The 57,378-nt window shown below is 70.4% G+C and carries 50 protein-coding genes (2 of these 50 running past the window's edge); 21 read left to right on the top strand and 29 right to left on the bottom strand.

The features are described 5' to 3' along the window. The 7 genes from QCZ28_RS23635 to QCZ28_RS23605 all read right to left on the bottom strand — a co-directional run. Positions 1-161, bottom strand: the 5' end (the start) of a protein-coding gene (locus tag QCZ28_RS23635; protein WP_279518699.1) for a hypothetical protein. It extends 397 nt beyond the left edge of the window; only the first 161 of its 558 coding nucleotides appear in the window; the start codon lies at positions 159-161; its stop codon lies beyond the left edge, outside the window. A 67-nt stretch (positions 162-228) separates the two neighbouring features. Next, positions 229-528, bottom strand: a complete 300-nt coding sequence (locus QCZ28_RS23630; protein ID WP_030328301.1) for a hypothetical protein — start codon at positions 526-528, stop codon at positions 229-231. 286 nt (positions 529-814) lie between these two features. Continuing rightward, the gene (locus QCZ28_RS23625) at positions 815-1,990 is read right to left on the bottom strand and encodes a GDSL-type esterase/lipase family protein (RefSeq protein ID WP_279518698.1); all 1,176 of its coding nucleotides are present in this window, start codon (positions 1,988-1,990) and stop codon (positions 815-817) included. 83 nt (positions 1,991-2,073) lie between these two features. Beyond that, complete coding sequence (locus tag QCZ28_RS23620) at positions 2,074-2,643, bottom strand: TetR/AcrR family transcriptional regulator (protein WP_279518697.1); 570 nt, start codon at positions 2,641-2,643, stop codon at positions 2,074-2,076. A gap of 89 nt (positions 2,644-2,732) precedes the next feature. Next, positions 2,733-3,968 carry a low temperature requirement protein A gene (locus QCZ28_RS23615; RefSeq protein WP_279518696.1) on the bottom strand — a complete coding sequence of 412 codons (1,236 nt, stop codon included), beginning with the start codon at positions 3,966-3,968 and terminating at the stop codon, positions 2,733-2,735. A 116-nt stretch (positions 3,969-4,084) separates the two neighbouring features. After that, complete coding sequence (locus tag QCZ28_RS23610) at positions 4,085-4,594, bottom strand: hypothetical protein (RefSeq protein WP_279518695.1); 510 nt, start codon at positions 4,592-4,594, stop codon at positions 4,085-4,087. Next, a complete protein-coding gene (locus QCZ28_RS23605) occupies positions 4,591-5,103 on the bottom strand; it encodes a DUF1772 domain-containing protein (protein ID WP_279518694.1) in 513 nt (170 codons plus the stop codon). The genes QCZ28_RS23610 and QCZ28_RS23605 overlap by 4 nt, the downstream gene beginning before the upstream one ends. Positions 5,104-5,298: 195 nt before the next feature. Here QCZ28_RS23605 and QCZ28_RS23600 point away from each other — a divergent pair, with 195 nt between their 5' ends. Together QCZ28_RS23600 and QCZ28_RS23595 are read left to right on the top strand one after the other, a co-directional pair. Next, on the top strand, positions 5,299-6,447 hold the full coding sequence (locus QCZ28_RS23600; protein ID WP_279518693.1) for a histidine kinase: 1,149 nt from the start codon (positions 5,299-5,301) through the stop codon (positions 6,445-6,447). Beyond that, a complete protein-coding gene (locus QCZ28_RS23595; RefSeq protein WP_279518692.1) occupies positions 6,444-7,106 on the top strand; it encodes a response regulator transcription factor in 663 nt (220 codons plus the stop codon). The genes QCZ28_RS23600 and QCZ28_RS23595 overlap by 4 nt, the downstream gene beginning before the upstream one ends. A 38-nt stretch (positions 7,107-7,144) precedes the next feature. Here QCZ28_RS23595 and QCZ28_RS23590 read toward each other — a convergent pair whose 3' ends face one another. Continuing rightward, positions 7,145-8,077, bottom strand: a complete 933-nt coding sequence (locus tag QCZ28_RS23590; protein WP_279518691.1) for a helix-turn-helix transcriptional regulator — start codon at positions 8,075-8,077, stop codon at positions 7,145-7,147. A 181-nt stretch (positions 8,078-8,258) separates the two neighbouring features. Here QCZ28_RS23590 and QCZ28_RS23585 point away from each other — a divergent pair, with 181 nt between their 5' ends. Continuing rightward, a complete protein-coding gene (locus tag QCZ28_RS23585; protein WP_279518690.1) occupies positions 8,259-8,633 on the top strand; it encodes a CU044_2847 family protein in 375 nt (124 codons plus the stop codon). Here QCZ28_RS23585 and QCZ28_RS23580 read toward each other — a convergent pair. Next, entirely contained in the window at positions 8,566-10,530 is a 1,965-nt protein-coding gene (locus QCZ28_RS23580) for a peptide deformylase (protein ID WP_279518689.1), read from the bottom strand. The genes QCZ28_RS23585 and QCZ28_RS23580 overlap by 68 nt on opposite strands. A gap of 100 nt (positions 10,531-10,630) precedes the next feature. Here QCZ28_RS23580 and QCZ28_RS23575 point away from each other — a divergent pair, with 100 nt between their 5' ends. Then, positions 10,631-11,344, top strand: coding sequence for an HAD family hydrolase (locus QCZ28_RS23575; RefSeq protein ID WP_279518688.1), 714 nt, complete (start codon positions 10,631-10,633; stop codon positions 11,342-11,344). Between the two features lie 47 nt (positions 11,345-11,391). Here QCZ28_RS23575 and QCZ28_RS23570 read toward each other — a convergent pair whose 3' ends face one another. From QCZ28_RS23570 to QCZ28_RS23555, 4 genes are all read right to left on the bottom strand, one after another. Beyond that, entirely contained in the window at positions 11,392-12,378 is a 987-nt protein-coding gene (locus QCZ28_RS23570) for a hypothetical protein (RefSeq protein WP_279518687.1), read from the bottom strand. A 5-nt stretch (positions 12,379-12,383) separates the two neighbouring features. Next, positions 12,384-13,394 (bottom strand): serine protease, encoded by a 1,011-nt coding sequence (locus QCZ28_RS23565; RefSeq protein WP_279518686.1) that lies wholly within the window; start codon positions 13,392-13,394, stop codon positions 12,384-12,386. Continuing rightward, positions 13,391-13,735: a CU044_2847 family protein gene (locus QCZ28_RS23560; protein WP_279518685.1), complete on the bottom strand. Its 345-nt coding sequence runs from the start codon at positions 13,733-13,735 to the stop codon at positions 13,391-13,393. The genes QCZ28_RS23565 and QCZ28_RS23560 overlap by 4 nt, the downstream gene beginning before the upstream one ends. A 606-nt stretch (positions 13,736-14,341) precedes the next feature. Next, the gene (locus tag QCZ28_RS23555; RefSeq protein WP_279518684.1) at positions 14,342-15,667 is read right to left on the bottom strand and encodes a hypothetical protein; all 1,326 of its coding nucleotides are present in this window, start codon (positions 15,665-15,667) and stop codon (positions 14,342-14,344) included. A gap of 100 nt (positions 15,668-15,767) precedes the next feature. Between QCZ28_RS23555 and QCZ28_RS23550 the strand changes: the two genes are divergently transcribed. Next, positions 15,768-20,042 carry a WD40 repeat domain-containing protein gene (locus QCZ28_RS23550; protein WP_279518683.1) on the top strand — a complete coding sequence of 1,425 codons (4,275 nt, stop codon included), beginning with the start codon at positions 15,768-15,770 and terminating at the stop codon, positions 20,040-20,042. A gap of 26 nt (positions 20,043-20,068) precedes the next feature. Here the strand turns inward: QCZ28_RS23550 and QCZ28_RS23545 are convergent, their stop codons facing one another. From QCZ28_RS23545 to QCZ28_RS23525, 5 genes are all read right to left on the bottom strand, one after another. Beyond that, positions 20,069-22,195, bottom strand: coding sequence for a radical SAM protein (locus QCZ28_RS23545; RefSeq protein ID WP_279518682.1), 2,127 nt, complete (start codon positions 22,193-22,195; stop codon positions 20,069-20,071). Between the two features lie 10 nt (positions 22,196-22,205). Further along, a complete protein-coding gene (locus tag QCZ28_RS23540) occupies positions 22,206-23,603 on the bottom strand; it encodes a TfuA-like protein (RefSeq protein ID WP_279518681.1) in 1,398 nt (465 codons plus the stop codon). Next, positions 23,596-24,762, bottom strand: a complete 1,167-nt coding sequence (locus QCZ28_RS23535) for a YcaO-like family protein (protein ID WP_279518680.1) — start codon at positions 24,760-24,762, stop codon at positions 23,596-23,598. Before QCZ28_RS23535 ends, QCZ28_RS23540 begins: the two co-directional genes overlap by 8 nt. A 27-nt stretch (positions 24,763-24,789) precedes the next feature. Further along, positions 24,790-25,164, bottom strand: a complete 375-nt coding sequence (locus tag QCZ28_RS23530) for a class IIb bacteriocin, lactobin A/cerein 7B family (protein ID WP_030328340.1) — start codon at positions 25,162-25,164, stop codon at positions 24,790-24,792. Between the two features lie 147 nt (positions 25,165-25,311). After that, entirely contained in the window at positions 25,312-25,674 is a 363-nt protein-coding gene (locus tag QCZ28_RS23525; protein ID WP_279518679.1) for a hypothetical protein, read from the bottom strand. 323 nt (positions 25,675-25,997) lie between these two features. Here QCZ28_RS23525 and QCZ28_RS23520 point away from each other — a divergent pair, with 323 nt between their 5' ends. Further along, the gene (locus tag QCZ28_RS23520; protein WP_279518678.1) at positions 25,998-26,777 is read left to right on the top strand and encodes a MerR family transcriptional regulator; all 780 of its coding nucleotides are present in this window, start codon (positions 25,998-26,000) and stop codon (positions 26,775-26,777) included. An 8-nt stretch (positions 26,778-26,785) separates the two neighbouring features. Here QCZ28_RS23520 and QCZ28_RS23515 read toward each other — a convergent pair whose 3' ends face one another. From QCZ28_RS23515 to QCZ28_RS23485, 7 genes are all read right to left on the bottom strand, one after another. After that, positions 26,786-29,827, bottom strand: a complete 3,042-nt coding sequence (locus QCZ28_RS23515) for an ATP-binding cassette domain-containing protein (RefSeq protein WP_279518677.1) — start codon at positions 29,825-29,827, stop codon at positions 26,786-26,788. Positions 29,828-29,851: 24 nt separating this feature from the next. Next, a complete protein-coding gene (locus QCZ28_RS23510; RefSeq protein WP_279518676.1) occupies positions 29,852-32,035 on the bottom strand; it encodes an NHLP family bacteriocin export ABC transporter peptidase/permease/ATPase subunit in 2,184 nt (727 codons plus the stop codon). Beyond that, complete coding sequence (locus tag QCZ28_RS23505) at positions 32,032-32,841, bottom strand: HlyD family efflux transporter periplasmic adaptor subunit (protein WP_279518675.1); 810 nt, start codon at positions 32,839-32,841, stop codon at positions 32,032-32,034. The genes QCZ28_RS23510 and QCZ28_RS23505 overlap by 4 nt, the downstream gene beginning before the upstream one ends. After that, positions 32,838-34,301 (bottom strand): SagB family peptide dehydrogenase, encoded by a 1,464-nt coding sequence (locus tag QCZ28_RS23500; RefSeq protein WP_279518674.1) that lies wholly within the window; start codon positions 34,299-34,301, stop codon positions 32,838-32,840. Before QCZ28_RS23500 ends, QCZ28_RS23505 begins: the two co-directional genes overlap by 4 nt. Positions 34,302-34,382: 81 nt before the next feature. Continuing rightward, positions 34,383-36,659, bottom strand: coding sequence for a TOMM precursor leader peptide-binding protein (locus QCZ28_RS23495; RefSeq protein ID WP_279518673.1), 2,277 nt, complete (start codon positions 36,657-36,659; stop codon positions 34,383-34,385). A gap of 146 nt (positions 36,660-36,805) precedes the next feature. Continuing rightward, complete coding sequence (locus tag QCZ28_RS23490; RefSeq protein WP_279518672.1) at positions 36,806-37,831, bottom strand: hypothetical protein; 1,026 nt, start codon at positions 37,829-37,831, stop codon at positions 36,806-36,808. 151 nt (positions 37,832-37,982) lie between these two features. Continuing rightward, positions 37,983-40,862, bottom strand: coding sequence for a LuxR family transcriptional regulator (locus tag QCZ28_RS23485; protein ID WP_279518671.1), 2,880 nt, complete (start codon positions 40,860-40,862; stop codon positions 37,983-37,985). A gap of 677 nt (positions 40,863-41,539) precedes the next feature. Between QCZ28_RS23485 and QCZ28_RS23480 the strand changes: the two genes are divergently transcribed. From QCZ28_RS23480 to QCZ28_RS23460, 5 genes are all read left to right on the top strand, one after another. Then, entirely contained in the window at positions 41,540-42,298 is a 759-nt protein-coding gene (locus QCZ28_RS23480; RefSeq protein ID WP_279518670.1) for a hypothetical protein, read from the top strand. Positions 42,299-42,584: 286 nt separating this feature from the next. Next, positions 42,585-43,181, top strand: a complete 597-nt coding sequence (locus QCZ28_RS23475) for a sulfite oxidase-like oxidoreductase (RefSeq protein WP_210857681.1) — start codon at positions 42,585-42,587, stop codon at positions 43,179-43,181. Next, on the top strand, positions 43,151-43,891 hold the full coding sequence (locus QCZ28_RS23470; RefSeq protein ID WP_279518669.1) for a ferredoxin reductase: 741 nt from the start codon (positions 43,151-43,153) through the stop codon (positions 43,889-43,891). The genes QCZ28_RS23475 and QCZ28_RS23470 overlap by 31 nt, the downstream gene beginning before the upstream one ends. Before the next feature lie 2 nt (positions 43,892-43,893). Continuing rightward, a complete protein-coding gene (locus tag QCZ28_RS23465; RefSeq protein WP_279518668.1) occupies positions 43,894-44,025 on the top strand; it encodes a hypothetical protein in 132 nt (43 codons plus the stop codon). A 46-nt stretch (positions 44,026-44,071) separates the two neighbouring features. After that, positions 44,072-44,479 carry a GNAT family N-acetyltransferase gene (locus QCZ28_RS23460; protein WP_279518667.1) on the top strand — a complete coding sequence of 136 codons (408 nt, stop codon included), beginning with the start codon at positions 44,072-44,074 and terminating at the stop codon, positions 44,477-44,479. A 49-nt stretch (positions 44,480-44,528) separates the two neighbouring features. Here the strand turns inward: QCZ28_RS23460 and QCZ28_RS23455 are convergent, their stop codons facing one another. Then, positions 44,529-45,446: an NADP-dependent oxidoreductase gene (locus QCZ28_RS23455; protein WP_347815127.1), complete on the bottom strand. Its 918-nt coding sequence runs from the start codon at positions 45,444-45,446 to the stop codon at positions 44,529-44,531. Between the two features lie 446 nt (positions 45,447-45,892). Here QCZ28_RS23455 and msrB point away from each other — a divergent pair, with 446 nt between their 5' ends. The 5 genes from msrB (at position 45,893) to QCZ28_RS23430 (ending at position 50,240) form a co-directional block, all read left to right on the top strand. Further along, positions 45,893-46,384 (top strand): peptide-methionine (R)-S-oxide reductase MsrB, encoded by a 492-nt coding sequence (gene msrB / locus QCZ28_RS23450; protein ID WP_279518665.1) that lies wholly within the window; start codon positions 45,893-45,895, stop codon positions 46,382-46,384. After that, positions 46,381-46,887, top strand: coding sequence for a peptide-methionine (S)-S-oxide reductase MsrA (gene msrA, locus QCZ28_RS23445; protein ID WP_030328375.1), 507 nt, complete (start codon positions 46,381-46,383; stop codon positions 46,885-46,887). Before msrB ends, msrA begins: the two co-directional genes overlap by 4 nt. Positions 46,888-47,165: 278 nt before the next feature. Continuing rightward, a complete protein-coding gene (locus tag QCZ28_RS23440) occupies positions 47,166-47,822 on the top strand; it encodes a TetR/AcrR family transcriptional regulator (protein ID WP_279518664.1) in 657 nt (218 codons plus the stop codon). Positions 47,823-48,298: 476 nt separating this feature from the next. Then, on the top strand, positions 48,299-48,727 hold the full coding sequence (locus tag QCZ28_RS23435; protein ID WP_279518663.1) for a carboxymuconolactone decarboxylase family protein: 429 nt from the start codon (positions 48,299-48,301) through the stop codon (positions 48,725-48,727). A gap of 220 nt (positions 48,728-48,947) precedes the next feature. Continuing rightward, on the top strand, positions 48,948-50,240 hold the full coding sequence (locus QCZ28_RS23430) for a serpin family protein (RefSeq protein WP_279518662.1): 1,293 nt from the start codon (positions 48,948-48,950) through the stop codon (positions 50,238-50,240). 5 nt (positions 50,241-50,245) lie between these two features. Here QCZ28_RS23430 and QCZ28_RS23425 read toward each other — a convergent pair whose 3' ends face one another. The 3 genes from QCZ28_RS23425 to QCZ28_RS23415 form a co-directional block, all read right to left on the bottom strand. After that, positions 50,246-51,064 carry an alpha/beta hydrolase gene (locus QCZ28_RS23425; protein WP_279518661.1) on the bottom strand — a complete coding sequence of 273 codons (819 nt, stop codon included), beginning with the start codon at positions 51,062-51,064 and terminating at the stop codon, positions 50,246-50,248. Between the two features lie 19 nt (positions 51,065-51,083). After that, entirely contained in the window at positions 51,084-51,653 is a 570-nt protein-coding gene (locus tag QCZ28_RS23420; RefSeq protein ID WP_210857678.1) for a DJ-1/PfpI family protein, read from the bottom strand. Positions 51,654-51,744: 91 nt separating this feature from the next. Further along, a complete protein-coding gene (locus QCZ28_RS23415; RefSeq protein WP_247680431.1) occupies positions 51,745-52,488 on the bottom strand; it encodes a GntR family transcriptional regulator in 744 nt (247 codons plus the stop codon). 356 nt (positions 52,489-52,844) lie between these two features. On the opposite strand from QCZ28_RS23415, the gene QCZ28_RS23410 reads away from it, so the two are divergent. The 5 genes in view from QCZ28_RS23410 to QCZ28_RS23390 are tightly spaced (at most 47 nt apart) and all read left to right on the top strand, a layout consistent with a single transcriptional unit that may run on beyond the window. Continuing rightward, positions 52,845-54,203: an extracellular solute-binding protein gene (locus QCZ28_RS23410; RefSeq protein ID WP_279518660.1), complete on the top strand. Its 1,359-nt coding sequence runs from the start codon at positions 52,845-52,847 to the stop codon at positions 54,201-54,203. Between the two features lie 47 nt (positions 54,204-54,250). Next, a complete protein-coding gene (locus tag QCZ28_RS23405; RefSeq protein ID WP_279518659.1) occupies positions 54,251-55,150 on the top strand; it encodes a sugar ABC transporter permease in 900 nt (299 codons plus the stop codon). Beyond that, positions 55,150-56,061: a carbohydrate ABC transporter permease gene (locus tag QCZ28_RS23400; protein ID WP_279518658.1), complete on the top strand. Its 912-nt coding sequence runs from the start codon at positions 55,150-55,152 to the stop codon at positions 56,059-56,061. The genes QCZ28_RS23405 and QCZ28_RS23400 overlap by 1 nt, the downstream gene beginning before the upstream one ends. Beyond that, positions 56,061-57,128: an ATP-binding cassette domain-containing protein gene (locus QCZ28_RS23395; protein ID WP_279518657.1), complete on the top strand. Its 1,068-nt coding sequence runs from the start codon at positions 56,061-56,063 to the stop codon at positions 57,126-57,128. The genes QCZ28_RS23400 and QCZ28_RS23395 overlap by 1 nt, the downstream gene beginning before the upstream one ends. Then, on the top strand, positions 57,128-57,378 hold the beginning of the coding sequence (locus QCZ28_RS23390; protein WP_279518656.1) for an ABC transporter ATP-binding protein. The gene runs 826 nt beyond the window's last position; 251 of the gene's 1,077 nt are visible here — the first part of the coding sequence; it begins with the start codon at positions 57,128-57,130; its stop codon lies off the right edge, out of view. Before QCZ28_RS23395 ends, QCZ28_RS23390 begins: the two co-directional genes overlap by 1 nt.

Genomic DNA, 57,378 nt, shown 5'->3' with positions numbered 1-57,378 from the left:
AGCGGGTAGAGCACGAGCAGCGTGGCGGTGAGGGGGTTGAGGTGCTTCGCGAGGGGGAAGGTCACGGCAGCCCAGGCGATAGCGAAGGCGAAGCGGCCGAAGTACAACCGCCGCAGGGCGGCGGCCGTCGTCGAGATGCCGGGAACGGCAACGGTGGTCATGTCATCCTCTCGAGGATTCCGGAGCGAACTGACGTTCAGCGGGGTGCGGGGCCCTGGGCGGGCGGGACTACTCGACGTCCGAGAACAGCCCCGTGATCTCCACCTGTGCGCCCTGGAGCCCACCGAAGACGGCGCCGGCGGCGGGCGTCGCGACCGCGGCGGAGGCGTCCTCGTAGCTGGCGAAGTAGAGGTCGAGCGTTCGGTACGCGGGGGTGGGCGTGCCGTCCTCCTTCGGCCACACCTTGGCCGACTCGACCCGCTGAAGCTTCGGGAACGTCTCCGCAGCCCGGCGTACGTCGGCATAGACCTTCTCGAACTCGTCCGGGTTGGCGGGATTCCCGATGATCAGAGTGATCTTGGTGGGCATGGCGCTCTCCTTGGGTCACCGCCGCACAGTCAACTGCCGCCAGGCGGAACGAACGTTCTGTCTCTGTGAACGGTAGCGAAGGGCACCCCTGATCGTCAAGACCGATCGTTCTGTTCACCGGAGTCGACCCGCTTCCACACCGGCACCGGCGCACCTGGTCGAGGACGAGGTGGACCGGACCGGTCAACAGTGGTGGTTCGAGATCGATGGCAGCGTCAGGCCCGGCGGACACCCGGGCCGGCACGTCGCGGGCCCGGGCCGGCCGCCGTCCGCGTACCCGAAGGGTTTATCGGGTCTTCGTGGCGAAGGGGCCGCCGTCGCCGAACGCGAGCCGCGCGAAGTTCTCCGCAGTGCGGCGATGCCCGGCACCGTCGGGGTGGACCTCGTCGGGGAGGGGGAATTCGGCGTAGTCGGCCTCGCCGTAGAGGTCACGTCCGTCGAGGTAGTGCAGGTTCGGGTCGTCGGCGGCCCGCCGTTGGACGATCTTGGCGAGTTCGTCCCGGATGATGGTGAGGGTCAGCCGCCCGGCGCTGCGTTCGGCCGGATCTCCGGTGGCCTTGAACCGCAGCCTCCCACCGTCGAGGTCCGGTGCGAGAGGGCCGGGCGTGTCTTCCTGGACCGGGCACAGGATGGCGGACACGACCAGCAGTGGCGTGCGCGGGTGCCCCTCCCGGATGGTGTCGAGGAAACCGTGGACCGCTGGGGTGAAGGCGCGCAGCCGCATCGCGTCGCTGTTGACGATGTTGATGCCGATCTTGACGCTGATCAGGTCCGCGGGAATGTCCCGCATGGCGCGGGCGGTGAACGGGTCGAGCAGCGCGCTCCCCCCGAACCCCAGGTTGACCAGCTCCACGCCGCCCGCTGCGGCGGCCAGCGCCGGCCAGATGGCGCTGGGATGACCGGCGTTCGAGCCGTGGCTGATGGAACTGCCGTGGTGCAGCCACGTCCTGCGTCGGCTGGGCGGGCTCTGTTCGACGGGCGCGTCGGTGCGCAGCGCGATCAACTCGGTGATCTCCGTGTGCGGGAGCCAGATCTCGACGTCCTTCTCACCCGCGGGCAGATCGGCGAAGCGGGCGGTGCCGGCCGGCCCTTCGGCGAGCACCGACGTCTGGGTGAACATGTCGGTGACGGTCCGGACGCTGCCGCCGGGCACCGAGGCCTGCGCGGCCAGACGGCCGTCGATCAGCAGGTCGTAGACGCCGTCCGCGGGCGGCGGGAAGCCCTGGTAGACCCGCTTGGTGGGCAGCGTGTCCAGTTCGATGGTGGTGGCCCGGGTCCGGAAGACCAGTCGCACGCCGGAGGGCTGGGCCTCGGCCATGGCCAGCTGGTCGTCGGGGATCTGCCGGCGCGCCCGCGCGGTCAGCCGATGCGGCAGCAGACCGCGCGTGGTGGTCTCCAGGTCGACGACGCCGCGCAGCAGGTCAGCAGTGATAGGGGTGGTCCATCGATGATCGGTGGTCATTGCCTCAAGCCTTTCGAGGGATGTCGGTGCTCATCGGCGCGCCGCGCCGCGAACCACTCGCGGACGGGCGGCGCTTCACCCCGTCAGGAACCGCTGCGGCTGCGCAGCAGCGCGTCGAGTGAATCCACGATCCAGTCCCAGGATTCCCGCTCGTCGGGGGCGCTGTGCGCGAAACCGCCGGCCAGTTCCAAGCTGACGAAGCCGTGGAAGACGCTGCCCAGCAGGCGGACCGCGTGCGTCGCGTCTGGCTCGTTCAACCCGTAGCCCCGCAGGATCGCCCGGGCCATCTGCGCGTGCCGGACGCCGGCGCTCGCGGCTGCCGTCTCCGGATCGAGCCGGAGCCGAGCGGCGGCATAGCGGCCCGGGTGTTCCCTGGCGTAGTCGCGGTAGGCCTCGGCGAAGGCGGCCAGGGCATCCCGGCCGGCACGACCGGCGACGGCATCGGCCACCCGGTCGGCGAGTTCGTCCAGCGCGAACAGCGCGATGCGGACCCTGAGGTCATGTGAGTTCTTCAGGTGCGAGTACAGGCTGGGGAGCTTGACGCCGCACCGCCGGGCGAGCGCCGAGACGGTGACCTCGTCGAAGCCGACCTCGTCGGCCAGCTCCGCCCCCGCTCGGGTCAGACGCTCCGGCGTGAGCCCTCGCTTCTCCATGACCCCTCCCTCAACCGCCTAGCAGCATCAGGTTACTGCCTAATACTACTAGGTTGACTGCCGGGGGCCCGGCGGGGCCCGCTGCCGCGTCACGCCTCGGAATCGCCGACGTCGGGCTTCTCCTCTCCGGTCGGCGACCCGGGAGCCTCCACCGGTCGCCCCCGCCGCCACCACGCGTCGACAAGCGCGACCAGGGCCAGCACCCCGGCCACCACGCTCAGCCCGACCATCGGCGCCCAGTGGGCCAGCGCCGGCGTGCACAGCAGCAGAGCGGCCAGTCCGATCGGCTGGGACCGGGACACCCTCCCGAAGATCTCGTACTCCAACCGGACACGGGAGACGAGGAAGAGCATCGGACCGCCGACCACGAACGGCAGCCAATTGGGCCTCGGCTGCCCGAACGGATCATCGATCACCAACTCGTAGCCGACCGCCGTGACGAGCACGCTGAGCACGAGCAACAGGTGCGTCCGTTCCAACGCCGTGCCCAGCCGAGCGGGCATCGCCACCCGGTCCAACGCATCGGTCAGGAGCAGACCCGCGCAGTGGAAGTAGATCCGCCAGAGCAGCGCGCTGGTCGCGAAGGCGACAGCGAAGGCGGCTGCCCGATCCGCCGAATAGTCCGCGCCACTGAAAACCACGCCGATGACGAGAATCGACTCACCGAGTGCGATGAGGAACATCTGCTGGTACCGGTCAGCGAGGTGCGTCCCCGCGATCCGCCACCGGGCCACCTTCGAGGCCCCGAGCCAGGGCAGCGGCCAACCCAGGGCCCACGCGACGTAGTCGACAGCGACAGCGGCAACCCACAGCGGCAGGCGGAGGTTGTCCGGACCCAGCGCACCGGCCAACCACAGTGGCGCGCTCGCCGAGGCCCACACGGCAAGCCGGAACGGCACCAGCCGTCGCGGATGGCCACGCAGCGCGGCGGCGACCACCAACGGCCGCACCACCATCACCGTCAGGTACGCGGCAGCGAACGACAGCGCCCGCTCCTCCATCGCCCTCGGCAACGTCACCGCCATGATCAGACCGGCGAACATGGTGCCGACCACGACGGCCTGAATGACCGGTTGCTCCGGTTCGTAACGGCTGGTGATCCAGGCGGTGTGCGACCAGATCAGCCAGAGCGCCAGAAAGAGCAGGAGCGTCCGCCCGAACCCCAGCACCAGCGTCCAGCCGGTGTCCTCGCCGAGGCCGGCGAACCGTTGCGAGACCCGGGTGAGGGCCACCACGAACGCCAGATCGAAGAACAGCTCCAGGAACGTCGCACGGCCCGAGCTCGTCGGCGGACGCAGCAGCCCGGCACCCCGCCCCGCCGCCATCGACCGCCTCCATCCGCCCCCGGTCGCACCAACGACGCGGCAGCGGAAGGAGTTGCGTCAGCGGACGCGCGCCCGGTCGGACCCCCACGCCGCACCGGTGCGCGCCGATTGCCCGGTCAGCAGTGCGGTGGCCGGGTCCCCCGAGCGTCGGCCGGCCCGCACCGCGCTTCCTCGACCGGATGCTCGGCGGCGCGCCGCGGCCCCGTGACGAACCGACTCAGCGCCGCCGCCACCACCCCGGCCACCACTCCGGTGAGCACCCCGGTGACGAGACTGGAGAACACCGCCGCCACCCGAAGGATCGCTTCCTGCGCCCGAGGGTCGAAGGTGCCGAGTCTCGGCGCGGTCGCACCGAACGCCTCGTCCCACAGCACCTGGTGACCAACCGCGAGAAGAACACCATGGACCGCCCCGATCACCACCACCGTCAGGAACGGACGCGGCGGACGCCGCCACAGCACGGCGGCCACCCAACAGATCAGGGGTACGACCGCGAGCAGCACGGCGGCCGGCTGCCCTCCCGCCACCACGTGCAGGTCGTGCAGGATCACCCGCGGTACGGCCAACGCGGCGAGCCCGACCAGGGCCGGCCACGAGAACCCGAGAGTACGCCGCGCGGCGCTCATCGCTCGCCCCGTACCGGTGCGGTCTCCCGGGCGAAACGCAGCAGGGCGGTGAATGCCAGCGCGGAGGTCACCGCGCCGCCGGCGAGGCGTACCCAGTGGCCGGCGACGAACTCCTCGGCGACCTGGCGCAGGTACTCCGGGGAGTGCGTGCCGACCGGGTCGACGAACATGATCTCGTTGCGCGGCCAGAAGAACACCACGGAGAACAGGAACTCGCAGGCGATGAAGACCACCGCGGCTGCCGCGACGTACCACCGCAGTCGCCGGTTGCGCCAGGTGAGGGCGGTAGCGGCGAGGCTGGTCAGCACGACCGAGGCGCCCAGCGGCGGGAAGTAGTCGCTCGGGCCTCCGGCGACCAGGAACTCGCGGGCCCGGTCCAGCGAGGCGGGCGCGTCACCGAAGATGTTCGGGTAGAGCATCACGGTCTCGGCCGCGACCCCACCAAAGGACATCATCGCCGCCCAGACGAGCAGGATGAGCACGATCCACGTCAGCTTGATACGGGACACAGCGGCACTTCTCCGTCATTTCCGGGCCCTGGCGGGCACGATCGGTGATGTCGCCGTCGACGCTAGGTCGCCAACCCGGCACCGTCTGCCGCGCAGCAGCGCGAGCTGGCATCGCTTCTCGACGTACCTGCCGGGGCCGGGGTGTTGCCTGCGGACGGCAGCGGCGCGGGTCCGCACCGACTTAGGCTCACGGACGTGCCGGCCAGTCCACCCACCCGAACCGAGGCGCTGCTCGCTGTCGCCATCCTGAGCCTGGTGACGGCGGCGGTGGTGACCGAGGACGCGTCCGCGGCCCAGGCGGCGTCGGCCGGCGGATTCGGGATCGGGTGGGCCGCCCTGCTGCCGGTGGCCCGGCGTTGGACGGTTCCGGCGCTGTTGGCGACCGCAGCCGGCATCCTCGGTTACTACGCGCTGGAGCTGCCGCCGGTCGGCGTGGCCGCCCCGGCCGCCGCCATCCTCTACCTGGCCGCCCAGCGGGGTCGGGTGCTGCCGGCCGCCGCTGTCGGCGGGGGCATGCTGGCCGTTTCGGTGGCCGCCCGGCTCATCGAGGGAGACGACATCTCCGTCGTGGTCGGTGCTGGTCTCGGCTCCGAGGCGGCCCTGATGCTGGCCGTCATCGCTCTCGGTGACGCCGTGCGCAACCGGCGTTCGCTACGGGCCGCGTTGGCCCGGCAGGCCGCCTCGGCGGCCGAGGAACGCCGCCGGGAGGCCGCGCGGCAGGTCGAGGCCGAGCGGCTGCGCATCGCCCGGGAGGTGCACGACACTCTCGGACACACGATGTCGGTGGTCACCCTGCAGTCGGCGGTGGCCCGGGAGGCACTCGCCGATGCCGAGCACGGCCAGGCCGAGGCCGCTCTGGCCGCGATCCACGCGGTGAGTGGCAGCGCCATGGCCGAGCTGCGTGCCACGCTGGGCACGCTGCGCCGCGAACCCGGAGCGCGCGAGCCGGCCCCCGGTCTGACCCAGTTGGGCCCGCTCGTCGAGGGCGTCCGCAGTGGTGGGCTGCCGGTCGAGCTGCGTCTCGACGGCCCTGTCGACGCCCTGCCCACGGTGGTCGGCAGCACCGTCTACCGGATCGTGCAGGAGGCCCTGACCAATGTGCTGCGCCACGCCCACGCCACCCGCGCCGTGGTGACGATCCGGGCCACCCCGGCCCGGTTGTCGGTGGAGGTCGTCGACGACGGCCGGGGATCCCCCGACGGCACCGGGGTGGAGGCGGGTCAGGGGCTGCGCGGCATGTCGGAACGGGTTGCCCTGCTCGGCGGAACCTTCGCGGCCGGCGAGACCGCCGACGGCGGCTTCCGCGTCTCGGTCCACCTACCGCTGGCCGGGGTCCCCGCATGAGCGACGTACGCGTCGTCCTCGTCGATGACCAGCACCTGGTGCGCACCGGGCTCCGCGCGTTGCTGGAACGCGCCACGGACATCACCGTGGTCGGCGAAGCCGGCGACGGCCGAGCGGGCCTGGCGGTCGTTCGCGAGCACCGGCCCGACGTGGTGCTGATGGACGTCCGGATGCCCGGCGGCGACGGTATCGAGGCAACCCGGCGCATCCTCACCGACCCGACGCTGGCCGACGTCCGGGTGGTCATGTTGACCACCTTCGACGACGACGAGTACCTCTTCGAGGCCATTCGCGCCGGCGCGGCCGGCTTCCTGCTCAAGGACACCCCGCCCGACGCCCTGCGGGACGCCGTCCGCGTGGTGGCCGGCGGGGACGCGCTGCTGTCGCCGGCGGTGACCCGGCGGGTGATCGCCGCGGCGGCCCGCACCCCCGTGGCGGACCCGGCCCGGCTGACCGGGCTCACCGGGCGGGAACGCGACGTGCTGGCACAGGTCGGCACCGGCCGGTCGAATGTGGAGATCGGGGCGGCCCTGCACCTCAGCCCGGACACCGCCCGCACCTACGTGAGTCGCCTGCTGCACAAGCTCAACGCCCGTGACCGCGCCCAGCTCGTGGTCATCGCGTACGAGAGCGGGTTGGTCCGCCCCGGCGAGGGCTGACCCCGCGTACGGCAGTACGCGCGGGCGCGGCGCTCCGGTCACCGCAGACTCAGGTCGGGGTAGCGCCAGTTCAGCCGGTACTGGGCGCGTAGGCGGGGCCGGGGCACCTCCCACTCGTACTCGACCAGACCGTCGTGCTCCCGGGGAGGCGGAGTGACATCGGTCGCCACATCGGTGGTGAAGGATGTCTCGCTGCCCCAGACCGCAGGATGACTGGAGGCGGGGAAGGAGAGCCTGATGTTCAGTCGCCGCGTGGGCAGCCGGATGTCGCGCTGGAGCCAGTCGCCGAACTTCCACTCCGGCACCCGGTAGGCGTAGTGGATCAACGTGCGCTGGCCAGGATAGAGCGGGTAGGGAACCCCGTCGCTGCCGAACAGAAGAACGATCTTCAGGAAGGCGTTTCGGCTGCGGGTGACCTTCCACTTCATGGGTTCCGGCTGGTCGACGCCGATCGAGGCCCGGAAGTCGACCTCGTCGGTGCTGAGCGGATGGCGGGCGTGGAACGCCATGGATCGTTCGGGATCGTCGGGGAACCGGTCGATGTCGATCTGCACCGTGTGCCGGGTGATCGGCTCGGTGCCGACGCTGTGCAGGTGCCGCCGGATCCGGCACTCGTACCAGCCGTCGACGAGGGCGAGGGAGGCCAACTCCTCCTCGATCACCAGGTGCGGGCCGGCCGGCGGCGCGATCGCGGTGGGAGCGGGAGCCAGGCTCAGACCTCGCAGCCGTCTGGTGCCGGCGAAGACGACGTACCGCTGCCAGACACGGTTCCCGGTCTCCAACACCGCCTCGACACGGCGGGCGAACTCCTCTGTGGGCTGATGCCGCCCGCTCTCCATGTGGCTGACGTACGAGGGGTCGAACCCGATTCGGCCGGCGAGCGTCTTCTTGGACATCGCGCGGTAGCGGCGCCAGTACGCGAGCTCCCGGACGAACGCCGCAGCGGCCTCGTCCTGAGCGGAGGTGTCCATCGCCCGTCCCCCCATCGAGCTCAAGTCTGACCAACGCGGTGCGTCCGCGCCAGCGCCGTGGACCGGGATCGGACCCGGCGCACCGACCGCGATCCGTTCGCCTTCCGCCGACGGGCGATCAACTGCTACACATTGCTCAGACGACAGACACGGTTCGTGACATCAGGCCCAGGGAGGGTGCATGAGCACTGTGCTGCTCAAGATTCCGGTCGCCGAGGGTAGCGATGAATACGTGGAGGTGGAGGTGGACCGCCGCGACCTCGCGGGGATCGAGCTCGCCGCGGCGGACGACGGCCGGGGCCAGTGGGCGGCGACCACGTTGACCGCGTCGCTGGAGAGGGTGCTGCCCGCGTTGCGTACCGTCATCGGCCGGCTGCGGTCGGCGGGGGCGCCGGACGAGATCTCCGTCGAACTCGGCCTGGCCATCGGCGGAGAGACCGGCCTCATCTTCACCAAGGGAACCACCGAGGCGACGTTCACCGTGAACGTCACCTGGCGGCGGAGTGAGCCCCCGGCTGCTGCCACCTCAGCTGCGTCGGAGGCACCGGCGCGGTGAACACGCCCTCCTCCCGCAGCCGACGGTAACGGGGGACGTCGACAGGCCCCTCACCCTCCGGCATGCGGTCAGCGTCGGTGTAGACCTTGCCGTTCAGGTGGTCGATCTCGTGGGCGACGCTGCGGGCGAGCCCTCCCGTGAGGACGACGTCTCGCAGGTCGCCCGCCGCGGTCCAATGGCGTACGCGAAGACCGTAGGGCCGTTGGACGATGCCGCGGACGTCGAAGAAGCTCAAGCATCCTTCGTAGTCGCGGACCTCCTCGTCGGTCCGGTCCAGCACGCTCGGGTTGATCAGCTCGATGTAGTCCCGTGAACCTGGCACCGTGACGATCGCGATGGCGTAGGCCATGCCGAGCTGAGGGGCGGCGATCCCCATACTCACCTCGGGCTTGAACGAGTGGTACCGGTTGACCCATCCGGCGACGCGGCGCAGGTGCGTGAGCACCCGTCCGGCCAGCAGGCGGTCGCTCGGTGAGTCGAAGTTGATCTGCCGCGTCTTGGCCGGCAGCTCCGACGACCGTCGCCCGCGTGCCGCGCCCCGCACCTGCCTGATGCCGAACTGCCGAAGGACGCTCGGCGCGTCAGCGCAGACACTGCTGTCCGGGATGCGCTTCCAGAAGAACCAGTCCAGCCGGATGCGACGCTCCTCGGCGAGGTCGTCCTCCTCTGCCGTACGGTCCCAGGAGTAGATGGTGCGGTCATCCTCGACCCGTACCTGGACGTCCGGCAACGGTTCGAGGTCCGTCTCCGACGGCAGTGAGGTCACGCCCCAGCACTCCGGCTCCAACTCGGTCGGCAGGTGTGCTTCCACCGACAGCCGGTCGGTGTTCGGCTTGATGTTGCGCTTGTACCACTGCCCCCAGATCTCGTCACTGACGTGGTACGTGTACTCGACGACAACCTGTTGCCCCGGCGTCAGCAGTTTCGACGCGGGAAAACAGAGGTCGAAGTTGATCTCCTCGTGACGTACCTTTGTCGGCTTGGCATCCATCGGACGGGATTCGCCGTCGAAAACGCACCAGGCTCGTAGGCCGATGTCACGAACAGGGTCGTCGACACTGAGTGGGTGCTGCGCGTGGTGGCGCAGATTACGCACGGCCTCGTCGTTGAGAAAGCGCTGCACTGACACTTTCATCTCGTACTTCGCGCGCGGGGCACTGCCGCCGTGGTGCAGCACGCGCCGTTGGCGCAGGGTGTATTGCGTGCCGTCGTAATGAACCTCGCCATGGTCGTGTATCAGCACCAGACCGGGTCGCGCGGTGGCGACCGCTGCCAACGCCCGCTCCAACAACGCGCCGTCGAGCACCAGCACCTCGGCCGAGTCGTCGGTGGTGATCGCCTGGAGCATGCCGAACACCGCGGAGGTGGCCGGATCCCAGACCGGCCCCCCGCTGAACCCGCGCTGAACCCGAAAGACCCGGTGCACCACCTCGTCGACCTGCAACCGGTGTCTGCCGACCGCGCCGAGCAACCGGCCCTGCACATGCCTGCCCAGGTCACGCCCCTGGCCGGGCCCCCACATCTGCACCGGCACGTTGTAACGGTCCTTCAGGTCCGCCCGGATGCGAAGCGGTTCCGCGCCACTGCCGGCAAGGCCCTCGCCGAGCCTGAGCACCGCGACGTCAGCGACGTCGAAGTCGTCACCGGTCGGCAACCACGCCACCACCTCGGCGCTGCGTTCGATCCAACTGTTCGACGCCCCCAGCAGGGCGAAATGCAGCGAGACGCGGCTGTTCTTCGGAACTCTTTCCACCTGTCGGGCGGGACGGCCCAGCGCCACATTCACCACGTGCGCGCACGTCAGCATCAACCGCTCCCCGACCAGGAAGGCAAGTCCGACGGGGTCGGCCTTCGCCCGGTCGAGAACGAAGGCGATCGCTTGCTCGACCCGGTACATCAGCACATCCTCCGACGGGAAAGCGGTTCGCCGATCGTATCGGCCAGCATCGTGGCCCAGCCAGGATGGCGCGTTGATTCGTGGCCTACCGAGGAGCACCATGACCGGCATGGATGAGTGGGCAGTGCTGTTCGACCTCGACGGCACCCTGGTCGATACCGCGCCAATCTGGCGGTCCGCTTTCGTCGCCCTGATCGACGGGCGACAGCCCGTTCCGGCCGGGGCGACAGACGGCCTGCTCGGCCTCACCGCGCTGGAGGCCATCACGACGATCCACCGCCGGATCGGCTGGACCGGGTGGGACCCGGCGGCAGATGTGGCGGAGGTCGAGGCGGCGGTGCGGCAGCTATACCGTGACCGGGCGACGAGCTGGCAGGCCGACGGCGTACGCCTGATCACGGCCCTGCGGGCGGACGGCGTGCCCGTCGGGCTCGTCACGTCGAGCAGCCGGTACATCCTCGACGCTCTGTTTGGTCATCCCGGTGCTCCCCGCTTCGACGTGGTGGTCTGCGGCGACGACGTGAAGCGGACGAAGCCCGCCCCCGACCCGTACCTGTTGGCGGCACGGCGGCTGGGTCTGCCGCCCGGCCGTTGCGCCGTCGTCGAGGACTCCCCCACGGGCGTTGCCAGCGCGGTCGCCGCCGGATGCCCGGTGGTGCTGGTCGGTGACCAGGGGCAACTCGGGACGGTCCAGGTGCCGAGCCTCGGTCAGCTCACCGTGTCCGCGCTGCGCCAGGTGGTGTCTCCCGCGACCCACGGGTCACCGGGCGAAGCCCACACGACCCTGGGGCCAGCGCACCACCGGCACGGCTGACCCCAGCGTCGTCGACCTTCGTGGTCACCGCGCCCACGTCGTCGGCGTCACTCCGGGCCGAGCGGTGGCAGCGGCGGGAGGCTGCTGGGCATGCTCGTCTGCCCCGAGATGCCACCGTTGTGGCGGCGTAGGTATTCCCGAAGGGTATGGATCATGCCCTCGGTGGTCGAGCCCGAGACACCCTCGATGTGGAGCTGGTCGGTGGCGGAGATACCCATCACCAGCTCGATGGCGGGTCGTCCGGCGACCATGAGCCGCAGGGTCTGCCTGCCGGTCACGTGCACGATGCTCCCGGTGGCGGTGGCGATCGGGATCGCCGTCGGGTTCTGCGGCATCGGCTGGGCGGGGGGCGGCGCCTGGTTCGCCGGCGGGAGGAAGAAGTTCACCCGGTCACTGGCGGTCTCCAGGCCGTCCACACTCTGCAGGTGGTATTCCTTGGTCGCGTCGCTGACCGTCGCACCGGTCCGCATGTCGAGGATGGACTCGTAGGTCAGCAGCCGATAGTTCGACAGGTAGACGACCAGGATCTTGTAGAGCGAGGCACGCAGGACGCCGTCGGCACCACGGGCGATCTGGTACGGGATCTCCGGCGGCAGACCGTGGAAGACCAGGAGGTTCTCGCCCCACTTGAGGGTGACCTCGCCCGGGTGGCGGTTCAACCGCCGACGGCCGGCGTCCGCCGCGTAGTTCTCACCCTCCTGCAGCCAGCCGTCCATCTGGCTGTCCGTGGCGCGGGGATAGGCCGCGGCGACCGCCGAGTTGTAGGCCGAGTACGTCCCGGCGAGCTTGATCCCACCGAAGATGACGGCGGCACCACCGCCGAGGATGCCCAGGCAGCCGAGGCACGCCAGAGCGGCCAGGCCGCTGTCCGCGGAGGCACCGACGAGCGACAGCAGGCCGACGACCAGGAGCAGGCCGCCGCCGCCGAGCGCGATCAGGGCCCCGACGTACGAGGGCTTCTGCGGCACCAGGTTGAAGTACTTGTGTACCAGCTCTTGCCGGGTGGGGTTCTGCGTCGTGTGGTTCTGTGTCATGCCACTCATCCCATGGATCGCCGATAGAGGTTGCGCCAGGTCAGACACTCCGTCGCCGGGACGTGGCTGACGATTTCGATCGCGTGGCCGGTCGACACGTGGCTTGTGGCCGGGTCGTATTGGCCGTCGCGACCTGACACCGGGAGGCTGCGCAGGCCGTAGTAGTCCTCACGGACCAGCGCCAGGAGCGCCTTCGCGTGTGCCGAGCCCGGGTCGAGGCGACACGCCTCGCCCAGCAGCCGCTCGATGCCGTCGATGACCTCGCCGGAGTGGTTCGCCGGGCGGACACCCTGGAGCAGCACGAGTGCCCAGTAGTAGTACAGATCCGAGCTGCGGCGGTGCCTGCTGTGCAGATCGGGGAGCCGGTCGAGGGCCGCGGTGTAGCGCCGGGCGTCGAGGAACCGCAGCACGGCGACGTGGTCGGGGTCTCCGGCGAGCGGGTCGGCGAGCACAGCGGCGAGCCACGGCGCGCTCCTGACGATGGTGTCGTTGGGAATGATCCAGGCGGACCGCTCCGCGAGCGACCTGTCCGCGCTGACGACCATGCCGACGACGAGTCCCGTGGCCGCGTCCGTGGCGGCACCGCCACTGAACCCGGGCTCGACCCATGCCGTGTGGCCGTGGACGGCGTCGATCTGGAGCCATTCGCCGGTGCGACTCGGACCTGAGACGCGCGCCTGGCTGCGGCGTCCTTCCTGGCCGCGGTCCGGAAGCCCGAAGAGGTCGAGGATCGTGCCCGGAGCGGGTCGGGTTGCCGGTCCCATCGGCGCGACGGCGTCCGCCGGGTGACCAGCGATGTCGATCGTGGCAACGTCCGGAACCGGGTTGACGTCGCTGTCAAAGGCGCTGGGCACGTCCACCGCGCGGATGCCGGGCAGCGAGGCGACCCGGCACTGCCGTTGACCGGGTGCGATGAGGTGGGCGCAGGTGAGCGCGCGGGTCGGTGTGACGGCGAAGCCACACCCCGTGCTGGCGCCGGTCACCTCCAAGCGCCACACCTCGTCGACACCGGTCATGACGTGCGGGTGTCCGTGGAGTCGTCGCGGCGCCAGAGCAGCTCAACCGAGATGTTGCCCTCCACGGCGGAACGGGCGATCACCGCACCCACCTCGGTCGTCAACTTCACCCCGAATCCGATCTTGATCTCGTCGGGGCTCGATGCTCTGCGCAGGTCGGCGAGCACGGCTTCGGCCGCGTCACGAATATGGGTCAGATTCGCCTCGAAGAATTCGCGTGCCTCCCGGACGCCATTCACCCGCCTTCCGGCGGGAGTCGAGCCCCGACGCTCCTCCTCCACCTCGACAATGACCGAGGTGCCGTCACGGACAACAAATCTGACAAGTTCGGTTTCCGGCATCGTCCCCCCAGGATTGGGCTCGACCATACCAAGATGGACAGTCGGCAAAGACACCCGAACGTTCACCGTCAATCAACGCACGGTCGTCGTACCCGAGCCGGTTCACCACATCGGACACATAGGTGGCAGCGGCTTCGTCCACCGCTTCGGGCATCACGTACGCCGATCGACGATGGTGACCTGGACGGCCCTTGTGGACGCCGAAGCCCAGCTGGACCCGGGTGTCTCCGGCGTCTGTCCTCAGCGACTTGACCGCGTACCGATGGGGAGATGACGCCTCCCGCCAGGCCGGCATCACGCTGCTCCGGTTCGCCAATCAATACGTCGGCCAACCGGTTTCCGCTCAGCTCTCCGGGGCCGATGTTCGTGTGTCTTGTTTACGACAGAGGCATTCCGTCGTGAGAGAAGAACGCGACGATGTCGCGGCCGTTGTTGACACCATCCGGCAAGTGCGGAAGCAAATACCGCAGCTGTCGCGGCGGCAGGACAGGAAGCCCGGTATGACCAAGGACCAGTTCCGGAAGGCGCGGGCTCTCGCGCCCCGGAAGGCGCACGAGTGCTGGAGTTTTGTTCCAGCGCCACGCCGGCTCGATGGACGACGCTGAGCTAGCCGGCCGCCACGACGATGTCGCCGACCTCGGTCGCTGGTGAGATCCCCGAGGTCCGGACCGACACGTGCCAGGCCCCGCCCGGCAGCACCGGGGCGGCGTGGTAACCGTCCCCGGCCAGCCGCAGTGCCGTCGGCGGGCCGAGTGGCCGGCCCTGCAGGTCTTCGATGTGCAGCCGCAACGGCAGGTCCTCGACATCGGCGGTGACGTGGATGGGGCAGGGCACGCCCGGCCGCACCACCTCGGGGAGTGTCAGGCTCAGCTCCGGTTCGGGGCCGAGCGCGGCGCCGAGGTCTATCCCGTTGACGGCATCGACGAGATGGTCCAGCACGCGAGGGTCGCTCTGCAAGCCGGAGTGCCGCACCGGCCAGTACGTCGCCTTGTCAGTCGAGTCGTGCCCGGCCGGCAGGCAGGAGAACGGGGCGACGGTGCCGTCCCCGGCTAACGCCGACACGTCGAGGTCGGGGAGGTCCGGGTGGTAGGTGACGCCGGTCGCGTCGAGAGTGAGGCTCAGATCCGTCGACTGCCGGCGCCCGCCGAAATGAATCATCGTCGGCCCGCCGCCCGCCGGTCCCTCGCCCTGCCACAGGCGCGGCCGCCACCTCACTCTGCCGGTCAGTGTCGGGACGTCCACCTCGTCCAGGCGCTTCCGTCCGCCGTCGCCACGCACACAGCGGTACGTCGGCAACAGGTCGGCGACCGACGGGAAGCTCGACGCCAGCTCGGCGAGAGTGTCGTTGAGTCGCGGCACGGCGGGCGCGAGGTGGCCCGTGAAGGCGCGTACCGCCTTGACCGAGCCGCTGAACGGGGTGCCGATGGTGATCACCCGACGAGTGATCTCTCGGCCCACTCCAGCGGCGAAGGTGGCGGCGATGAGGCCACCCATCGAGTGGCAGACGAGAGTCACCTTGGCATCGTGTTCTCCCGGCTCGGAGCGCCACCGTTCCAGCTCACGCTGAACCCGCACCGCGAGCTTGGCCGCGTTGTGGGCAACGGACAGGCGCCAGTCGTACGCGAAGGCGACCACACGCTGCGGCGCGGGCAGGCGGGACAGGCGACGCAGCAGCCGGTGGTAGCCGGCGCCGGCCCACAACCCTGGCAGGACGTGCCACCCCTGCACCAGGCCACAGGGTTCCAGCCGGTGCGGGCCCTCAGGCTCACCGTCGCCGATGCCCTCCGGCAACCGCAGCAGGTGCAGCATCTCGCGGTGGTGCGTGAGACCGGCCCACACGCTCGGGGCCGACCTGTTCCACACCTCTCGCTGATCGTCGCGTAACACGCTGCCCATCAGCCCGGGCACGACGACCACGAGGTCATGTCCCATCGACCGATTATGCCGACCTGTCGCCTTTCGCGCGATGCACGCCCGCACCGCACTCAACTATTCTGGCCGCTGTCCCACCATCATCTGTCGAGGACGGCGCATGTCCGCGAAGGAAGTCGTTGCGACGGGGAACGGATGCATCGCCTCGGTCGTCATCGACGAGTTCGATCATGTGGCTCCGCTGCGGATTCTGCGCCCCGCCGTCGCGGCGGTGGTCGCCGAGTTCGGCAGATTCGGTCTGACCGTCGACCCGTTCGACCTGGCCCGCGATGGTTCCGAGCCGGCGATCCGGCGAGCGTTGGGCGAGTGGACACCCAGTTCGGACGAGCTTGTGGTGCTGTACTGGGCGGGTCATGGCAGCACGCACGGCGACCATCTCTACCTCTGGTCGCGGGAGACGCCGACGCGTCCGCGCGACGACAACGCGGTGGCCGGCCGGACGCTGGGGCAGTTGCTCGCCGCGAAGAAGGTGAAACAGATCCTCCTGCTCATCGACGCGTGCAGCGCGGCCGGTGGCGTGCAGGACATCGCCGCGGCGTTCCGTGCGGAACTCCAGCGGTACACCTTCGCGGACCCGCGCAGCAAGCCCAGCCTCGCGGTGATCGGATCAGCCGATCACGACCAGCCGGCCAGAGAGGCGGCATTCACCACCGCGCTCGCACTGGTGCTCCGCGACGACACCTGGTGGACTGAGAACGACCGCTACGTCTACACGATGGACATCGTCGACGCGGTCACCGCCCGGTTCGATGAGTTGGGCCTGAGCCAGGCGCCGCAGCACGACATGGTGGGATCAGTGCGGTTGCCGAACCCGCACTACAACGCCGTGGTCCTGGACGGCAGCGTGCCGACGAAACAGTGGCGGCGGCGAGCGCTGTCGAGCCGCGCCGCCCAGCACTTCGTCCTCAAGTACCGGGGAATCGACCTGCCCGCGGACGATGGCTGGCACTTCGCCGGCCGACGCGACCCCCTGCTGGCGATCGTCGGCTGGCTACGGGCCAGGCCGAACGGGATGCTCGTGGTGACGGGCTCGCCCGGCTCGGGCAAGTCTGCCCTCCTCGGCCGGTTGGCGGTGCTGTCCGACCCGTACTGGCGGGGTGTGGCAGTCAGGGCCAAGGCGTTTGATCCGGAGTGCCAGGATGACACCGACCCGGGTGTCGGTGCCATCGACGTCGGCCTGCACGCCAAGAACAAGACCCTGCTCGACTGCCTTCAGGACCTGGCCGACGCCCTGGACCTCCCGAGTCCGATCGGAGGCTGGAGTTTCCCCGGCCGGCTCGTCGCCGCGGTCGGCCGGCTCCGGACCCCGCTGACGATCATGCTTGACGCGCTCGACGAGGCGCAGGCCGTCGACCAGTGGCTGATCGTCACCGACCTGCTACGGCCGCTGTCCGAGCTGCCGTTCGTGAAGGTCATGGTCGGCACGCGGCCGCACCGGGCCAATCGGGACGAGGCCGAGGAGCGGGAAGCGCTTCAGGCGCGAGGGCTTGTTGAGGTCCTCGCACCGGAGACCGTCGTTCAGCTCGACGACGATCCCGGGGCCGTCGACGCCGTTGCCGAGTACGTGCGACGGCGGCTGCTGCTTGAGCCTGGTTCCGCCTATCGGCAGGACGCGCCCGCAGTCGGCATCGCGGCTCAGACGATCGCCGAGCACAGCGGCGGTGTCTTCCTGTTCGGACGTCTGATCAGCAGTGCGGTGGCGCACAGCGGCCGGATCGTCGATTTCACGAGTGCCGGCGGGAAGCAGCTGCTCGCCGGTGGCGTGGGTGAGGCCTTCGCCGCCGACCTACAGCGTTACGGTGACGATGCCAGGAGGGTGCGGGAGTTGCTGCTTCCGCTCGCATGGGCGCAGGGTCACGGTCTGCCCCGGCGGCAGATCTGGCTGACCTTGGCCAACGCGCTCCGCGACCGGAGCCGAGGGGCGGACTATCGGGCGGCCGACATCTCCTGGATTCTCGCTCATGCGGGCGCCCACATCATCGAGTCCGGTGAGGACGAACAGACCGTCTACCGGCTGTACCACCAGTCGTACAACGACCACCTGCGGCGCCATGCCGATGTCACGGCCGTGCAGAGCACGATCACGTCGTCTCTCGTCGCGCTCGTGAACGCTGGCGGACGCCGCTGGGACGAGGCGAGCCCCTACCTGCGTCGTCACCTCGCGGCCCATGCCGCTGCCGCCGGACGACTCGGCGAATTGGTCGCCGACCCGCACTTTCTCTACCACGCTGAGCCGCTGCGCCTGCTGCAGGTGCTGGGCACCGTCGACTTCACCGACCATGTGCTGTGCCGGCTGTACTGGCGGGCGGCTGACGAGATGGCCAACGCCTCCCCGGTCCAGCGGGCCGCGCTCCTGCAGTCCGTCGCCCTGCGTGACGAGCCAACCGCCGTGTCGCTCCTGGACTCACCCGCGGGGCTGCCCTGGAAAGGGCTGTGGAGCAAGGGACCGGGTGCGCACTTCCACCGCCGGCTGCCGGGCCACCGAGGCCGTGTGCAGGCCATCGCCTTCGGGGAGGCGGACGGCCGGCAGATCGTGGCTACCGGTGGCACTGACGCGACCATCCGCATCGCCGAGTCGGCCACCGGGCAGTACCTGAGGACGCTCCCCGGCCACAGCCGAGGCGTGGAACGACTGGCCTTCGGATCCATCGCGGGGCAGGCGGTGCTGGCCTCCGGAAGCGCCGACGGCACGGTACGACTCTGGAATCCGGCGACCGGGGAACACCTCCACACGATCAGCGTGAACGCCGCTGGCGTCAGCAGCCTGGTGTTCTGCACACTTCAGGGTCGGACCCGGCTGGTTACCGGTGGTGCCGAGGGTCGCCTGTGGATCTGGGATCCCGCCTCGTCCACCCGGCTCAGAGAGTTGCCGGGACACAGGGGTGGGGTCCGTGGTCTGGCCGTGCTGGACCTGAGCGACGGCCCGCTCCTGGCATCGGCCGGCGGCAGTGACCTGACCGTCCGGCTGTGGGATCTGGCGACCGGGGAGTGCACGCGGGTGATCAAGGGGCACCGAGACTGGGTGAACTCGGTGGCGCTCGGCAGGCACGGTGACAAAGTCGTGGTCGCGAGCGGTGACAGCAAGGGGGTTGTGCAGCTGTTCGACGTCAGCAGTGGGCAGCTTCGATGGCGGCAACAGATCCGCGGCTGGATCCACGATCTGACGTTCGTCAAGGTGCGCGGCGTCAACCGGCTCGCACTGGCGCGCTCGGGCCTCACGATCCCCCTGATCGACCCCCGGGACGGCACCAGTTCCGGTGCTCTGATCGGCCACTACTCCGACACGACCGTCCTGGCCACCGCCCAGGTCGCCGGCCGATCGGTGCTCGCGAGCGGTGGGCGCACCGGTTTCACCAGACTGTGGGACTGCGATTGGTTGACCGATGCCATGACGGCTACCCACGCCGAGACGGCTGGAGTGGTGATCCGCGCGCTCCCGCCCAACGGTGGTCGAGCGCTGATCGTGTGGCAGGACGGCACCGGGTCGACCGCCGTCGGCGAGGTGGCCACCGGTGAACCGGTGGCCACGATCCCGGCGGGCCGGTTCGACGCGGTCACCGTACGTTCTGACCGCCGACGTAGCCTCCTCGGCGTCGTCGAGAATGGGCACGTCCACGTGGTGGACGTCGACGGCCGGCGACCCGCCATCAGCTTTCCCGTGCCCCGAATGACCGTCGCGAACCTGGCGCTGGACGAGTTCGGCGACGAGCTGGTCATGGCCGCCGGATCACCGACCGAGCCGTTCGTGGAAGTGTGGACGGGCAAGCTCAACTCCCGGACGTTCCGGCCGTCGGTCACGCTGCTGCCGATAAGTCAGACGCAGCCCAGGTACGGGCCGGCGGGTGCCCGGCTGACGCAGCTCATCCAAGTGGGCCAGCGAACGGTGGTCGTCGCGGCCAGCACGGAAGGGATCCTGCACTTCTGGGACGGCAGGAGCGGTGAAGTGCTCAAGCTGCACAGCCCCGCTTCCGACTACCAGGACTTTCGACGCGTTGGCGCGGTAGCGACATCGGAGACATCCAGCGGGGCGAGGCTTGTCACGGCGTTCGAGTTGATCGAGATCGAGGCGACCCAGACGGGCCTGGAGGTCAGACACGTCAGGGCTCTTCCGTACGACGCCGGCTACCCCACCGCCGTCAATCTCGCCGAGGTGGCGGGTGAGACTCACATCGTGATCGGCAACGACGCGGGCTGGGTCGGGGTCTGGCACTGGGAGTCCAAGCAGCTGTTGTGGCGGGTGTGGCAGGGCTACAAGCCGTCACATGTCGCGCTCTTCCCCGAGCCGACTGGCCGCTTGCGCCTGCTGGCATCGGGATCGGGACGGATCACGACGTACGACCTGAACTACCCGGCTCACGCCCGGCCGGGCGCCTAGCGGGATTCCCCGGCCGGGCGGTCGGCTCACCGCGCCGGCTCGGCGGGGAGGCGGTGCCGCCGGATCAGCCGCTGCCCGATGAAGGTCCGCCAGACCCGGTCCGCGACTGTCGGTTCGACGATCCAGAGCCGACGCTGCGCCTCGGCGAGGGTGAGCGGCGCGCTGAAGAGGTCCAGGAACAGCCGGCTGCTGCGGTTGAGCGCGAACACCTGACCGTCGACCCGGCGGAACAGGTGCCGGTCGGCCGGGAGGTCGCCCGGGGTGCCGTCCTGCTCGTCGGACCGGATCCGCCGGTACGCCTCCCAGACCTGTTCGTCGTCACGCTCCACGAAGGAGCCGTTGGCGAGGAACTCGGTCTGGTCGTCGGTGTCGTGCCGGACCCGGTCGTTGGCGAGGACGCCACGCACCGCGGTGCCGTACCGGTCGTGGTAGAAGAACGTGTGCGGGGTGTCGGTGCTGCCCAGCCACGGCCGGTGGTAGTGCCCCGGGTTCAGGCCCGCCTTGGCCTGGGCGACCTCGGCCTGCGCCGCCTCCGTCACCGGCTCGTCGTACTTGAGCATCCGGACGATGTCGGAGCCTTCCACCGGCCGCACGTTGGTAATGCCGAACCGTTCGGGTTCCTTGGCGACGATGGCGCCCGGGGTCAGCATGAAGTCACCGAGCCCGCCGAGGGTCCACAGGTCCGGGTTGTCGCGCAGGAAGGTGACGCTGTCCAGCGCCTCCTCGCGGGTCTCGGTGGGGAAACCGGTGAAGCCCATCATCTGCACACCGATGTTGGCCTTGGTCATCGCGGTCATGGTGCGGCGTACCTGTTCGGGTTTGGTGCCCTTGTCGATCAGGTCGAGGATGCGTTGGTTGCCGGATTCGAAGCCGACCGAGATGGCCACGCAGCCGCTGCGCCGCAGCAGTTCGCAGCGCTCGTCGGACCAGTACTTCTCCAGCCGGATCTCAGCGCCCCAGCGGAAGTCCAGCCCTCGCTCGACGACCTGCTCGGCGAAGCGCAGGATGGTCGCGGGGGCGAGCACGTCGACGGAGAAGTAGATGAACTTGGCGAACTTCGACAGCTCGGTGACGTCCGCGATCATGGTGCCCACCGTGTCCTGCCGCCAGGGGCTGGTGGGGCCGTCGGTGTTCAGTCCGTAGTCGCAGAACGTGCACTTGTTCCAGTAGCAGCCCCGGGTCGGCGAGTAGTAGACGAACTTCTCCGGGCTGAGGTAGAGGTCCCAGGGCAGGCCGGAGAAGTCCGGCACCGGCACCTGCGCCAGGCGTTCGTAGCGCAGCGGCAGGTGACGCTGGCGGCCGTACCTGGGGTGCAGCCGGACGTTGGGGTGCCCGCCCGGGAGGGTGCCGGCCGCCACCGCGTCCAGGATCTCCGTGTACGCGCTCTCGCCCTCGCCGACCACAATCGCGTCGAAGTCGGCGAGCACCTGGAAGACGTACTCGGGTTTGCTGGCGCACTTCCAGACGTCGGAGATCTCCGTGCCCCCCGCGATGAGGAAGACGTCCGGGCAGGCCTGCCGGATGAGTCGCGCGATCCACAGCGCGAACGGCAACTGCCACTGGTAGGTGGCGCTGATGCCGATCACCTGGTGCCCGCCCGCGGCCAGCCGTGGAATCAGCACGTCCTCGTAGTACGGCAGGAAGGGCCGGTTGAGCCGGGCGAGCAGCGCCTCGTCGGTCAGCGCGGCCACCGAACCGATCGAGATCATCGGCGGTGGGTGGAGGCGGAAGCCGGCGTGGAACTGCCCGGGAAACCCGACCGAGCCGAGCGCGTCCATCCAGGAGATCACGCCCTCGACGGCGTCCTGGTAGTGCCGGTAGTCGTAGAAGAGGGTCGGATCCTGCAGCACGCCGATCGACCGACGCAGCCGCTCCGGATCCGGGTCGGGCAGGCCGAGCTGGTTGGCCCGGGCCATCAGCGCGTCCGGGCCGCTGAGGTCGTCGATCGAGAGCCGGGACAGTTCCCGCCGCAGCCAGTCGTACGCCGACGGGGTGTACGAGTGGTGGAACGCCTCGATGTTGGCGTCGATGATCTCCGCCGGCTGGTGCCCCTGGGCCCGGGCGTACGAGTCGAGGTAGTTCAGGGAGTGGTATCCCGAGGTGGGATCGGTCAGCGGGGGGTAGATCAGTGCCGCCTTCACCGTGCCGCTCATCGACGCCTCCTCAGCCGACCCGGGCCGCTGGACCGGCCAGGGTGCCCTCCTGCGCGCGCGTGCCCACGGTGGGCAGTCGCGGGGAACCGAACGCCTTGACGTACGCGACCAGCGGTTCGGCGGCGTACCGGAACGCCGCGAGGTCGACGAAGCCCCGGTCCCACGCCGCCGCTTCCAGCTCGTCGACGGCACAGCCCCACAGCCGTGCGAAGCACGCGTCGACGATCTCGGTGCGGAAGTGCAGGCGAGCACCCGGGCGGCGACGCCCCGTGGTCCGCGGGACGAGCGTCTCGTTCAGCGACGCCGCGGTCGCCGCGACCTGCCGCGCCGCGGTGAGCAACGCGGGGGTACGCAGCGGCGCCGCGACCATCCACAGCGCCAGGCTGCGGTACGGCGTGGTGCCGAACGCGCGCACCAACACCCGCAGCACCGCCTCGCGGTCGTCGAGGTCCCGTTCCCGGTCGGTCAACCAGTCCCACCCGTTCGCCGGGGCACCGGTCAGCCCGCGTCGGCGGGCCACCTCACTGGCGCGTTCCTCGACCGCCGGGTCGGTGATGTCGACCTCGGCCAGCCCGGCCAGCACTCCCTGCCGGTGCCAGGTCGGCGACTCGGGATGCAGCAGCATCAGCACCGCGGCGGCCTCCCGGTCGCTGGTCCAGTGCCCGCCGACCGGTTCGCCGGCGAACCGGGAGCGCCAGCTGTCGAGAAAGCGGGTGTGCAGGTTGTCGATCGGTTGGTCGCCGGGGTGCGCCGGGCACAGCTCGGGGGCGCTGTCCGCCGCCATCGACAGCAGCAGCCGCGCGTCGGCGCCCTTGGCGTCGCTGGGGTCCTGCCGGTGCCACGTCAGGAACCGGTCCACCACGTCTTTCGCCTCGGCCGGCGCGCTGCGTTCCAGCGCCCGGTAAGACCGTCGGCGGAAGGGCAGGTCCCGGCCGATGTTCAGCAGCAGCACCGCCTCGGTGTCGCTGAGCACGCCGGCCGCGACGGCGCGGCGCAGCGCGACCCGGATGTTCACCAGCGGGACGCTCAGGGCGCGGTGGCCGTCCTCGGCGGGGCCGTGCACCACGGCCACCTCGTCGTCGCCCGTGACGACCCCGTCGCGGTAGAGCTGGAAGACCTCGCCGACGCCACGCATACCGAACGGCCACAGCTCGGCGGCGCGCAGTGCGCCCATGCTGGCCGCGCCGGCCACTGTCACGCCACGGGCGAGCAGGTCGAGGATCTCCCGGTGGCGGACCGGCGGGTGTTGCAGGAAGAACCCGTCGATGACGAGGACCCGGTCGCCGGGGGCGACGTCCAGGCGGAGCAGATCGCCGTGCGCGACGGGGGGCAGCACCACCGCGTCGGGCAGCAGCCGACCGACCTCGTCGGCGGGCAGGCTCGGGCCGATGAAGACGACGTCAGTCACGGGGCACCCCCGGTCGGGTGCTCAGCGCCCGTTCGTCGAACATCCGCAGGCCGGGGGCGAACACCTTGCTGACCGCGATGCCGATGTCGTCGTGGGTCAGGTCGACGCTGAACGGCTCGACGCCGGTGACCCGCTGCACCCGGGACGCCAGCTCGCGCAGCACCTGGGTCACGTCCCCCACCGGTGGCGGATTCCGGCGGACCGGCCGGACGGGCCGGTCGACGGTGGGCGGCGGCACCGGCGGCGCGCCGACATCGTGGTACGCGGTGGCGTCGATGTCGTCCCGGGCTCCGGAGACCATGACGAGGCGCGACTGTGCCGCCTCCGCCATGGCTCGACCGACGGCGATCTCCGGGTCCACGTGGCAGCCGAAGCCGCCGAAGGTGACCGGCAGGTCCTCCGACCAGATCGAGGCGGCGTAGCAGGGCACGTCGACAGCGTTGGTGATGTCGCAGACCTCCACCCAGCAACCGGCGCGCACCAGCGCGTCGTGCACCGTGCGGGTCATCGCGTTGGTGGCGGTGCCCGGGTCGGCGTAGGTGCGCTCGGCCAGCGGGGCGGTGCAGTACGGGGCGATGCAGTCGCGTTCGACGACCTCCAGCAGAGCGTGCAGGCTGGCCTCGGCGAAGGTGTTCCCGGTGGCCAGCCCGTTGCTGCTGGGGGTGAACAGGGCGCGGTCCCAGCCACGCCGGATGGTGAAGTCCAGTTCGATGGTGGCGCGCGGCACCAGGTAGGGCGTCCCGGTCACCAGCCCACGGCCGGCCACCCAGTCGAGTTCGACGGCGGGGGTCACCGGTGACCGTTCCGCCAGGTGCAGCCACCGGACGTCGTAGGGCAGGTCGAGCGCCTCGGCCGGGGACCGGACGACGGTCCCCGGCCGGAGGTTCTCGGCATGCCAGGACTCGATGCTCTCCATGACCGCGCTGACCCGGGCCTGCATCGCCGTGGCGCCGGTGCCGACGCTCACCGCCATGGTGGCTCCCACCGGCCGGTAGGCGACGTGCACCGGTAGGCCGATCTCGTCGAGCCGGGTGATGTCGGCGACCCGGGTGATCCGGAACCGGTCGAGCAGGTGTCCGACCCGCTCCCAGGTCTGCTCCACGGTGGCCGTCCGGTAGGTGCCGGATCGGAAGGCGATGGTCTCGGTCGTGTCAGTCATCGAGGCTCCCGGCGGGGGGTGGGGAACTCAGAGGATGAGGACGGCGATGATGTTGACGTTGTTGTCGGCGATGGGGGCCACGCCGCCGGCGACCGTCTCCAGCTCGGCCTCGGTGAGCTCGTTGAGGTCGACCAGCGGCACCTCGGGCACGTGCAGGATGTGCAGGCCGGGCGTGCCGGCCCAGTCGGCGACGATCTGGTCCTTGGTGTAGAGCGTGGCGGGCTGGGCGCGGTCGACCTCGACCCGGGCGCCGGGGGTGACCGGCAGGCCGGCCGCGGTCGCGTAGCCGGTCGGGTCGGCGAGCAGGCGCTGCAGTTCCTCGTCGCTGCGCCACACTGCGGTGACCAGTTCCGAGTATTTGGTCACGAACCTCGCGCCATATTCCTGTTCGTCGTTGCTCATCGTTCGGTCCTTTCCTCGGGTGGCTGCAAGACGGGGTGTGATCGTCGTGGCGAGAACGCTACGAAGATCGAGCTTCGACAATCAATGTTTTTCGGCTGTCTGCCATCAGAATCTGCCGTTCCGGCGAATGGGCGGCAGACTTCGGTGTCAGGTGCAGCAGCACGGGCAGCAGCAGGCGCAGCTGGGGTCCAGGCCGGCGACGACGCTGTCCAGTTCGTCCTCGGCCAATTCCGCCTGAGCCACCGGCAGCAGCGACGGCACGAAGAGCACGAACGTGCCGGTGCTGGCGGCCTGCTGCCAGGACTCGATCTGCACCTCCAGGTCCGGATCGGCGTCGGTGACGTCCCGGACGACCCGGACCTGCACGTCCTCGGACAGTTGGAGCCCGTAGCCGGCGAGGAAGCCGCGCGGGTCCCGGTCGAGCGCCTGCTCCTTGCCCGGGTCGGCCCAGACGTCGGCGACCAGCCGGCTGTACGCGGCCACGAAGACCGCTCGATCGACAGGTGTCACACCCTGCTCCCTTCGATGGTCGTCCGCCGATGGCGGCGACAGGCAGCGCGGGAGGGTCCGGGCCGCCGGTTTCGCTTCATCGTGGGTCACCGGTGGAGCCGGTCTGCTCGGCGAGCGGGAATTTCACCGAATGTGGCCGCGAAAAGGTTGCGCTGCGGCGAAAGCCGGGTAATTGGGAATCAGCGAGTTGCGGCGGATGGTGATCCTAATGAATGTCACCACTGTGGACAAGTAGTAATTCCCCGCCTTTCACCCGCCCGGCGTCCGCACTTACGCTGCGATCGGCGGACCGCCCAGCGTGACAGCGGTTCGACGGGGTTGCCGTGTTCCGTCACCGAGTGCTGCCGGAGGCCACCGTGACCATCGACGAGGTGACGACGACGTCCGGCGCTCCGGTCGGGTACAGCGTGGAGGAGCTGGCCCGCAAGGTGGGGATGTCGCCGCGCAACATCCGAGCCCACCAGGCCCGGCGGCTGCTGCCCCCGCCGGTGCGCCGCGGTCGGGCCGCGCTCTACGACGACTCCCACGTCCGTCGGCTGGACGCGATCCTGGCCCTGCAACGACAGGGTTTCAACCTGGTGTCCATCGAGGCGATGCTCGGGGTCCGGGCCAGTGACGACGCGCCGGACGGGCTCACCGCGATGCTGCAACGGCTGACCGCCGACCGTCCCGCGTTGGCCCACGCGTTGACCCGGCACGGCGTGATCGGCCGGACCACCGACGGCACCGTCCGCACCGTCCGGCCGCGTCCGCTGCGCGCCGCCCTGGACCTGCACCGGGTACGGGTGGGCACGGTACCGGCACTGCAGACCCTCAGCGAGGTGCTGGACAGCCTCCGGCCGGTCGCCGACGAGCTGGTCGCCGCCGTGACCGCCCGGCTGCTGACCCTCGCTCCGGAGCTGGTACGCAGCGACGCCCGGTCGTCCTGGGCCGATCTCGACCGGGAGACCCTGTTGCTCACCCAGGGCGTGGTCAACGTGCTCACCGAGGCGTTCCGACTGGCGGTGGAGAACCAGTCCGAGGCACACATCGCCGAGCTGCTGGAGAACCACCTCGACGCGGACGTGTGCCTGGAGGACAGCACCGTCATCGACAACGGCTGACCGGGCCGTCAGCCGGTCGCGGGCTGGCCGTCCGCCTGTCGACTCTCCGGCACGGCGTCGGACCGTTCCGGTTCGGTGAGCAGTTGCCGCCGCGCCAACCGGTGGAACAGCCCGTCACTGTCGCCCATCAACTCGTCGAACGTGCCCCGCTGGACGATCCGCCCCGCTTCGAGGACCACAATGGTGTCCGCCGCACGGACCGTGGACAGCCGGTGGGCGATGACCACCCGGGTCGCGGCCAGCGCCGCGGTGCTGCGGCTGACCACCTCCTGGGTGCGGTTGTCGAGGGCGCTCGTCGCCTCGTCGAGGAAGATGATCCGGGGTAGCGGGGCCAGCGCGCGGGCGATTAGCACCCGCTGACGTTGCCCGACGGAGAGCGTCCCGCCGCCGAACGGCACCATCGTGCTCATCCCCATCGGCAGCGCCTCCAGGTCGTCGGCGAGGCCGGCCATCCGCGCCGCCTCCCAGACCTGGTCGAGTCCGAAGCTGCCGGCGCCGCAGATGTTGTCGCGTACCGAGCCGGCAAAGAGCTGACCGTCCTGCAGGACCACTCCGCACTGCCTGCGGACCGCGTGCACGTCGAGTTCGGAGAGGTCCTGCCCGTCGTAGAGCACGGCGCCCTGCTGCTGGCGTTCGAAGCCGAGCAGCAACCGCAGCAGTGTGGACTTCCCGCAGCCACTCGGCCCGACGATGGCGACGAACTCACCGGGGCGGATGTGCAGGTCGATGTCGACGAGCACCGGCGGCTCGTCCGGCTGGTAGGCGAAGGTGAGCCGGCGCAGCGCGATCTCGCCGCGCAACTCGCCCGGGTCCACCCGGTCCGGTCGCGCCTCGGGGTCAGCGCGCAGGATCTCCCGCAGGCTGCCCAGCCGGGGCACCGCCGCGATCACTTCGACCCCGGCCGACACCAGCACCAGCAGCCCGCCCAGCAGCATCGCGAAGCCGACGTTGAGGATGAAGAAGTCGGCCGGCGCGACCCGGCCGGCGAGCGGCCCCATCAGCACGGCGAACAGGACCAGTTGGCCGGCGACCGGCAGCACGGTGCCGAAGGCGACCAGGCCCGCCTGACTCTGCCGGACCCGTTGCAGCGCCGCTCGGGCCGTCGCGGCCACCTCCGACCAGCGCGCGTGGGCACGGGTCTCGGCGGCCGCCAATTTGATCTTGATGATGCCGCCGAGCAGTTGGTTGGTCATCGCCGCCGCGCGGTGCTCGGCCGGCAGCGCGGACCGTTGCTGGTGGACGATCAGCACGGCGAACCCGCCGAAGGTCAGCATGGTGACGGCGACGATCCCCGCTGCCCAGAGCCCGAGCACCGGCTCGACCACCAGGAGCATGCCGAGGGTCACCGCGACTGTCGCCGCCGCCGTGACGAGCTGCGGCAGCAACGCGCTCAACGCCTCACCGACGAACGAGATCCCCAGCATCGAGTTGGCGATCTCGCCGCTGCTGCGACCGGCGAAGAACCGGGCCGGTAGCCGCATCAGCCGGTCCCAGATCGCCAGCTGCGCCCCCGACTGCATCCGGCCGTCCAACCGCAGCAGACGCAGGTTCTGCACCACACCCACCAGCCCCGCGACCACCGCGGCACTGAGCATCAGCGCGAGGAAACCGACAAGGCCGGTCACCTCACCCTGCCGGGCCAGCTGACCGAGCACCTCGCCGGTGGCGAGCGGCACGCCCAGGCCCAGCACCGCCACGCAGGTGGCGGCGACCACCAGGCCCCGCACGTCGCCGGACGCACCGACCAGCCCGGCCCGCAGCAGGTGGCGCATCCGCGCGGTCGGCGGCAGCGGCGCCTGCACCTCGGTGGCCTCCGCGGCGAACGTGGCGGCCACCGTCGCGTCGACCGGGCCGTACGCCCTGGTGTCCGGGTCGACGTGGTGGTAGCGGCCACGGCGGAACACCAGCGGCACCGCGACGGCGCGCTGCGGGTCCTCGCCGGGCCGCCACCCCACCAGCGGCCCCAGGTCCCGCCGCCACCACCGCTCCGGCAGCCGCACCTCCCGCAGGAACAGGCTGGACGCCCGGGTCACCGCGTGCACCGCCGCCCGGTCGTCCAGCGGCGCGCGGCTGCGGTCGGCCGGCTCGTTGATCGGGCTGCCCATCCCCTCGGTGACCACCCGGAGCACCGAGGCCGCCCGTCCGTACCGGTCGAAGCCGGCCTCGCCGTCGGGGAGCGGAACCGCACCGCCCGCACCGCCGGCGCCGATCACCCCGATCGACCGGCGGGCCGCCGCGGCCAGCACCGCGGCGTCGGCCTCCCGGCGCCGGTGCACGGCACCCAGCACCGCCGCGTCGGCCTCCTCGATCCGGATCTCCACCATCCGCAGCAACCGGGCCACGTGCTGGTCCACCGCCGACCGGAGCTGACCGTTGACCAGCAGGTCCCAGCTGCCGTGGCTCTCCACCGCGCACGCCGACTCGGCCACCACCCAGTCCCGCTCGGCGACCAGCAGCAGCTCCCGCTCCCCCGACATCTCCGCCGGACCACCGTCGTTGCGTCGCAGTTGCCCACCGGCGCTGCGCAGCCACCACGCTCCGCCGGTGGAGGTGACAGCACTCCCCTGCGCCAGCGAAATGATCTCGCGTCCCTGGAGGGTGGACGCCTGCCGGGGCGCCTGCCCGCGACGCAGCGCGTCAGCGACGGCGACCAGCACCAGATCCACCGCCGCCACCAGCTCCGTCGCGGCGACCCGCGCCCGCAGCGACGCCCCCTCGTCCGCCACCCGGCCGAGCCGAACATGCCGTTCCAGCACCGACAGGTGACGCCGGGACAACCCGCGCAGCTCCGTTCCGGGCAACGGCACCAGGATCAGCTGCCACGCACCGATCGCGGTGGACGTCGGCACCAGGCCACCCGCCGGCAGCCGAGCCACGTGGTGCCGACGCGAGGGGCTCATCCCGGCCCGGCGTACCGCGAAGAGGTCGGCCTCACCGCCGGTGACCAGCCAGCCCGCCGCCGGGCCGTCCAGGCGACACACCTGGCGTACGCCGTCCGCGCAGAAAGCGCTCAGGCCACCGGCCGGGGCATCCTCCACCGCGCCACTCATCAGCGTCTCCTCGGATCGTCGTGGTCAGTGGTCCCGGACCAGGCGCGCGTACGCCCCGTCCTGGGCGACGAGCTGCTCGTGGGTGCCGCGCTCCACCTCCCGGCCGCCGTCCAGCACGACGATCAGGTCGCAGTCGCGGACCGTGGACAGGCGGTGGGCCACGATCAGGCAGGTGGCCCCGCGCCGACGCAGGTGCAGGTCGATCCGGCGTTCGGTCTCGGCATCCAGCGCGCTGGTGGCCTCGTCCAGCACCAGCACCCGGGGGTTGCGGACGAGCGCCCGGGCGATCTCCAGCCGCTGCCGCTGCCCACCCGAGAAGTTGCGGGCGTTCTCCCGCACCGGGCTGCCGAGGCCACCCGGGCGGGCCGCAACCTCGTCGTAGAGGCACGCGTCGGTCAGCGCGGTGACGACGTCGTCGTCGGCGACTGTGAGGTCCCACATGGTGACGTTGTCCCGCACCGTCCCCTCGAACAGGCGTTGGTCCTGGTCCACCATGGCGACGGTGGCCGCCCAGAGACCGTCGTCGGCGGCGGCCCGCTCCAGACCGTCCACCGTGACCCGCCCGGTCCAGGGCCGGTAGAGCCCGGCGACCAGCCTGCCGACCGTCGACTTGCCGCTGCCCGACCGCCCGACGAGCGCCACCCGGGCACCCGGCGGCAGATCCAGGCTGAAGTTCTCCAGCAGTGGACGGCCCAACGGGTTGTAGCCGAAGGTGACCGCGTCGATGCGCAGATGCCCCTCCATCGGGGACACCGGACCGGCGGGCCGGTCCTGGACCGTGGGCAGTGGGTAGCGCTCCACGTCACGCAGCCGGTTGAGGTCCGCGCTCATGTCCTGCAACCGGGAGCCCAGCGCGGTCAGATTGCCCAGCGGGCGGTTCATCGCCGCCGCCAGGCTCTGCATGCCGACCAGCACACCGACGCTCATCGACTCGGCCACCACCTGCCGGCTGCCCAACCCCAACAGCACCGCCGTGGTCGCCGAGGCGAGCAGCGCCGGCAGGACCGAGAGCACCGCGGTGGGCACCCCCAGCCGCTGTTGACGGGTGGCGACGGTGGCATGGCGTGCGGCGAACCGGGCCACCGCCCGTTCCTCCTCGCCGCCGGCCTTCACCGTCTCGATCATCTGAACCGTGGTGTACACGGTGGTGACCAGCTTGCTGCGGTCCGCCTGCAGGCCGACAACGGCGGTGGACCGGGTCGAGGCGACGTAGCGCAGCACGCTGACGTTCAGCCCGGCGAGGACCACCGCGCACAGTCCGAGCAGCAGGTCGTACTGGCAGAGCAGTGCCCCGTACGCCAGCACCAGGCCGGTGTCCACCACGGTGGTGGCCGTCCGGCGGGTGAGCACCTCGGCGACCACCTCGTTGCCGCGGACCCGCTGGCTGAGGTCGGCGGCCTGCCGCTGGTCGAAGAAGGTCGGCGGCAGCCGCAGCAGATGTCGGAAGAACCTGGCGGCGCTGGCGAGGGCGAGCGCCGTCTCCGCGCGTACGGTCAGGCGTTGCTGGAGCAGGCTGGCCAGGAAGGTCAGCACGGTGGCCACCGCCACCGCCGCCACCAGGCCGGCGAACGCGGCCCGGTCCTCCTGCAGCAGCACCCGGTCGACGAAAACCTTGGCCATCACCGGGATGGTCAGACCGACCACGGCGATCAGCAGGCCCAGCAGCAGCATCTGCGCGATCGCCGAGCCCGGGCCGCGCCACCGCTGCGCCAGCGCCCGCACCAGCCGGTAGCGGGTGCCGCCGGGCTGGAACTGCGGGCCGGGCTCCATGGTGAGCACGATGCCGGTGAAGGCGCCGTCGAACTCCTCCCAGCTCACCGCCCGGGGGCCGGTGGCCGGATCGTTGATGTGGACCTTACGGCCGAGCCCTTCCAGCACCACGAAGTGCTCGAACCGCCAGAACAGCACCGCCGGCAGCGCCACCGTGGCCAGGCCGGCGAGGTCCATCTGGAAACCCTTGGCCACCATCCCGTACCGGCGGGCCCCCTTGAGCACGGTGGCCGCGGTGGAGCCGTCCCGGCTGACCCCGCAGACCCGGCGCAGTTCCTCCAGGGGCACGTGCCGACCGTGGTGCGCGAGCAGGATCCCCAGCGCGGCGGCACCGCACTCCACCGCTTCCATCTGGATCAGGGCGGGCGTGCGGACCCGGCGACGCCGGATCCTGGGCAGCTGCGGTGTGCCGCTGGCGGCTGTCGTCGGGGCGCTCATCGCCGCAACAACCAGTCGATCGGGTGTTCCCGGTCCACGGTGAACCAGGCGGTGACCTCGCTGGCCGAGTTGAGCTGGAACGGCGGCGGGGACTTGGTCCAGCGCAGGCCGCCCGGGGCGGCCGGGTCCGGTTCCAGGGCCACCGTCACCCGCACCACGCTGCCGCGGGCGAGCAGCCGCCGGACGTCCGGCCCGGTGCCCAGGAAGGCGCGCAGCGAGGCCTCGGTCTCCGGGAAGGCGCCGACAGTGGTGATCTGGCCGGCCAGGGTGCCGAACACGTTGCGCGGCGCGGCCGCGGCGGCCACCTCGACGGAGACGCCGGGTTGCAGCAGCGGCGCGGCGACGGCGGGGGCGTAGACGACGGCCTGCAACGCGTCCCCGGCGGCGTCGAGGCGTTCCAGGTCGGCCAGGTGCGTCCCGGGGGTGACGATCTCGCCCTCCGAGACCAGCCAGGCGACGACGTACGCGTCACCCGGCGCCGTCTCCACCCGTACCTTGCCGTCGGCCGTGCGCAGGCTGTAGAGGGGCGTGCCCTTCGGCACCCGCTGGTGCGGTGCCGCCCACACCTTGGTCACCTGGCCGGCGTCGAGCGCGTCGAGCGCGGAGATCCCGTTCGAGTGGATCAGCACGCCGGCCGCCTCGACGGTCCGGGGCACCACAGTGCGTACCGACCAGACACCCGCGGCGACCACGACGATGACCAGAGCGGTGGTGGCCAGCCAGTTCGGCACGGTGGTCAGCCGGACCGCCCGGTCCAGTTGCTCGGGCGCCTCCAACTGGCGCAGCGCCTGCCGCCGGAACTTCATGGCCGGCCCTCCCCGGTGGCCGGGCCGGTGGCGCGACGCGAGCCGAGCAGGAAGTCGGCCACACTGGGCTCGACCAGCGGGTCGAGCCCGGACAGCTCGGCGAAGGCCTGCGAGTCCCCGGCGCCGAGGGCGCACGGCGCCAGCCCCATGGCGGTGGCGACGAGATACATCTGCTGGGTCAGCACACCCGCGTCCTTGAGAATCATGGCGTAGCTCATCCCTTCGTACTTCCACATGAGCCGCTGCACGCGGGCGGTGACGACCAGGACCGTCTGCGGCGGCCGGGGCAGAGCCCCGGACGCCCGGGCGTACGCCAGCAGCCGGTCGGCGGCCGTTCCCCAGGCGGCTACCGGCTCCAGCCGGTGCCCCACCGGGTCGTAGTGGTAGAGCCCGGGATCGAGCCCGGCGCAGCGCGCCACCAGCGGATAGATCTCCAGTTCGTAGACGCCGCCGCCACCCGGGTAGGGCCGGTGGCCGACCTCCTGCCCGCCGGCCTCGCCGACGGCGGTGGTGTGCTGCGACCGGTACAGGAACTCCGCCAGCCGTTCCAGCGGCAGCGGTGCCGCGTCGTCGTGTTCGCGCACGCTGCGCCGGTCCGCGACGACCTGGCTGAACGAGGGGTCCTCCTTGGCGATCGTCGCCAGGTCCGGCAGCGGCAGCTCGACCGCCCGACTCCCGTCGTACGGGCGGCGCAGCGGTTGTGGGGTGAAGCGTTCCCGCATCCGGTAGGTGCCGCCCACCGGCAGCGCGTGCCGGCCGGCGCGGGAGCGGTGGTGCAGCCGCAGCTCCTCCGGCGACCAGTAGGCCAGCGGCGCCTCGTCGCATTCCGCCTCGAACTCGGCGTCGGTGACCAGGACCCGGGCGGTGGTCAACTCGTCGAGCACCCGGCCGGCGACATCCGGCGGCACGCCGAGCGTGCGGGCCACCACGTCGGGTCCGACACCCGGCGCGGCGGCGGCCAGCACCGCGCCGAGGGCGGCGTCGGCGCAGCCGACGACGAGGGTGCTCAGCGCCGACGCGGCCACCAGCATGTCCCGGTCGTGCTGCAGGGTGGCGAAGCGGGAGAGCCGGTAGCGGACCCCCGGGGTGTGCGGGCGCGTCTCCGGCAGACTGCCCCGGCCCAGGCCGGTGGGCACCAGGTCGAGCAGCGGCCGATCGTCGACCTGGACGCGGCGCTCCAACCAGGAGTGGGCGAGCAACCGGCGCAGCAGCAGCTGCGCGGGCAACACCCGGTTCTCCCCCTCCAGGCCGCTGATCAGCCGGCCGACCTCGACGTCGTTGACCCAGTTGGCGGCGAGCCGCAGCAACAGCGCCCGCCGGCCCATGCCCGGTTGTTCCAGGCTGAGCTGGAAACGGGTCTGCCGCAGCGTCAGCGCGCCGTCCGCACCGATCCGCAGCTCCGCGTCACGGCGCAGCCGGTACGACTCCTGTATCGGCGGACCGCCGACGGAGCCGCTCATGACGGTCGCCGACCGACCGGGTCCACGACGGTGGTCATCCCCACATCCTTCCCGCGCTCCCGGTGTGCCCGGGATCACCGGCTAGAAGAAGACGTTCAGCGGATTGGCCGACGTCTCGTCGACGGCCAGTGGGCTCCGGCCAAGGTGGGCCGGCACGTCCCACAGCCGGCCGGGACCGAGTCGACGCCAGAAGTGCCGCAGGCCCGGAACGACGACCTTCACCACCGCCAGGTCGACGTCCGGTCGGGACTGGTCGACGACGATCACCTCCAGGCCGGCCTGCTCCGCCCGGCGTACGCACCACCGCACGTCGTCCCCGACGTCGCCGGTGGTCAGCGGCGGGTGGTCCGCCGCGGTGCGCGGCGGCCGGCTGGGATCCGGGGCCAGCCACTGCTGCTCGGCCACCCGCACGGTGCCGAACCAGCGCGCGGTGTCCGGGTCGTCGACGCCGTACCGGTTGCGCCCGGTGTCGGGGCCGGCGACGGCGGGCAGGAACTGGTTCACCTCGGTCAGCGCCCGGGTCAGCGCGACCCGCGCGTCCAGGTGCGCGCCGAAGCCGACCAGGACGTCCTCCGGCCCCCGCTCGACGCGACGGGACACCGCCGCGAACGTGGGTACGCCCAGGTCGGCGGTCAGGTCGAGGGCCCACAGTTCACGGCCGAGGACGGTGGCGTGATGGTCGACGCAGGCGGCCGTCCACGGGTCGGCGAACGAGGTCAGGTCCACCCCGGGCATCCGGGAGCGGTGGTACCACCACAAGGCCACGCTGTCCCGTTCCACGAGCTCGCAGAAGCCCTGCAGGATCGCGTCGGACAGGTTGCCGCCGGCCGCGCAGCCGTTCGAATCGGCCGAGCACACCCCCAGCCCGGTCAGCTCCGGATGCCCGTACCAGCAGTACGCGGCGGGCAGCTCGCGCGGTGTCTGCCGGGTCAGCGACCAACCCGTGGTCCAGTCCAGCTCCACCTCGTCGGGCAACGGGCGGGGAACACGGTGCAGGTGGCCCAGGTCGCGGTTGAGCCGCTCCCGGTCGGCGTACTGGCGTTCCGAGAACAGCAGCAGCTCCCGCAGGTGCACCGCGCGGTCCGGGCCGAGCTGCCGGTAGGTCGCCCGGTGTACGGGCCGGTCGCCGCGCCACACCCCGCAGTAGCGCTCCACCGCCTCCCCGAGCGCGCTCATCCGGGCCTGCAGGTCGGTCCGGCCCTTGCCGCCGCTCTGCCCACGCAGGTTGCGGCGCAACGCGGCGAGCTGGCGGGGCTGGGCGAAGTTGTGCCCGGCCGAGTAGGTGTGGGTGACGCCGTTGTCGGTCGCCTCCAGCGGGGTCAGCCGGCTGACCACGCCCAGGTACCGGCTGACGTGGTGGACGAGCGCGGCGTACGCCTCGGCGGGTTGCCTGGTGCGGGAGTCCGCGGTCCGGCTGGGCTGGGCGCCGCTCGGTGGCAGGTCGATCCGCGCCTCGGCCTTGCGGACGAGGTCCGGGTCGCCGCAGGCGGGGCACTGCGGCTGGCGTACCAGTTGGTGGCTCTCCGTGCTCAGGTCCCGGGTGTCCAGGGCGACCATCCGGCCGGTGAGGCGGGGCGACGTGCCCCGGACGGCGAGCACCGCGAGTTCGGCGGCGAGCAGCCCGGCCGCCATGGTGGCCAGCCCGGGCAGTACCGCACGGCCGGGCTGCGGCAGCGGACCGGCCAGGTCCTGCCCGTCGAGGAAGGCGTTCACCTGTTCGTTCTCCTGCCAGCGTTGCCGCAGGCAGGCCCAGCAGCCGGTGCGGCCCGGCACGAGGTGCGGGCCGAGGAACACGACGTTGCCGTGTGGCCGGGCCAGGGTCCACGCGCGACCGGCGGCGAGGTGCCGGTCGTTGATCAGCGCCAGGCGCGGGTCGAGCATCGACGACGGCAGCACCAGCACCTGGTCGGTGGCCGGGCCGGGGTCCGGCGCGTCCGGCCCGACCACCGTCGCGGCGAGCCCGAGGGCGCGCAGCGCGTCGGCGGTCTCGGCCACCCGGGGCGCGCCCAGGTCCACGATGGTGACAGCTCCCCCGGCCATCCACCGCCGTGCGGCGTCGGGCGGGACACCCCGGGCGTCCCAGCCTGCGGCCTCGGCCGGCGTGGTGTGCGCCGGACCGGACACCAGCAGGCCGTGGTCGCGCAGCCGGGCCAGGGCCGCGGCAACGGCGGCGACCGGGTGCCGGGTGGCCAACCGGGCCACCACGTCGGCCAGCGGCGCGGCACCGTCGAGCTGGTCGGCCAGGTCCGCGGCGACCGGATCGTCGATGAGCAGGCTGCGGGTCTCTCCCAACACCACCAGCGGGCCGTCGGGCAGCCGCACCGGCACGTAGTCCGTTCGGAAGCGCGGACGCCACATCTGGGTTCCTCCCGGGCCTGGTGGCCGGACCGGGCGGGGCCCGCCCTGATCACGGCTGCTGCCATCGTCGCGGTCCGGTGCGCCCCGGTCCGAGCGATGCCACCGGTTTCTGCCGTCGCCGGTGCCGTGGCAGCGGGGCGGCGGGGTCAGCCGGCGGTGACTGTCAACGCGGTGTCGTTGAGCCCCAGCACCGAGGTGCCGACGGTCTGCGCCGGCACGAGCAGCGCGAAGGTCTCCACCCGGGTGACCCGGATCGACTTTCCGCTGACCGCCGTGCGATGACCGGTGGCGATCAGGTCCGGGCTCTGCGGCTCCAGTCGGACGGTCGCCGGGCCGCCCGGCGCCGGACGCAGCGTGTCGGTGGCGTGGATCGTCAGAAAGGTGAGCGTGCCGGTCGGCATGGCGACCGCGCAGTCGGACCACTCGGCCCGGTCCATCGTCCGTCGCACCGCCCCGCCGACACCGGCGAGCTGCTGCCCGTACACCTCCCAACCGCCGGCGAACTGGCCGTCGAGCAGCGGACTCGACGCGACGAGGGAACGGTTGCCCGTCGTGGACCCGATGCTGCGGGCGAAAACCTCGGCGGCGACGGCCCGGCGACTGGTCTCGTCCAGGGCGGCGCCGCCCGCGGTGGCCGGCCGGCCGTCGATGCTGCGGGCCACCACCAGCGAGGGTTGGGTGACCTGAACGTTGTGGCTGAGCTTCCACTGGCCATCGGCACCGCGCACGAACTGGCTGACGTCGGTGGGAGCCAGCTCCGATCCGGTCAGCCGCAACGTGGCGGTGGCGAGGAAACAGGACGGTTCGCCGGGTGGCACCGCGAAGGCCGGGTTGATGTGCTGAAAGGACGGTTGCGGACGCTGGTTGTACTCGGCCCGCCGCACCGCGGCGATGCTGAGGTCCAGCGAGGGCGACACCTCCTGGGTCCGCAGCGCCTCGACGTCACCGGCCACCGAGGCGGCCGAGTCGGCCTGGTCGAAGGCGGTGAGCACCAGCGCGGCCCGGTCCCGACCGAACGCGGCCGAGCCGTGCGGCGCCGGGGTGGCCGCGTCCACCGGCTCGCCACCACAGCCGGTCAGCACCAGCAGCGCCACCGTGGCGGCGGCGAACGGGATCGCCGGCACCGGCGCGGCGAGGGTACGCGGGTTCCTGACGGACCTTCTGCGCAGCATCTCGTCCTCCATCCACCACCGGCGCACGGGAATCGCACCGGATGCAGTCGAGTATGTGAGCGGCTGTCGGGCTACGACGGCGGCGGCGCTGCCTCGTGCTGCCCGGCCTGTCGACGTTGCACGGAACGACGTCATCCGGCCCGCGTCTCGGTCACCGATCGGTGTCATCGAGCCGAGCGACCCAGGCGACCAGAGCCGATCGGGAGGCAACGCCCGCCTTGCGGTAGATGCGGGTCAGGTGCGCCTCCACCGTGCGGGGGCTGATGTTCAGCTGCCGGCCGATCAGTCGGCTGGTGGCCCCGGTCGCCGCCAGCCGGGCGATGTGCCACTCCCGGTCGGTCAGGGCGGCGACCTCGCGCGGACCGACCGGACGGGCCAGCCGCAGGCCGACCCGTTCCGTTGCGCACCACCCGGCCAGTTCCAACGCCCGGCGGCGGGCCCGCGCCGCCAGGCCGCTCTGGTCGGCGGCTTCCGCCGCCCGGGCCAGGGAGGCCAGCGCAAGGCTGCGCCGCAGCACCATCCCGCCGGTACGGAACAGGTCGGCGGCGGTCTGCAGGTGCGGCAGCGCCGCCCGGAACTCGCCGCGGGCGAGCAGCACCTCGCCGTACGCCGACTCGGCGAAGCCCCGCTGCCCACGCAGACCCACCTGGTCCGCCTCGGTCATTGCCAGCCGCGCCTGACGCTCGGCGTCAGCCACCTCGCCGGCGGCGAGCGCGGCGGCGCACAGCAGTTCGTACCACCGGGGCCGCAGGGACGTCTGGAGCCGGCTGAGTCGACTGTCGCCGCCGGCCGAGAGCACCAGCTCGGCACAGGTCGCCGGATCACCCGACAGCAGTGCCGCGGTCGCCAACGCCGTCGCGGCGGTACGACCACACCAGGTGCTGAGGTCGGTGGCGATGCCGACGGCGCTGCGGGCCAGCGCCACCGCCCGGTCGTCGTCCCGGAGGCCACCCCGCCACGCCGTCGCCTCCGCCTCGAACGCCAGGGCGAAGCTCAGCAGGTGGTGACTGCCGATGCGCCGGGCAACGATGCCGGCCTCGGTGGCCAGTGCGATGGCGGTGGTCAGCTGCCCGCCGTGGTAGGCCACCTGGCTCCGTCCGAGCAGCAGCTGGCACAGCCCGTCGTCGCGGTGCGAGGCGCGGACGAGCGTCAGCCCGCGGTCGAGGTGCCGTGCGGCATCGGCCTGCCGTTCGAGGTACAGCTCGCTCAGACCCAGCGCGGTGAAGCAGTCGGGATGGTCGCGCATGTCCCGGTCCGGCAGCGCGTCGACGATCCGGGCACCGGCATCGAGCAGACCCCGGGCGTCGTCGAGCGCGCCGTCGTGGGCGGCGGCCAGACTGCTGACGGCCAGCAGGCCGGCCCGGTCCGCTCCGGAGCCGCCGAGGTCTCCACCGAGCATGTCGGGCAGCCCGGTCACGGGGTGCCCGGCCAGGATGCCGGCGACGCCGATCTCGGTGGCGAGTCGGTAACCGCCGGCGGGTCCGGCAGCGGCTGGCAGGGCGGCCAGTTCCCGCCGGCTGATGGCGGCCGCCTCCGCGTAGTTGCCGAGCAGACGTTCCACCCGCGCCCAGAGAGCCACCGCCTGCGCCCGCCGTCCGTCCCGGTCGGCGGGCAACAGCGGCACGATCTCCTGGAGCAGGGCCCTGCTCTCGGCCAGATCGCCCGCCTCCCCGGTGATCTGGGCCAGCGCGAGCGACACGTCCTGGCGACGTTGGGTGAGCCCGGCCGTCGGCCGTAACGCACACAGCGCGAGCCGCAGCCAGCGGATGGCCAGGTCCGGCGTCTCGCGCCGGACCTCCTGCGCGGCCCGGCAGAGCACGGTGACGCAGCGGTCGACCCAGCCGCCGTTCGGCAGGGAGAGCAGGCGTTCCGCGTAGCGGGCCCGGTCCGTTGGTGGCGCGCCCAGCTCGACGAGCGCGGTGAGCGCGCGGGCACACGCCTTCACCTGCCACGCAGGGTCGGTGTCCTGAGCGACCGCCATCCGCAGCACCGGGTGCCGGAAGGCGAAACGTCCCGTTCCGGGTACGCGGCGGATCAGGTCCAGCCGGGCCAACCGCCAGCTGGCCTCGACCGCCACTGACGGCGGGACCTGCGCGACCTCGGCGAGCAGGTCCGTGGTGAAGGGCGCGTCGACGATCGCCCCGGCCCGAAGGCAGGTCAGCTCGACGGGGGGCAGCTCCACCCACTCGCGACGCAGCACGGCCACCGCCGCGTCGGTCAGCCGGGCGCCCGGTGCTTCCCGGGTCGGGTCCGCGCTGGTCGAGGTGGGGCCGCTGGGCAGCACCGCGAGGTATCCGGGGTTTCCGCCGCTCAGGTCGTACCGGGCGCGCAGCTCCACCTGGTCGACGTGGGGGTGCAGGAGCCCGACCTCGGCGACGCTGAGCGGGTGCAGTTCGATCCGATCGTGTGACGTCGGTTCCGCGTCGGCGTGCTCGGCGGGGACCGGTGGCCCGAAAGGCATCGGGGTCGCCATCTGCCGCGGGCGGTAGACCAGGACGAGCAGCAGCGGGGCGGGCACCGGGTATCGCAGCAGGTGGGCGATCAGACCGGTGGAGGAGGCGTCCGCCCAGTGCAGGTCGTCGAGGACCAGGACCAGACCGTCCCGGGCCGCCAGACCGATCAGCCGGCGGGCCAGCTGGTAGGTCCGGAACCGTCGGGCGTCCGACGCCCGCGCCGGCGCGGCTGGCACCGCGCCGACCGACTCCGCCCAGGTCTCCTCGGTGGGCTGCCCGGCACGCACCTCGTGGCGGAGTGACTGCCCCTCGGTGAAGGCGTGTCGGAACACATGGAACGGAACTCCTCGTTCGTCCGGCGAACAGGTCCCGACGGCCCAGGGGATGGTGGGCCCGCACCGCTGCAGAGCCTCGTGGACGAACCGGGTCTTGCCGATGCCCGGCTCTCCGACCACCTCGCACACCATTTGCCACCGTCGGCTCAGCACGGTCGCCTGGGCTCTCCCGATACGCGCCAACTGTGGTCGCCGCCCAACGAAGCGCGGGCTCAATGATGCGCTTTCCAGCCCAGGTGTCATCACGCAGACCAGACGCCTTCCGGCTTCACTAAAGGGGAATTGATCGCACTATACCGAAGCACCGCCGAATGTCGAAACATACCGATGCGAGCCACTCCCATTCCAACAGATGGCGTCGCGGTGCAGGTTCTTTCCGACATCACCTCACAAGCCGCAGAAAAGGACCGGTGGCCAGAAGCGTGGAACAATATCCCGGAAACCCCTACATCGCCCGCGACCTGCCGGTCTCGGGCTACGACCGTCACCGACCCACGACGGCTGGCGGACTGCGTCGTGGCCACCCGGACACCTGGTCAATCCCACGTACGGCCATGTCTAATCCGATACCACCACGATCATGGCCGGCTATGGTGAATCACCCTAAGCGGTCATATTCCTACCTTCGCCTTCAACCCTGATGCCCGTCCCACTTGGTGAGCCATCGGCGCGGTTTCCCACTGCGGACGAATGGCCGCAATGCCGCGCCCAGAATTGGTCACCTGTCGCCGGCGTTCAACATGCGATCCGCAACATGCAGACGCGGCACGAGCGGAGGAAAAGTCGCCGGCGATCCAGCCCACGAAAAACGCACCGCGCACCTCTTCGGTACGCCACCTGCACCGCCGCTGAACGATCTGGCCTCCGGACGGGCGGCGGTACGACATCCTCCGATCGAAGCCCTGACCATCCGCGAGCAGGTGGGCCGGGTCTCCGAGGTCACCTGGTCGAAGGTGCAGGCCACGCCGGTGCCGCTGGCCCGGACCCAGGTGTACGCGTTGCGGCAGCTCGACGCCATCGCCGAGAAGCTGGAGACCCAGACCAAAGTTGGCGACCTGGCCAAGACGGCCAAGGAAGCCGAGAGCAAGGTTCAGGAGTGGCTCGCCGTCCTGGCCCGCTGCTTCCAACTCCAGGACGCGGTCGCCGTGCTCGAACTCGACCGGGTGCTGGACACGTCCCCGGGAGAGCTGGAGGAGCATCGCGTCGCCATCCGGGCCGCCCGGCGCAACCGCCTCGACCTCATTTCGCGCAGCACCTCGCGCCTGTTGTCCCGGATGGACGCTGCCGCCGACACCGCCAACGCGAAGGTGCTGCTGAACCCGAGCACATCCCGCGCCGTGGTGCACTCGACCAACCACGTGGCGACCACCGTCGTCGACTTCCACGGGCGGCTCGGCCTCGAACGCGACCGACGGTCGTGGGATGCCAGGCGGTGGCTGGACGCCGCCGTCGAAGTGCGTGACAAGGTCCTCGAAACAGGGACCGAGGTACGCGACAAGGTCATCGACACCGGAACCGGGGTGGGAGGGAAGGTTCTGGAGACCGGGGCGGAGGGTGTGGGCGTCGCCAGTCGTTTCGGGGCGGCGGCCTTCGGCCGGGCCAGGTCGATGATGGGCAAGGCCTCCGGCGAGATCGCCGAGCGGGCGCAGCGCCAGTTGGGGAGCAGAGAGGAATCCTGATCGGCGGGTGTCGTCGGTCCTGGTGCGAGCATTCCGCGCACCCCCGCCGCCGCTTGACTTCTTCTGCCGACCGGCCGCGATCACATGGACGATCCAGTCCATCCGATCCTGAGTGCGGCGAGGCCAGTCAGACCACCTGCACCGCCGTGACGGACGGCAATCGCTGCTGAGCGCACTCGCCGACGGTGCGCAACGTTTGCCGCCAGCCGCCACGTCGGCTTACCATGGACGGGATGGTCCAATTACTGATGTCGCGATCATGCGGCCGCTGCTCTGGGAGGGGCGCATGGCAGTGATTTCACGCGGTTTCGGTGGCCGCCGACGCGATGACACCGATCTTCCGCCCGGCCAGTACCGCACCGACGACTTCCCGGTGCTGTCTGCGGGACCCACGCCCCGCATCGGGCTCGACACGTGGGAGCTCGCCGTCATCACCGAGATCGGCGAGCGGAGCACGTGGTCATGGGCGGAGTTCACCGCCCTTCCCGCCGACGAGACGACCGTCGACATCCACTGCGTCACGCACTGGTCGAAGCTCGGCACGCGCTGGCGGGGCGTCTCGGTGGACACGTTGCTGGCCGATGTCGAATCCTCGGCCGAGTACGTCGTCGCCCACTCCTACGGCGGCTACACCACGAACATTCCGCTTGAGGACCTTCTCGACGGCCAGGCCTGGGTGGCGTACGAGTTCGACGGCGAGCCGCTGGCTGCGGTGCACGGCGGTCCGGCCCGCCTCCTCGTTCCGCACCTGTACTTCTGGAAGAGCGCGAAGTGGCTGCGCGCCCTGGAACTACGTCACGACGATGAGCCTGGGTTCTGGGAGACGGCCGGCTACCACAACTACGGTGACCCGTGGCGCGAGCAACGCTACCTGGCGGACTGACCTGGCGGCCGGCGACCGTCGCGGCCACCAGGGCGGAGACCGCGACGGCGCGGACGGTGGTCCTCGACGTCGACGGCTGGGCGGGTCACGTGCCGGGCCAGCACGTCGACGTCCGGTTGACGGCTCCCGACGGCTACACGGCGCAGCGCAGCTACTCGATCTCATCCGCCCCACGGTCCGACCGGCTTGAGGTGACAGTCCAGACGGTTGCCGACGGTGAGGTCTCGCCGCACCTCGTCGATGTCGCGGAACCGGGTGACCAGCTTGAGATCCGTGGGCCGCTCGGCGGCTGGTTCGTGCGCCGACCCACCGATCCGCGCCCGGCGTTGTTGATCGGCGGCGGATCCGGCGTGGCGCCGCTGATGTCGATGGTGCGGGCGGCGACGGCTCCGACCAGGCTGCTCTACTCGACCCGGTCCCCGTCGGATGCGCTGTTCACGGCGGATCTCGCGAGTGCAGAGGCCGCAGGAGACGGTCTTGTCGCGGTCACCCACGTCTACACCCGGGTCGCGCCCGCCGGCTGGCCGGCCCCGCCTCGACGACTGGACGCGGACACCCTGGCCCGCGTCGCGTGGCCCCACGACGCCGACGCCGTCGCGTTCGTCTGCGGGCCCACCGGATTCGTCGAGACCGTGGCCGACCTTCTCGTCACCATCGGCCACAACCCCGCGACCATCCGCACCGAACGCTTCGGACCCACCAAAGGATGATCATGTCGACCACCACCGTCGGAGCAGACGACCCAGGCTGGGTGGACGGTCACGCCCTCGCCGGCCCGCTCGGCGAGATCATGGGAACCCTGCGTGGATCGCTCGTGGTCAGCCTCCCGCTGCCGCGGGCCTGAGCACGAGATTCGACCAATCGCGACGTAGCGAGATTCAGGAGACATCATGGCGAACAACGCCGAAGACATGATCGCGTTGACCAGCGCCGAGCAGGACTCGGGCGACTCGACCCTGCCGCCCGCCGGCCCGGTCGACGCGGAGGACTTCGTCATCACCAACAACAGCGCGGGCGGCATCTACGAGGCCACGGTAGGGGGCCGGACAGCGGCAGGGATCGTCTACAGCACGGCCGGGAACCGCGTCATCCTGTCGGCGACATCCGTGTTCCCCGAGTTCCGGGGGAAGGGAGTGGCGAGCAGGCTTTTGGGCGGCGTCCTCGACGAGCTGCGCGGGCAGGGAAAGACCGCTGCCGTGACGTGTCCGTTCGCGGCAGCGTTCGTCGATGCTCATCCGGAGTACGCCGACGTGTTGGACCCGACGTTCCGGTCACACCCCGGCCAGCGAGGGCACTGAACACCCGTCGGCCCGCCTGAACGCGCCCCGACCGTTCTTCCCCGAGTCCTTACGAGCGAACGCGGATGATCGTCTTGCCGGTGGTCCGTTCGGTCGGGTTGAGGGCGGCGACGGCGTCGTCGAGGTCCGCGACCTTGCCGATGTTCGTCAGCAGGCGCCCGTCCCGTACCCGCTGAACGATTTCGCCCAGTTGGGCGCGATCAGACGTCACGACGAAGTCGATCGTCAGGGCGTCCGCGGGCCGCACCTCGGGCGGCCCGACGACGGACACCAGGCTTCCGCCGGCACGAATCAGGCCTGCCGACCGCCGTCCGATGTCGCCACCGATGACGTCGAAAACCAGATCGATTCCACCGACATCTTCCAGGTCGTCGTTTTCGAGGTCGACGAACTCCTGCGCGCCGAAGTCGAGCGCCCGCTGCCGGTCGGCGGCGCGCCCGGTACCGATGACGTAGGCGCCGAACTCATTTGCGAGCTGCGTCACCACCGCACCGACAGCGCCGGCCGCGCCGTGCACGAGAACGCTCTGCCCCGCCCGGAGGCGGCCGTGCTCGAAGAGTCCCTGCCAGGCGGTCAGGCCAGAGATCGGCAGGCTCGCGCCCACCGTGAAGTCGACGTCGCCGGGCAGCGGTGCGAGGTTGCGCGCCTCGACCGCCACGTACTCCGCCAGGGTGCCGTCGCGGCTCCAGTCAGTGAGGCCGAAGACCCGCTGCCCCACCGACAGCCCCGTCGTGCCGTACCCGAGTGCGCTGACCACTCCGGCCAGTTCGTGCCCGGGTATCGAGGGCGTCCGGTCCCGACCGAGGCGATCGGTCCAGGTCGAGGGCCACGTCAGCTCGGTCGGCACGAACCCCGACGCGTGAACCTGGACAACGACGTCGTTGATGGCCGGTTCCGGCTCAGGCCGGTCCACCAACGTCATTCCGGCCGTCCCGGCGGCCTCGTCGGTCACCACGATCGCCTTCATCAGATACCTCCTGGATTCCGCCCTCGTCGCACTGCCACGAGAAGCACTGTTCGTTCCCCGCACCGGCGGCGCCACGCCTCGGCGCCGTGGCACACCACGCCGACCGGTAGCGACCGGAGCGCGGTGGGGTGTGTCGGCGGGGACGCCTGTCGACCTCAATGCCGACGGGCGAGTCAGGCAGCTCGTCGGCCGTCCCGAACCTAGCCATGACAAAAGTGGTCTGTCAAGTCCAGTATGCGGCCGTTCAGCCAACGCCGCAGTAACAGTAATTGCAGCTCAGAGCCACTATGACGACACCTGTTCAAGCAAGTATGGGCTTGTAGTTGGACTTTGACGTCCAGATGTGACGACGGCTGCGGGAATACGGCCGGCCGGGAGATTGTCTGTACCTGCGTGTCCAGGCGCTCTCCGCCTGGCTCCACAGCTGAGGCCACGAAGGGAGAGCTGTGCACCAGCAGACCCAGTACCACAGGAATCCGGAGTCCGTTTCGCGGCTCAACCCGGAGCAGTACCGGGTAACCCAGCAGGACGGCACCGAGCGACCGTTCGCCAACGCCTACTGGGACAACCATGAGCCCGGCATCTACGTCGACGTCGTGTCCGGCGAGCCGCTGTTCGCGTCTGTCGACAAGTACGACAGCAACTCCGGCTGGCCGAGCTTCACCAGGCCGATCGCCAGGACGAACGTCGTGGAGCGCCAAGACTCCAGCCACGGAATGATCCGGACCGAGGCCCGCTCGTTGCACGGAAACAGCCACCTCGGCCACGTCTTCAATGACGGTCCCCCCGAGGAGGGCGGACTGCGTTACTGCATCAACTCGGCGTCGCTGCGGTTCATCCACCGCGACGACCTGGAAGACGCGGGGTACGGCGAATACCGCACCCTGTTCACGAGTGACACCAACACGGGCACGACATCAGCCAAGGAGACGATGTGAACACCGAGAAGGCAATCCTCGCCGGCGGCTGCTTCTGGGGCATGGAGGAGTTGTTCCGCCGCCAGCCCGGCGTCGTGTCGACGCGCGTCGGGTACAGCGGCGGTGACGTCCCGAACGCCACCTACCGCAACCACGGCACCCACGCGGAGTCCATCGAGGTCGTCTACGACACCGACAAGACCGACTTCCGCGCGCTGCTCGAGTTCTTCTTCCAGATCCACGACCCGTCGACGAAGAACCGCCAGGGTAACGACATCGGCCTCAGTTACCGCTCGGCGATCTTCTACACCAGCGACGAGCAGAAGCGGGTCGCCGAGGACACGATCGCCGATGTCGACGCCTCCGGCCTGTGGCCCGGCAAGGTCGTCACCGAGGTCACCGCGGCAGGAGACTTCTGGGAGGCCGAGCCGGAGCACCAGAACTACCTGCAGACGTACCCCAACGGATACACCTGCCACTTCCCCCGCCCGGGATGGAAGTTGCCGAAGCGGGCGACTGCCTGACACCCCCGGCGCGCGGACCTAAGGGTCCGCGCGCCGATCCGGCCGTGGTGGGAGGCCGATGGGCTTTCGCCGGCGCGCCGAGCACGAGACGTCGTCGCACGACACCGGAAACCCAACCCGTGGGACCAAATAGTCCATTAAAGCTGCCTCCAAGGATGTCTGGCGGTGCGGGAAAACGGTCATTGGGGCGACGCATCGGGTGAATGGGACGTGACACGAGATGGACTCAACGGTCCCATTCGCACGAGATTATCTGGCGCGCTGGATACACTTGACAGATGAGCGACGAGCAGGTGGCTGCGCCGACGAATAGGCGGAGGATCAGTCAACGGGGCATCGCGACCCGAGAGCGGATCCTCGACGCAGCGAACCGGCTGATGCTCGTGCGCGGAGTGAACGCGACGACCCTCGACGACATCCGCGAGGCAAGCCAGACGAGCAAGTCCCAGCTCTACCACCACTTCGCCGACAAGCAGGAACTCGTGCGCGCCTTGGTCAAGTATCGAGGCGCGCTCGTGCTTCAGCGTGAGCGCGCGGGGCTTGAACGACTGAGATCGTTCTCCGGGCTGATCCGGTGGCGCAACGCGCTGGTCCAGGCCAACTCACTCAACAACGGCAAATACGGGTGCGGCCTCGGTTCGATGGCCCTTGAGCTGTCCGACCAAGATGAGCAGGCGCGATCGTCGCTGTCGGAGACGTTCGCGGCATGGGAAAAGCTGATCAGTGACGGTCTGCACCGAATGCGGGACAGTGGTCTCCTGCGCCAGGACGCCGACCCGGAAAAATTGGCCACGGGGTTGATGGGCGCACTGCAGGGCGGCTACCTGCTGGCGAACGCCGCGCACGACGTCGCCCCAATGGAAGTCGCACTGGACATGGCGCTGGACCACATCAAATCGTTCCTCGTGCAGCCGTCCGGCGAACCGACCCGTTAACTGCCCCATTAGTGGCGATGAAGGCTGCTCGCGCCCACCGCGAGCAGCCGGAGGCCGATGAGGGCGCCATCGAGGACCCTGACCCGGACGACCTGGCGGTGATGCACGAGATCGCCGAGAGGTCCCCCGGTGACCCTGCTGATCCAGTTCGCGTGGAGCGTGCGGACCGAGTTCGTCGGACCGCGCTGAGAACAGGGCACCTGGATCAACAGCGGCTTGATGACACTCGGCCGCGACGCAGTAGCGACCCGTACCCAGAACTGAGCGTGCGGGCCGGCGACGTGCGGCGCGGCCGGCGCCCGCTCCGCAAAACCACAGAAGCAGAGGTACGACCCGGAGCAGGCGGTTCGCCCTCGGGTCCCGCCGCACCGCCATGGACATCCCCGGCACCGGTGTTGTCGTTGGGACGTGGAGGAGGTCACCGCGTGGATACCGGTTTTCAGAACGTCCGGCTGAACGCCACAAACGAACATCTCATGGCGCTGGCGAATGCCGGGGCCGCAGCTTTCGGCCATACCGCCACCCTGCGGGTGGACCGGGCCCTGGCCCAGCTTCTGCGGTTACGCGTCGCGCAGCTCAACAATTGCAGCTACTGCCTGCTGGTGCACCACGCCGCCGCCCGTACCGCCGACATCCCGTCCGCCAAGGTCGAAACCCTCACCGCGTGGTGGGAGACGCACCTGTTCACCGAAGAGGAGCGGGCCGCGCTGGCCTACGCCGAGGCGTTGACCCGCGCCGCCGACGCCACAGTCAACGCCCGGCTCCAGGAGACGCACGACAGGATGGCCGCACACTTCACCGAGGACGAGATCCTGGAGATCGTGGGCGTTGTCATCAACATGAACGTCTGGACGCGACTCAAGCTCGCCGAGGGTGCCATGCCCACCACGGCGACTCCCGGGTGAGGCGACGTCATCTGCGGCTAGCCGCCCACGGTGTCGAGCCGGGACGGGCTTGTCCCATCCCCGTGCTCTGATCCCGTCATGCATGTCGTCGCCTGCGGCGCGCTCGTCACCAACGGCGCGGTCCTGCTGGTCCACCGCAGCCCGACTAGACATCGCCAAACTTCGATTAATTCGGCTCTGTGTCTGGTGGGTTTCCATGGGACTGCTCTACCGTCGACACATGGTCTCGCGTCGATCTGCTCTGCGGGCGGTGCCGCTTGCCGCCGCCGCCCTCACCGCCGCCCCAGGTCACTCCCATTGGCTCGGCCCGTCGTCGACCTCGACGGATGCGGCCCGCGTACCACCGGACCCGGCCACGATGCAGGCCGCCGCCACCGCGGTTCGTGGCTTCACGGCCGACCTCTACCGCACACTGGCCTCGACTGAGGCAGGCGGAAATGTGGTGTGCGCACCGTACTCGGTCGGGCTCGCGCTCGCGATGACCCGGGCGGGCGCCCGCTCGACGACGGCCGACGAGATGGACGCCGTGCTCCACGCGCCGCATCCGCGTCCCTGCGCGCTGGACAACGGGCTCAACACCGTCGATCAGGCGCTCGCCGAGCGCTACCAGAACGGCGACGGGACCAAACAGCCTCGGCTGACCACTGCCAACGCGCTGTGGACACGACTCGACCTACGCCTGCAGCGCAGGTTCCGGAACACACTGGCCGGCTACTACGGCGCCGCGCCGCACCCGGTCGACTTTGGCGGCAACCCGGAGGGGGCCCGCCAGGAGATCAACACCTGGGTGTCCGATCGGACCAACGCGAAGATCCCGGAGCTGTTGCAGCCCGACGGCGTCAGCCCCGACACCCGCCTGATCCTCACCAACGCGATCTACCTCATGGCGGCGTGGAAGTACCCGTTCACCCCCACCGCCACGGCGCTGGAGCCGTTCACCCGGGATGACGGCAGCGTCGTCGACGTCTCGATCATGCGCGGGCCGTTCGACCGGATGGGCTACCTCGAGGGCGACGGTTGGCGCGCGGTCGACGTGCCGTACGCGGGCGACGGGCTTGCCATGGCCATCGTCATGCCGACCCGGGGCGACCTCGCCGCGGTCGAGGCGAACCTCGACGCCACCTGGCTGGGCGCGCTGCTGACCGGGTTCCAGGTCACCGACGTCCAACTACGCCTGCCCCGATGGAGGTTCCGCCTGCCGGCCGAGCTGCGAGCCGCGCTGGGCAGCCTCGGCATGCCCACGGCATTCACCGCACAGGCCGACTTCAGCGGCATGAGCGCCGACCCGTCCCTGTGCATCGACGACGTGGTGCACGAGACGTTCATCGCGGTGGACGAGAAGGGCACCGAAGCCGCGGCCGCGACGGCCGTCATCGTCCGGCCGCCGTCGATTCCGCAAGGGCCGCAGTTCTTTGTGGACCGACCATTCCTGTACGTCATTCACGACCGCCTCACCGGCGTACCGCTGTTCCTCGGCCGGGTCCACGACCCCTTGGTCACCGGCCCAGCCTGACCGGACTACCGGGAGCCTGGGCCGAGGAAGCACGACAACAGTTGCCTGAACTCGTGCGGGTGTTCGATCGCGGGCACGTGCCCGCATCGGCCGAAGACGTGCAGACGGACGTCGGCGAGGTGTTCGAGCAGGGGCCGGGTTGCCGCTTCGAGTGGGGTGATGCGGTCCTGGGCGCCGTGCACGAGCAGCACGGGCGCGCTGATCGCCGCCAGCGTTCGCGCCGAGAGTGTGAGGTCGTCGACCCATCGTGCCCGGGGTGGAGGGAACAACGACGCGAAGGCAGCATCCCCCGCTCGCATCGCGGCCGCCCGGGCGTCGACGGCCGATTCGGTCACGAGCGCCTGGTCGAGGACGAGGCGACTCAGCATGTCTCGTGCCCCGAGCGGGCCGGCGGGGGCGGCCCAGATCGCGTCGAGCCCGGCGGACAGGGGCGCGCCGGGGGCGCCCATCGTCGCGACCGCCACGACCCGGGTGACCTGTCGGGGGCGCGCGGCCGCCAACGCCAGCGCCACGGCACCACCCATGGAGTGGCCCACCACGGCGTAGTGCTCGATACCGAGAGCGTCCATCAGGCCCGCGGCCTGCTCCGTCCACAGCCGGAGCCCGCCCGAGGAGCCCGCCGGGACGGGCGTACGGCCGAACCCCGCCTGGTCGGGAGCCACGACGTGCCAGGACGTGCCGAGCGCCTGCGCCGTCGCTGCCCAGGCGCCGGACCCGGTCGTGCCGGGTCCGGAGCCGTGCAGCATCAGCACCGCGGGTCCGGTGCCGCTTTCCAGGACGTGGACCGGGGAGCCGTCGACCGTGACGGTCCGAAGTGCCGTCACCGGCACAGGCCAGCTGTGCTCATGCCGATGCGGGGTTGACGGACTTCGAGAAGACCTCCATCATCGCCCGCCCGAACTGCGGCATGTCGGGCCAGCCCCGGCAGGAGACGAGGTTGCCGTCCACGACGTCGGGAGCGTCGATGACGGTCGCGCCGGCGTTCTCCATGTCACCGGTGATGGGCGGGAAACAGGCCGTCTTGCGGCCCTTCAGCAGCCCGTACACCGCTGGCACCTGCGCGCCGTGGCACACCAGCGCGATGGGGAGGTTGCGGGCGAAGAAGTGCTCGGTGATGCGCCTGACGTCGGCGTCGACCCGGATCCATTCGGGGGCGCGGCCGCCGGGGATGATGAGGGCGTCGTAGCGCTCGACGTCGACGTCGGCCCAGGGCACGTCGACCGGCAACTTCCGGCCGTTCTTCTCCACGTAGGCGTCGGAGTTGGGGTCGAACTCGTGGATGACCAGTTGCACGTCACGCATCGTCCGTGACGACACGTCCACGTCCCAGCCACCCTCCTGCACGCGGTAGTAGGGATACATGGTGTCGAGTTCCTCGGCGGCGTCGCCGGTCAGCAGCAGCGCTCTGGGCACCTGCTTCTCCTCGCGTCTGGGGGCGGGTGAGGTGGTGGATCGAATCCAATCCGATCCGATTGGGCTAGCATTCCCCGGCCCGGCCCGCCCGTCAAGCGTCTGCTGCCATCCCGTCCGCGTCCCTGACGCCGTCGAACAGTCGCCGGAAACGCTCGCCGGAGCGCAGGATGTGCCGACGCATCGCGTACGCGGCGGCGTCCGGGTCACGCGCGGCGATCGCGGCCACCACGTCCTCGTGCTCGGCCATCGCCAGGTGCGTGACCTGGGTGTCGTGGTGGAGCCGGAAGAGGTGCACGTGGCTGTGCAGGCGAGCGAGCGCTTCGCGGATGACCTGGTTCTCCGCGCTCAGGGCGACGAGATCGTGGAAGGCGGCGTCGCGTAGCCCGAAGGCGCCGTACGCCGTGGGCCCGTTGCCCCCTTCCAGCTCCGCCATCTCCTCCAGCATTCGTCGCAGACCGGCCACCTGCTCCGAGGTCGCGCGTTCGGCGGATCTGCGCGCCGCCGCCGGTTCGAGGAGCAGGCGGACCTCCAGCATGTCCTCGAATCGCTGGCGGGTGATGTGCGGAGGGATGCGGTAGCCGGCATGGGGCACCCGCACGACCAGGCCCTCGGCCTCCATGCGGTTCAGCGCGTCGCGGATCGGCGTCTGCGAGACTCCCAGCTCTCGCGCCAGGACGTCGATCGTGACGCGGGAGCCGGCCTCGATCCGTAGCGACATCAGCTGCCCGAGCAGCGTGTCGTACACCTCGTCGGCAAGCCGGCCGCCGGATCTTCCCGGCGGCGTTCCGCCCGCGACGGCCCTACGGCCCCGCGCGATCATCGCTTCGTCGTCCATCGTGACGTGAGGTCCTTTCTTGCGCCTTCGGGAACCTGTTGACATCAGTCACAACGCTGCGACATGCTGACGCCCCACACCGGATCGTATAGGAAAAGCGCTGAATGATCTTCATTCTGCGCCATCGCGGAACCGCTCGCCATCGCACCTGTGACGCCAGCCCGCGGGTCGGCACCCCGCGACAGCCCGGCGGCGACACGCCTGAGCAACCCAGCAACTGCACGGCGAAGCACATAGCGAGGCCTTAGAAGTCCCCACCCCAGAAAGCAGGCCAGAAGATGCGATATCAGAAGCGAACAGGACGATTGTCCGTTCCCGCCCGGAAGGTACAGCTGGCGACGGCAGCCATGCTGCTGATGGCCACGACCATGGCGGCGTGCGGCGGCGATAGCAAGGACGACGACGCGAAGGCGAGCGCCCCGAAGGCGCCGGCGGCCATCCCGGAGCTCACCAAGGACCCGCTGACCCTCAGCTTCATCTGGTTCGACTGGCCCCCGGCCCAGGCACTGGAAGCCTTCGCGAACGCGGAGTACAAGAAGGAGCGGCCGAACGCCACCATCAAGGTCAACACCGTGCCGAACGCCAACTGGCACGACGCGATGTTCACCCAGTTCGCCGCGCGCAAGACCGACTTCGACATCGCGATCCTGGACTCGCAACACATCGGCGAGGCCGTGACGAACGGCAACATCCTCGACCTCACCGACTTCGTCAAAGAGAACATCGACGTCAACGCCTACAACCCCTACCTCCTGGCGGCGTACGGTCAGTTCCCCCAGGCGGAGACCGGCAAACGCGACGAGAACGCCAGCCTGTACGGGCTGCCGCTGCTCGGCGACACCTGGACGATGATCTACCGCAAGGACCTGATCGGCGACAAGCCACCGCAGACCTGGGACGAGATGATCTCAGCCGCCGAGAAGTGCCAGGCGGAGAACCCCGGTGTCAGCGGGCTGGCCTTCCACCAGGCAAACGGCTCCGACGCCGCGGCCGTCACCTACAACACCGTCAACGGCGTCTACGGCGGCAACCTCTGGGACCCCAAGACGCGCAAGATCGACGGTGTCCTCAACGACGCCGCCGGCCAGGAGGCGATGGACGTCCTGGTCAACAAGATGAAGCCGCTGACCGCCAAGGGCTCCGGCAACTGGTTCATCGACGAGGTGAACGCGGCTGTCGCCCAGGGCAAGGCCTGCATCGCGTTCAACTGGATCGCCGCGAGCGGCGGCCTGCTCGATCCGAAGCAGTCGACGCTCGGCACCAGCCGGGAGCAGATTCTCGACAAGCTGGGCTTCGCCACCCTGCCGAGCCAGAAGACGAACCTGGTCCCGCTCGGCGGTATGGGAATGCACATCTCGGCCTACTCTTCGAAGGCGAACCAGGCGGAAGCCCTCAACTTCATGAAGTGGTTCGAGCAGGCTGACGTCCAGAAGAAGTGGGCCGCGGCCGGCGGCGTGCCAGCGCGGACGGACGCCCTCGCGTCGCCCGAGTTCCTCAACGCCGGGCCGTTCAACAAGGTGTACGCCGACTCGGTGCCGCGGATGCGGGACATGTGGAACGTGCCCGAGTACGCGCGCCTCGTCGACATCGAGAACACCAACGTGAACGCGGCGCTCAACGGCGCGAAGAAGCCGAAGGACGCGCTCGACGACATCGCCAAGGAGCAGCAGAACGTGCTCGACTCCAGCAACCGCAAGGGCGGCGGCGGACTGTGAAAGACCCCGCACCGCTGACCACCGACCACCCCGGGCAGGTGGTGTCTGTGACGCCACCTGCACCGGGGCGGTCCCGGCGGCTGAGCGACCGCTGGCTCGCCGTCACCTTCATCTCCCCCGCGATGCTGCTGTTGCTCGGCATGTCGGTGTTCCCGCTGCTGTGGGCGTTGTACCTGTCCTTCACCGACTACTCGGCCACCCGCGGCGGGCCGGCCAACTTCATCGGGTTCGGCAACTACACCGCCATCCTGACGTCGGCGCAGGTCCACACGAGGGCTCTGACCACGCTGATCTACGTGGTCGGCGCGGTCGGCCTGCAGACGGTGCTCGGTTTCGGCATCGCCTACCTGATCTCCCGGCGCACGCGCGGGCGGGGAGCGCTGACCACTCTGTTCCTGGTTCCGATGATGCTGTCGCCGGTCGTGGTCGGGCTGTTCTGGCGGTTCATGCTCGACGCGCAGTTCGGCGTGGTCAACAGCATGCTCGGTTCGGTCGGCCTGGGGCAGGTGGAGTGGCTCACCCGGCAGCGGACGGCACTGGTCTCCCTGATCGTCGTCGACACCTGGCAGTGGACGCCGTTCATCATGCTCATCGCGCTCGCGGGCCTCACCGCGGTGCCCAAGTACCTCTACGAGGCCGCCTCGATCGACCGGGCCTCCGAGTGGTTCCGGTTCCGCACCATCACCCTTCCGCTGGTGTGGCCGCTGCTCCTCATCGCCGTGATGTTCCGGGCGATCGAGGCGTTCCGGCTGTTCGACCTCGTCTACATCCTGACCAGCGGAGGCCCGGGTGTCTCCACCGAGACGTTGTCGTTCCACATCTACAAAGTCGCGTTCCTGGGCTTCAACTCCGGAACCGCCTCGGCGTACGGGATCCTCATAGTCCTTGTCGTCATCGTCCTCACGCAGATCTACCTGCGCTACCTGAACAAGCTCAAGGAGGACTGATGGCCGTCTCCGTCGACGAGGCCGTGTCCACCGGTCCGGCCCGGGATCACACTCCCCCCACCCGCCGCTTCGGGAGCCGGGGCCGCTCGGTGGTGGAGGTCACGCTGTTGACCGTGCTGGCGGTCGTGATGCTCTTCCCGGTGCTGTGGATGCTCGAGACGTCCATCAAGGAGAACCGCGACGTCTACGCCATCCCGGCCAAGTTCTTCGACTTCGCCGTCACCCTGCAGCACTACAAGGACGTGTTCGTCGCCGGCAACGACGGTCGCACGCCCGTGTCCGTCAACTTCCTCAACTCGGTGGTGGTCGCCGGGGCCTCCACGCTGCTGGCCACCGTTTTGGGGGTCCCCGCGGCCTGGGCCTACTCGCGCTTCGCCGTGAAGGCCAAGAAGGACCAGCTGTTCTTCATCCTGTCCACCCGGTTCATGCCGCCCGTGGTGGTGGTGATCCCGATCTTCCTCATGTACCGCGATCTCGGGCTCATCGACAACAAGATCGGCCTGATCCTCATCTACACCGCGTTCAACGTCCCGTTCACGATCTGGATGATGAAGGGGTTCGTCGACGAGGTGCCCGCCGAGTACGAGGACGCGGCCATGCTCGACGGGTACACCCGTCTGCAGGCGTTCTGGCGATACACCCTGCCGCTGCTGGTGCCCGGCATCGCCGCGACGGCGGTCTTCGCTCTCATCTTCTCCTGGAACGAGTTCGTGTTCGCCACCTTCCTCACCTCCAGCGACAGCGTACGGACGGCGCCACCCGCCATCGCCGGCCTGATCGGCGGCACCACGACGGACTGGGGTCTGGTGGCCGCCTCCTCCGTGGTGTTCGCCCTCCCGGTGCTCGTCTTCGCGTACCTGGTGCGCAAGCACCTCATCGCCGGTGTGACGCTCGGGGCGGTGCGACGCTGATGGCGGGCATCGAGGTGACCGCGCTGCACAAGCGCTACCCCGACGGAACGGTAGCGGTCGAGCACGTCGACTTGTCCATCGGCCACGGCGAGCTGTTCGTGATGCTCGGCCCTTCGGGTTGCGGCAAGACGACCACGCTGCGCGCCATCGCCGGCCTGGAGAGGCAGACGGCGGGCGACATCCGCATCGGCGACACGCTGGTCAACGACCTGCGGCCGGCCGAGCGCGACATCGCCATGGTGTTCCAGTTCTACGCTCTCTACCCGCATCTGCGAACCCGCGACAACCTGGCGTTCCCACTGCGGGCCGAGGGACTGCCCAAGCAGGAGGTGAACGCGCGGGTCGAGGAGGCCGCCCGGCTGATGCGGCTCGGTCCGCTCCTGAACCGGCGACCGCGCCAGCTGTCCGGCGGGGAGCAGCAGCGTGTGGCGCTGGCTCGCGCCCTGGTGCGCCGACCGCGCGCGTTCCTCATGGACGAACCGCTCACCAACCTGGACGCGGAACTGCGGGCGGACATGCGCACCGAGATCAAGCACCTGCAGGGAGAACTGGGCGCGACCATGGTCTACGTCACCCACGACCAGGTCGAGGCGATGTCGCTCGGTCACCGGATCGCCATCCTCAACAAGGGCCGCGTCGAGCAGATCGGCACGCCGTTGGAGGTCTACGACCGACCGGCGAGTCTCTTCTGTGCCGCCTTCATCGGCTCGCCGCCGATGAACCTGATCGACGTGGAGGTGGCCGACGGCGAGCTGCGCGGTCAGGGCGGACTGGTCCTCACCCCACCGCCCGGCCTACCGCGTGACCGCAGCCTGGTCGCCGGCGTCCGGCCGGAGGCGTTGGAGGTCACCGCATCCGGGACGGAGGGCTCGATCCCGGCGCGGGTGGTCTCGGCGGAGTGGCTGGGCGACGAAATCATCTACGTGGTCGACCACGGCGGCCAGCGTGACGTCCGGGTCCGGATGCCACCGACTGTTCGGTTCGCCGCCGACGCGAAGGTCGGGCTGCGGCACACCGGCGGAACCCCGCCGGTGTACGACGTGCGCACGGAAGAGCTGGTGGCCTGATGGGAACCGTGGCAGCGCACAGGCTGCGCAAGTCCTTCGGCAAGGTCCAGGCCCTGGACGGGGTGACGCTGGACGTACCGGACGGCTCGTTCTTCGTCGTGCTCGGACCCTCCGGGGCGGGCAAGACGACGACCCTGCGGGCGATCGCCGGCCTGGACAAGCTCGACGCCGGGTCGGTGCACCTGGACGGGAGGGACGCGACCGGCGACTCCCCGGCCGCACGCGACCTGGCCATGGTCTTCCAGAGCTA

Origin of the sequence: Micromonospora sp. DH14, assembly GCF_029809455.1 — a bacterium.
Taxonomy (GTDB): Bacteria; Actinomycetota; Actinomycetes; order Mycobacteriales; family Micromonosporaceae; genus Micromonospora; species Micromonospora parva.
The sequence above is the reverse complement of the archived record's forward strand: the minus strand, read 5'-3'. Positions and strand labels throughout refer to the sequence as shown.

Coding starts and splice junctions, on each gene's coding strand:
- QCZ28_RS23630 (WP_030328301.1), bottom strand. CDS start 528: ATGCCCACCAAGATCACTCTGATCATCGGGAATCCCGCCAACCCGGAC.
- QCZ28_RS23625 (WP_279518698.1), bottom strand. CDS start 1,990: ATGACCACCGATCATCGATGGACCACCCCTATCACTGCTGACCTGCTG.
- QCZ28_RS23620 (WP_279518697.1), bottom strand. CDS start 2,643: ATGGAGAAGCGAGGGCTCACGCCGGAGCGTCTGACCCGAGCGGGGGCG.
- QCZ28_RS23615 (WP_279518696.1), bottom strand. CDS start 3,968: ATGGCGGCGGGGCGGGGTGCCGGGCTGCTGCGTCCGCCGACGAGCTCG.
- QCZ28_RS23610 (WP_279518695.1), bottom strand. CDS start 4,594: ATGAGCGCCGCGCGGCGTACTCTCGGGTTCTCGTGGCCGGCCCTGGTC.
- QCZ28_RS23595 (WP_279518692.1), top strand. CDS start 6,444: ATGAGCGACGTACGCGTCGTCCTCGTCGATGACCAGCACCTGGTGCGC.
- QCZ28_RS23590 (WP_279518691.1), bottom strand. CDS start 8,077: ATGGACACCTCCGCTCAGGACGAGGCCGCTGCGGCGTTCGTCCGGGAG.
- QCZ28_RS23585 (WP_279518690.1), top strand. CDS start 8,259: ATGAGCACTGTGCTGCTCAAGATTCCGGTCGCCGAGGGTAGCGATGAA.
- QCZ28_RS23580 (WP_279518689.1), bottom strand. CDS start 10,530: ATGTACCGGGTCGAGCAAGCGATCGCCTTCGTTCTCGACCGGGCGAAG.
- QCZ28_RS23575 (WP_279518688.1), top strand. CDS start 10,631: ATGACCGGCATGGATGAGTGGGCAGTGCTGTTCGACCTCGACGGCACC.
- QCZ28_RS23570 (WP_279518687.1), bottom strand. CDS start 12,378: ATGACACAGAACCACACGACGCAGAACCCCACCCGGCAAGAGCTGGTA.
- QCZ28_RS23565 (WP_279518686.1), bottom strand. CDS start 13,394: ATGACCGGTGTCGACGAGGTGTGGCGCTTGGAGGTGACCGGCGCCAGC.
- QCZ28_RS23560 (WP_279518685.1), bottom strand. CDS start 13,735: ATGCCGGAAACCGAACTTGTCAGATTTGTTGTCCGTGACGGCACCTCG.
- QCZ28_RS23555 (WP_279518684.1), bottom strand. CDS start 15,667: ATGGGACATGACCTCGTGGTCGTCGTGCCCGGGCTGATGGGCAGCGTG.
- QCZ28_RS23550 (WP_279518683.1), top strand. CDS start 15,768: ATGTCCGCGAAGGAAGTCGTTGCGACGGGGAACGGATGCATCGCCTCG.
- QCZ28_RS23545 (WP_279518682.1), bottom strand. CDS start 22,195: ATGAGCGGCACGGTGAAGGCGGCACTGATCTACCCCCCGCTGACCGAT.
- QCZ28_RS23535 (WP_279518680.1), bottom strand. CDS start 24,762: ATGACTGACACGACCGAGACCATCGCCTTCCGATCCGGCACCTACCGG.
- QCZ28_RS23530 (WP_030328340.1), bottom strand. CDS start 25,164: ATGAGCAACGACGAACAGGAATATGGCGCGAGGTTCGTGACCAAATAC.
- QCZ28_RS23515 (WP_279518677.1), bottom strand. CDS start 29,827: ATGAGTGGCGCGGTGGAGGATGCCCCGGCCGGTGGCCTGAGCGCTTTC.
- QCZ28_RS23510 (WP_279518676.1), bottom strand. CDS start 32,035: ATGAGCGCCCCGACGACAGCCGCCAGCGGCACACCGCAGCTGCCCAGG.
- QCZ28_RS23505 (WP_279518675.1), bottom strand. CDS start 32,841: ATGAAGTTCCGGCGGCAGGCGCTGCGCCAGTTGGAGGCGCCCGAGCAA.
- QCZ28_RS23500 (WP_279518674.1), bottom strand. CDS start 34,301: ATGAGCGGCTCCGTCGGCGGTCCGCCGATACAGGAGTCGTACCGGCTG.
- QCZ28_RS23495 (WP_279518673.1), bottom strand. CDS start 36,659: ATGTGGCGTCCGCGCTTCCGAACGGACTACGTGCCGGTGCGGCTGCCC.
- QCZ28_RS23490 (WP_279518672.1), bottom strand. CDS start 37,831: ATGCTGCGCAGAAGGTCCGTCAGGAACCCGCGTACCCTCGCCGCGCCG.
- QCZ28_RS23485 (WP_279518671.1), bottom strand. CDS start 40,862: ATGACACCTGGGCTGGAAAGCGCATCATTGAGCCCGCGCTTCGTTGGG.
- QCZ28_RS23475 (WP_210857681.1), top strand. CDS start 42,585: ATGGCAGTGATTTCACGCGGTTTCGGTGGCCGCCGACGCGATGACACC.
- QCZ28_RS23465 (WP_279518668.1), top strand. CDS start 43,894: ATGTCGACCACCACCGTCGGAGCAGACGACCCAGGCTGGGTGGACGGT.
- QCZ28_RS23460 (WP_279518667.1), top strand. CDS start 44,072: ATGGCGAACAACGCCGAAGACATGATCGCGTTGACCAGCGCCGAGCAG.
- QCZ28_RS23455 (WP_347815127.1), bottom strand. CDS start 45,446: ATGAAGGCGATCGTGGTGACCGACGAGGCCGCCGGGACGGCCGGAATG.
- QCZ28_RS23440 (WP_279518664.1), top strand. CDS start 47,166: ATGAGCGACGAGCAGGTGGCTGCGCCGACGAATAGGCGGAGGATCAGT.
- QCZ28_RS23435 (WP_279518663.1), top strand. CDS start 48,299: ATGGCGCTGGCGAATGCCGGGGCCGCAGCTTTCGGCCATACCGCCACC.
- QCZ28_RS23430 (WP_279518662.1), top strand. CDS start 48,948: ATGGTCTCGCGTCGATCTGCTCTGCGGGCGGTGCCGCTTGCCGCCGCC.
- QCZ28_RS23415 (WP_247680431.1), bottom strand. CDS start 52,488: ATGGACGACGAAGCGATGATCGCGCGGGGCCGTAGGGCCGTCGCGGGC.
- QCZ28_RS23410 (WP_279518660.1), top strand. CDS start 52,845: ATGGCCACGACCATGGCGGCGTGCGGCGGCGATAGCAAGGACGACGAC.
- QCZ28_RS23400 (WP_279518658.1), top strand. CDS start 55,150: ATGGCCGTCTCCGTCGACGAGGCCGTGTCCACCGGTCCGGCCCGGGAT.
- QCZ28_RS23395 (WP_279518657.1), top strand. CDS start 56,061: ATGGCGGGCATCGAGGTGACCGCGCTGCACAAGCGCTACCCCGACGGA.